53 protein-coding genes (2 of these 53 running past the window's edge) are annotated in these 57079 nt (G+C 73.3%); 16 read left to right on the forward strand and 37 right to left on the reverse strand.

Annotated features, from left to right (window positions below):
* The 4 genes from treS to O2V63_RS17425 form a co-directional block, all read left to right on the forward strand.
* A protein-coding gene (treS, locus tag O2V63_RS17410) for a maltose alpha-D-glucosyltransferase (RefSeq protein WP_269168795.1) crosses the window boundary here: on the forward strand, window positions 1–1254 show its 3' portion. The gene continues 618 nt to the left of window position 1, outside the view; only the last 1254 of its 1872 coding nucleotides appear in the window; its start codon lies beyond the left edge, outside the window; the stop codon is at window positions 1252–1254.
* Complete coding sequence (locus O2V63_RS17415) at window positions 1251–2618, forward strand: maltokinase N-terminal cap-like domain-containing protein (protein ID WP_269168796.1); 1368 nt, start codon at window positions 1251–1253, stop codon at window positions 2616–2618. The genes treS and O2V63_RS17415 overlap by 4 nt, the downstream gene beginning before the upstream one ends.
* A gap of 107 nt (window positions 2619–2725) precedes the next feature.
* Window positions 2726–5866 (forward strand): 1,4-alpha-glucan branching protein GlgB, encoded by a 3141-nt coding sequence (gene glgB, locus O2V63_RS17420; protein WP_269168797.1) that lies wholly within the window; start codon window positions 2726–2728, stop codon window positions 5864–5866.
* 164 nt (window positions 5867–6030) lie between these two features.
* Window positions 6031–7467: a hypothetical protein gene (locus O2V63_RS17425; RefSeq protein ID WP_269168798.1), complete on the forward strand. Its 1437-nt coding sequence runs from the start codon at window positions 6031–6033 to the stop codon at window positions 7465–7467.
* Between the two features lie 46 nt (window positions 7468–7513).
* Here O2V63_RS17425 and O2V63_RS17430 read toward each other — a convergent pair whose 3' ends face one another.
* Genes O2V63_RS17430 through O2V63_RS17445 form a run of 4 tightly spaced genes read right to left on the reverse strand, consistent with a single transcriptional unit; the run spans window position 7514 to window position 11208 of the window.
* Window positions 7514–8494: a tetratricopeptide repeat protein gene (locus O2V63_RS17430; protein WP_269168799.1), complete on the reverse strand. Its 981-nt coding sequence runs from the start codon at window positions 8492–8494 to the stop codon at window positions 7514–7516.
* Window positions 8495–8541: 47 nt separating this feature from the next.
* Window positions 8542–8931 (reverse strand): VOC family protein, encoded by a 390-nt coding sequence (locus O2V63_RS17435; protein WP_269168800.1) that lies wholly within the window; start codon window positions 8929–8931, stop codon window positions 8542–8544.
* Between the two features lie 26 nt (window positions 8932–8957).
* Window positions 8958–10649: an acyl-CoA mutase large subunit family protein gene (locus O2V63_RS17440; protein WP_269168801.1), complete on the reverse strand. Its 1692-nt coding sequence runs from the start codon at window positions 10647–10649 to the stop codon at window positions 8958–8960.
* A 49-nt stretch (window positions 10650–10698) separates the two neighbouring features.
* Window positions 10699–11208 (reverse strand): MarR family winged helix-turn-helix transcriptional regulator, encoded by a 510-nt coding sequence (locus O2V63_RS17445; protein WP_269168802.1) that lies wholly within the window; start codon window positions 11206–11208, stop codon window positions 10699–10701.
* A gap of 181 nt (window positions 11209–11389) precedes the next feature.
* On the opposite strand from O2V63_RS17445, the gene O2V63_RS17450 reads away from it, so the two are divergent.
* A complete protein-coding gene (locus tag O2V63_RS17450; RefSeq protein ID WP_269168803.1) occupies window positions 11390–12265 on the forward strand; it encodes a hypothetical protein in 876 nt (291 codons plus the stop codon).
* A gap of 70 nt (window positions 12266–12335) precedes the next feature.
* On the opposite strand, the gene O2V63_RS17455 is transcribed toward O2V63_RS17450, so the two are convergent.
* Genes O2V63_RS17455 through O2V63_RS17465 form a run of 3 tightly spaced genes read right to left on the reverse strand, consistent with a single transcriptional unit; the run spans window position 12336 to window position 16068 of the window.
* Entirely contained in the window at window positions 12336–13811 is a 1476-nt protein-coding gene (locus O2V63_RS17455) for a phytoene desaturase family protein (RefSeq protein ID WP_269168804.1), read from the reverse strand.
* A gap of 23 nt (window positions 13812–13834) precedes the next feature.
* On the reverse strand, window positions 13835–14866 hold the full coding sequence (gene meaB / locus O2V63_RS17460; RefSeq protein ID WP_269168805.1) for a methylmalonyl Co-A mutase-associated GTPase MeaB: 1032 nt from the start codon (window positions 14864–14866) through the stop codon (window positions 13835–13837).
* Window positions 14863–16068 (reverse strand): acetyl-CoA C-acetyltransferase, encoded by a 1206-nt coding sequence (locus O2V63_RS17465; protein WP_269168806.1) that lies wholly within the window; start codon window positions 16066–16068, stop codon window positions 14863–14865. The genes meaB and O2V63_RS17465 overlap by 4 nt, the downstream gene beginning before the upstream one ends.
* A gap of 216 nt (window positions 16069–16284) precedes the next feature.
* Here O2V63_RS17465 and mce point away from each other — a divergent pair, with 216 nt between their 5' ends.
* The 5 genes from mce (at window position 16285) to O2V63_RS17490 (ending at window position 21223) form a co-directional block, all read left to right on the forward strand.
* The gene (gene mce, locus O2V63_RS17470; protein WP_269168807.1) at window positions 16285–16737 is read left to right on the forward strand and encodes a methylmalonyl-CoA epimerase; all 453 of its coding nucleotides are present in this window, start codon (window positions 16285–16287) and stop codon (window positions 16735–16737) included.
* Between the two features lie 100 nt (window positions 16738–16837).
* Window positions 16838–18169, forward strand: a complete 1332-nt coding sequence (gene ccrA, locus O2V63_RS17475) for a crotonyl-CoA carboxylase/reductase (protein ID WP_269168808.1) — start codon at window positions 16838–16840, stop codon at window positions 18167–18169.
* 75 nt (window positions 18170–18244) lie between these two features.
* The gene (locus O2V63_RS17480; protein ID WP_269168809.1) at window positions 18245–19597 is read left to right on the forward strand and encodes a hypothetical protein; all 1353 of its coding nucleotides are present in this window, start codon (window positions 18245–18247) and stop codon (window positions 19595–19597) included.
* A 92-nt stretch (window positions 19598–19689) separates the two neighbouring features.
* The gene (locus tag O2V63_RS17485) at window positions 19690–20577 is read left to right on the forward strand and encodes a DUF4397 domain-containing protein (RefSeq protein ID WP_269168810.1); all 888 of its coding nucleotides are present in this window, start codon (window positions 19690–19692) and stop codon (window positions 20575–20577) included.
* A gap of 10 nt (window positions 20578–20587) precedes the next feature.
* Complete coding sequence (locus O2V63_RS17490; protein WP_269168811.1) at window positions 20588–21223, forward strand: class F sortase; 636 nt, start codon at window positions 20588–20590, stop codon at window positions 21221–21223.
* A 66-nt stretch (window positions 21224–21289) separates the two neighbouring features.
* Here the strand turns inward: O2V63_RS17490 and O2V63_RS17495 are convergent, their stop codons facing one another.
* The 3 genes from O2V63_RS17495 to nucS form a co-directional block, all read right to left on the reverse strand.
* Window positions 21290–21544: a hypothetical protein gene (locus tag O2V63_RS17495; protein WP_229682095.1), complete on the reverse strand. Its 255-nt coding sequence runs from the start codon at window positions 21542–21544 to the stop codon at window positions 21290–21292.
* Window positions 21545–21616: 72 nt separating this feature from the next.
* Complete coding sequence (locus O2V63_RS17500) at window positions 21617–23398, reverse strand: 3-hydroxyacyl-CoA dehydrogenase family protein (RefSeq protein WP_269168812.1); 1782 nt, start codon at window positions 23396–23398, stop codon at window positions 21617–21619.
* 138 nt (window positions 23399–23536) lie between these two features.
* Window positions 23537–24223, reverse strand: a complete 687-nt coding sequence (gene nucS, locus O2V63_RS17505; RefSeq protein ID WP_269168813.1) for an endonuclease NucS — start codon at window positions 24221–24223, stop codon at window positions 23537–23539.
* 103 nt (window positions 24224–24326) lie between these two features.
* Here nucS and O2V63_RS17510 point away from each other — a divergent pair, with 103 nt between their 5' ends.
* From O2V63_RS17510 to O2V63_RS17525, 4 genes are all read left to right on the forward strand, one after another.
* Window positions 24327–25226, forward strand: coding sequence for a hypothetical protein (locus O2V63_RS17510; protein ID WP_269168814.1), 900 nt, complete (start codon window positions 24327–24329; stop codon window positions 25224–25226).
* A gap of 137 nt (window positions 25227–25363) precedes the next feature.
* A complete protein-coding gene (locus tag O2V63_RS17515) occupies window positions 25364–26014 on the forward strand; it encodes a DedA family protein (protein WP_269168815.1) in 651 nt (216 codons plus the stop codon).
* Between the two features lie 4 nt (window positions 26015–26018).
* Window positions 26019–26750: a YqjF family protein gene (locus O2V63_RS17520; protein WP_269168816.1), complete on the forward strand. Its 732-nt coding sequence runs from the start codon at window positions 26019–26021 to the stop codon at window positions 26748–26750.
* Window positions 26751–26821: 71 nt separating this feature from the next.
* Window positions 26822–27850, forward strand: a complete 1029-nt coding sequence (locus tag O2V63_RS17525) for a Gfo/Idh/MocA family protein (RefSeq protein WP_269168817.1) — start codon at window positions 26822–26824, stop codon at window positions 27848–27850.
* A gap of 55 nt (window positions 27851–27905) precedes the next feature.
* Here O2V63_RS17525 and O2V63_RS17530 read toward each other — a convergent pair whose 3' ends face one another.
* The 3 genes from O2V63_RS17530 to O2V63_RS17540 form a co-directional block, all read right to left on the reverse strand.
* Window positions 27906–28151, reverse strand: a complete 246-nt coding sequence (locus tag O2V63_RS17530; protein ID WP_036340139.1) for a helix-turn-helix domain-containing protein — start codon at window positions 28149–28151, stop codon at window positions 27906–27908.
* Window positions 28151–28645, reverse strand: a complete 495-nt coding sequence (locus tag O2V63_RS17535; protein WP_269168818.1) for a DUF2975 domain-containing protein — start codon at window positions 28643–28645, stop codon at window positions 28151–28153. The genes O2V63_RS17530 and O2V63_RS17535 overlap by 1 nt, the downstream gene beginning before the upstream one ends.
* Window positions 28646–28710: 65 nt before the next feature.
* Complete coding sequence (locus O2V63_RS17540) at window positions 28711–30720, reverse strand: methylmalonyl-CoA mutase family protein (RefSeq protein WP_269168819.1); 2010 nt, start codon at window positions 30718–30720, stop codon at window positions 28711–28713.
* Window positions 30721–30833: 113 nt separating this feature from the next.
* On the opposite strand from O2V63_RS17540, the gene O2V63_RS17545 reads away from it, so the two are divergent.
* Window positions 30834–31154: a hypothetical protein gene (locus O2V63_RS17545; protein WP_269168820.1), complete on the forward strand. Its 321-nt coding sequence runs from the start codon at window positions 30834–30836 to the stop codon at window positions 31152–31154.
* 9 nt (window positions 31155–31163) lie between these two features.
* Here the strand turns inward: O2V63_RS17545 and murA are convergent, their stop codons facing one another.
* Window positions 31164–32459, reverse strand: coding sequence for a UDP-N-acetylglucosamine 1-carboxyvinyltransferase (murA, locus tag O2V63_RS17550; protein WP_269168821.1), 1296 nt, complete (start codon window positions 32457–32459; stop codon window positions 31164–31166).
* 88 nt (window positions 32460–32547) lie between these two features.
* Here murA and O2V63_RS17555 point away from each other — a divergent pair, with 88 nt between their 5' ends.
* Complete coding sequence (locus O2V63_RS17555; protein WP_269168822.1) at window positions 32548–33153, forward strand: cob(I)yrinic acid a,c-diamide adenosyltransferase; 606 nt, start codon at window positions 32548–32550, stop codon at window positions 33151–33153.
* Window positions 33154–33171: 18 nt separating this feature from the next.
* Here O2V63_RS17555 and O2V63_RS17560 read toward each other — a convergent pair whose 3' ends face one another.
* The 23 genes from O2V63_RS17560 to argS form a co-directional block, all read right to left on the reverse strand.
* Window positions 33172–33576 (reverse strand): DUF2550 domain-containing protein, encoded by a 405-nt coding sequence (locus O2V63_RS17560; RefSeq protein ID WP_269168823.1) that lies wholly within the window; start codon window positions 33574–33576, stop codon window positions 33172–33174.
* 50 nt (window positions 33577–33626) lie between these two features.
* The gene (locus O2V63_RS17565) at window positions 33627–34016 is read right to left on the reverse strand and encodes a F0F1 ATP synthase subunit epsilon (protein WP_036340158.1); all 390 of its coding nucleotides are present in this window, start codon (window positions 34014–34016) and stop codon (window positions 33627–33629) included.
* Window positions 34017–34222: 206 nt separating this feature from the next.
* Window positions 34223–34453, reverse strand: a complete 231-nt coding sequence (locus tag O2V63_RS17570; protein WP_269168824.1) for a hypothetical protein — start codon at window positions 34451–34453, stop codon at window positions 34223–34225.
* A 352-nt stretch (window positions 34454–34805) separates the two neighbouring features.
* Window positions 34806–36251: a F0F1 ATP synthase subunit beta gene (gene atpD, locus O2V63_RS17575; protein WP_036340163.1), complete on the reverse strand. Its 1446-nt coding sequence runs from the start codon at window positions 36249–36251 to the stop codon at window positions 34806–34808.
* Window positions 36252–36341: 90 nt separating this feature from the next.
* Window positions 36342–37310 (reverse strand): F0F1 ATP synthase subunit gamma, encoded by a 969-nt coding sequence (locus O2V63_RS17580; protein ID WP_269164689.1) that lies wholly within the window; start codon window positions 37308–37310, stop codon window positions 36342–36344.
* Window positions 37311–37312: 2 nt separating this feature from the next.
* The gene (gene atpA / locus O2V63_RS17585; protein ID WP_164702310.1) at window positions 37313–38950 is read right to left on the reverse strand and encodes a F0F1 ATP synthase subunit alpha; all 1638 of its coding nucleotides are present in this window, start codon (window positions 38948–38950) and stop codon (window positions 37313–37315) included.
* Window positions 38951–39015: 65 nt separating this feature from the next.
* A complete protein-coding gene (locus O2V63_RS17590; RefSeq protein WP_269168825.1) occupies window positions 39016–39846 on the reverse strand; it encodes a F0F1 ATP synthase subunit delta in 831 nt (276 codons plus the stop codon).
* A complete protein-coding gene (locus O2V63_RS17595; RefSeq protein WP_269168826.1) occupies window positions 39846–40457 on the reverse strand; it encodes a F0F1 ATP synthase subunit B in 612 nt (203 codons plus the stop codon). The genes O2V63_RS17590 and O2V63_RS17595 overlap by 1 nt, the downstream gene beginning before the upstream one ends.
* A 55-nt stretch (window positions 40458–40512) precedes the next feature.
* Window positions 40513–40749, reverse strand: coding sequence for an ATP synthase F0 subunit C (gene atpE / locus O2V63_RS17600; protein ID WP_269168827.1), 237 nt, complete (start codon window positions 40747–40749; stop codon window positions 40513–40515).
* Window positions 40750–40861: 112 nt separating this feature from the next.
* The gene (atpB, locus tag O2V63_RS17605) at window positions 40862–41689 is read right to left on the reverse strand and encodes a F0F1 ATP synthase subunit A (protein ID WP_269168828.1); all 828 of its coding nucleotides are present in this window, start codon (window positions 41687–41689) and stop codon (window positions 40862–40864) included.
* 334 nt (window positions 41690–42023) lie between these two features.
* Complete coding sequence (locus O2V63_RS17610; protein ID WP_269168829.1) at window positions 42024–42494, reverse strand: hypothetical protein; 471 nt, start codon at window positions 42492–42494, stop codon at window positions 42024–42026.
* Window positions 42491–43741 carry a glycosyltransferase family 4 protein gene (locus O2V63_RS17615; RefSeq protein ID WP_269164684.1) on the reverse strand — a complete coding sequence of 417 codons (1251 nt, stop codon included), beginning with the start codon at window positions 43739–43741 and terminating at the stop codon, window positions 42491–42493. The genes O2V63_RS17610 and O2V63_RS17615 overlap by 4 nt, the downstream gene beginning before the upstream one ends.
* Window positions 43742–43744: 3 nt before the next feature.
* The gene (gene glyA, locus O2V63_RS17620) at window positions 43745–45040 is read right to left on the reverse strand and encodes a serine hydroxymethyltransferase (RefSeq protein WP_269168830.1); all 1296 of its coding nucleotides are present in this window, start codon (window positions 45038–45040) and stop codon (window positions 43745–43747) included.
* Between the two features lie 177 nt (window positions 45041–45217).
* Entirely contained in the window at window positions 45218–45859 is a 642-nt protein-coding gene (locus O2V63_RS17625; protein WP_269168831.1) for an L-threonylcarbamoyladenylate synthase, read from the reverse strand.
* Between the two features lie 14 nt (window positions 45860–45873).
* Window positions 45874–46755, reverse strand: coding sequence for a peptide chain release factor N(5)-glutamine methyltransferase (gene prmC, locus O2V63_RS17630; protein WP_269169140.1), 882 nt, complete (start codon window positions 46753–46755; stop codon window positions 45874–45876).
* Window positions 46752–47831, reverse strand: a complete 1080-nt coding sequence (prfA, locus tag O2V63_RS17635) for a peptide chain release factor 1 (protein WP_269168832.1) — start codon at window positions 47829–47831, stop codon at window positions 46752–46754. Before prfA ends, prmC begins: the two co-directional genes overlap by 4 nt.
* Before the next feature lie 109 nt (window positions 47832–47940).
* Window positions 47941–48171: a 50S ribosomal protein L31 gene (rpmE, locus tag O2V63_RS17640; RefSeq protein WP_269168833.1), complete on the reverse strand. Its 231-nt coding sequence runs from the start codon at window positions 48169–48171 to the stop codon at window positions 47941–47943.
* Between the two features lie 159 nt (window positions 48172–48330).
* On the reverse strand, window positions 48331–50655 hold the full coding sequence (gene rho, locus O2V63_RS17645) for a transcription termination factor Rho (protein ID WP_269168834.1): 2325 nt from the start codon (window positions 50653–50655) through the stop codon (window positions 48331–48333).
* Window positions 50656–50889: 234 nt separating this feature from the next.
* Entirely contained in the window at window positions 50890–51792 is a 903-nt protein-coding gene (locus O2V63_RS17650) for a homoserine kinase (protein WP_442929040.1), read from the reverse strand.
* Window positions 51793–51867: 75 nt separating this feature from the next.
* The gene (gene thrC / locus O2V63_RS17655) at window positions 51868–52959 is read right to left on the reverse strand and encodes a threonine synthase (protein WP_269168836.1); all 1092 of its coding nucleotides are present in this window, start codon (window positions 52957–52959) and stop codon (window positions 51868–51870) included.
* 37 nt (window positions 52960–52996) lie between these two features.
* Window positions 52997–54292 (reverse strand): homoserine dehydrogenase, encoded by a 1296-nt coding sequence (locus O2V63_RS17660; protein ID WP_269168837.1) that lies wholly within the window; start codon window positions 54290–54292, stop codon window positions 52997–52999.
* A complete protein-coding gene (gene lysA / locus O2V63_RS17665; protein ID WP_269168838.1) occupies window positions 54289–55782 on the reverse strand; it encodes a diaminopimelate decarboxylase in 1494 nt (497 codons plus the stop codon). Before lysA ends, O2V63_RS17660 begins: the two co-directional genes overlap by 4 nt.
* Window positions 55779–57079 carry the 3' portion of an arginine--tRNA ligase gene (gene argS, locus O2V63_RS17670; protein WP_269168839.1) on the reverse strand. Its footprint extends 361 nt past the window's final position, so the window shows 1301 of its 1662 coding nt (coding positions 362–1662); the start codon falls outside the window, past its right edge; the stop codon is at window positions 55779–55781. Before argS ends, lysA begins: the two co-directional genes overlap by 4 nt.

Consider the following 57079-nt stretch of genomic DNA (forward strand, 5'->3'; position numbering starts at 1 on the left):
GACGCCCTGCGCTTCTGGCTGGACCTGGGCATCGACGGCTTCCGGCTCGACGCCGTCCCCTACCTCTTCGAGGAGGAGGGGACCAACTGCGAGAACCTCCCCCGCACCCACGAGTTCCTCAAGAAGGTGCGCAAGGTCGTCGACGCCGAGTACCCCGACCGGGTGCTGCTGTGCGAGGCGAACCAGTGGCCGGCCGACGTCGTCGAGTACTTCGGCGAGGACGGCGACGAGTGCCAGATGGCCTTCCACTTCCCGGTGATGCCGCGCCTGTTCATGGCCGTGCGCCGGGAGCAGCGGTTCCCGATCTCGGAGATCATGGCGCAGACGCCGGACATCCCCGACAACTGCCAGTGGGGTGTCTTCCTGCGCAACCACGACGAGCTGACCCTGGAGATGGTCACCGACGAGGAGCGCGACTACATGTGGGGGGAGTACGCCAAGGACCCCCGGATGAAGGCCAACATCGGCATCCGCCGGCGGCTGGCCCCCCTGCTCGACAACGACATCGACACCCTCGAGCTCTTCACCGCCCTGCTGCTGTCGCTGCCGGGCTCGCCGGTCATGTACTACGGCGACGAGATCGGCATGGGCGACAACATCTGGCTCGGTGACCGGGACGGCGTCCGCACCCCGATGCAGTGGACCCCGGACCGCAACGGCGGGTTCTCCACCGCCGACCCGCAGCGGATGCACCTGCCGCTGGTGGCCGACCCGGAGTACGGCTTCCAGGTCACCAACGTCGAGGCCCAGCTGCGGAACTCCAACTCCTTGCTGAACTGGATCCGCACCATGATCGCGGTGCGCAAGCAGCACCCGACCTTCGGTGTCGGCAGCTACGCCGAGATCGGCTCGCGGAACCCGACGGTGCTCTCCTTCGTGCGCGAGTTCGGGGACGACGTCGTGCTCTGCGTCAACAACCTGTCCCGGTTCCCGCAGCCGGTGGAGCTCGACCTCCGCCGCTTCGAGGGCTACACCCCGGTCGAGCTGACCGGGCGGGTGCAGTTCCCGCAGATCGGCGTCCTGCCGTACATGCTCACGCTCGGCGGCCACGGCTTCTACTGGTTCGAGCTCTCCAAGCCCACCGCCCCGGCGGGCGAGGAGGACGAGGACTGGGAGACCACCGCGAGCGGCAGCGTGGCGCAGTCGCTGCTCGAGGCCGGGGTGGTCGGCCCCGCCGACGCGACCGCCGGCACCGGCGGCCTCGACGCCGAGGCCCCGACGACCACGACCCCGACCGACGGAGAGTCCCGATGAGCGCTCTGACCGACATGCTGGCCGACTGGATGCCCGGTCAGCGCTGGTTCGGCGGCAAGGGCCGCGAGTGGGCCGGGGTGACCGAGGAGGGCTTCTTCCTCGATCAGTCCGACCCGGCGTTGTCGGTGCACCGCGTACGGGTCGAGTACACCGACGGGGCCAGTGACACGTACCTGGTGCCCCTGTCCTGGCGCAGCGCACCGGCCGAGGAGCTCTCCACCGCCTTCGTCGGCGCGGTCTCCGGTTCCCACGGCGAGAACTACGCCTACGACGCCATGCGCGACCGGGACGCGACCGTGCCGTGGCTGACCCACCTCGTGGCGGCCTCCACCGTCGGGCCGATGCGGTTCCACCCGGCCGGTGTGGCCTACATCCCCGAGGGCCTGCCCGGGGACGTGATCTCCACCGAGCAGAGCAACACCTCACTCGTCTACGGCGAGACCGCGATCCTCAAGTTGTTCCGCCGGCTCGAGCCCGGGCTGAACCCCGACGTGGAGATCCACGACGCCCTGCGGCAGGCGGAGAACCAGCACATCGCGGGGCTGCTCGGGTACATCGAGGTCGACGACCCGAACGGGTTGGAGCCGGCCACCGTGGCCATGCTCCAGACCTTCGTCCCCAACGCCAGCGACGGGTGGCGGCTGGCCACCTCGAGCGTCCGGGACCTGTACGCCGAGGCCGACCTGCACGCCGACGAGGTCGGGGGCGACTTCGCCGGGGAGAGCGAGCGACTGGGCGAGGCGGCCGCCTCGGTCCATGCCGACCTCGCCCAGGTGCTCCCCTCCGAGCCGGCCGACCGTGACTGGTACGCCACCGTCGCCGGGCAGATGACCGCTCGGCTGGAGGCGGCCCTGGCGGTCGTCCCCGACCTGGCCGAGCACGCCGACGCGCTGCGCAACCTGTACGCCGCGGTCGCCGACACGACCGAGCCGGTCGTCCGTCAGCGGGTGCACGGCGACCTCCACCTGGGCCAGGTGCTGCGGACGACGACCGGCTGGATCGTCCTGGACTTCGAGGGCGAGCCGGCCCGTCCGCTGGCCGAACGACGCGAGCTGGACACCCCGCTGCGGGACGTGGCGGGGATGCTCCGTTCCTTCGACTACGCCGCCCGGCACATGCTGGTCGAGCAGCCCGACGACCCGCAGCGGGCCTACCGGGCGCAGGAGTGGGCCGAGCGCAACCGGCGGGCCTTCTGCGAGGGCTACTCCGCCGCCGGGGGCGTCACCCTGTCCAGCGACTCCGCGCTGCTGCGAGCTTTCGAAGCCGACAAGGCGGTGTACGAGTGTGTGTACGAGGCACGCAACCGACCGCACTGGCTGATGATCCCGCTCAGTTCGCTGTCCCGGCTGGCCGCCGGCAACTGAAGGAGGGCCCCGCTGCCCCCACCGCTCGCACGCTCGCGGCGGGACCCTGCAGAAGGGCCTGACCGGACGACCAGCACGACGACGAGACAGACCTGGAAGGACCACCGATGAGCACCGACGACCCCAGCACCCCGCCGGGCACCGACACCAGCAACGAGCCCGCAGACAAGGCAGAGCTCATGCGCCGGGTCGAGGCGAAGACCGAAGAGGTCCGCGAGGCGAGCGAGACCGACACCCCGCCCGCCCCGGCCAAGAAGGCCACCCGGAAGGCCGCCGCCAAGAAGGCGCCGGCGAAGAAGGCGGTGGCCGAGGCCCCCGCCAAGAAGACCACCGCCCGCAAGGCGCCGGCCAAGGGCACCGCTGCCGCCGACGCGTCCGGCGGTGACCAGGTGAGCACCGCCGCCGACGGGGCTGCCCCGGCGGCCAAGCGCGCGGCGAAGAACACCGCGCCCGGCGAGTCCCCGGCCAAGCGGGCACCGCGGAAGGCGACCAAGAAGGTCACCGCCGCGCCGGTGATCGCGCCGGCGCCGATCGCCGAGCCGGGCGACCCGACGGCCCCGCCGGCTCCCCAGCCGGAGCCGCCGAGCCCCGACCCGGCCGAGCCGAGCACCCCGCAGGCCCCCGAGGGCGGCGAGCAGGGAGGCACCGGCGGCCACTCCCCGGCGGAGACGGCCTCCGACCCCGCTCCGGACACGGTCGCCCCCGCCTCCATCGACACCGCGACCACCTCCACCGAGACCGCCTCGGCCGACGGCCCCGCCACCGGCGCCCCGACCCCCGACGACCAGGCCGGTGCGGCGGTCACCACCGCCGACCTGGCCACCGGCGAGGTCACCGACCTGCCCCCCGCGCCGGACGAGGCACCCGAGCCGGCTGCCGCCGGACTCGTCGACGCCCTGCCCGAGGGGAAGCCGCCGGTGAGCACCTCGGTGCCCGCCGAGGCCAGCCCGTCCGCGCACGAGGTGAGCCAGGAGCAGCTGGCCGCGATCGTCGACGGCTGGTCCTTCGACCCGCACGGCGTGCTCGGCGCCCACCGCGTGTCCGAGGGCTGGGCCGTGCGCACGCTGCGGCCGGACGCCGAGGCCGTCGCCGTCGTCGAACAGGACGGCAGCCGCTACGAAGCCCGCCAGATCTTCCGCGGCGGTGTCTACGAGGCCCGACTCCCGCAGCAGCCGGGCGACTACCGGATCGAGGTCGTCTACCCCAACGGGCAGGGCGGCACCGACACCTTCACCGTCGACGACCCGTACCGCTGGCTGCCCACCCTGGGCCAGCTCGACCAGCACCTCATCCGCGAGGGCCGGCACGAGAAGCTGTGGACCGTCCTCGGTGCGCACGTGATCGGCTACGACACCCCCGGCGGCCGGGTGGACGGTGTCTCCTTCGCCGTCTGGGCGCCCAACGCCCGCGGCGTGAAGGTCACCGGCGACTTCGACTACTGGCAGGCCCGCGCCTACCCGATGCGGTCGCTGGGCTCCTCCGGCGTCTGGGAGATCTTCGTGCCCGGCGCCCAGGTCGGCACCCGGTACCGGTTCCACGTGCTGGGCGCCGATGGGCAGTGGCAGGTCAAGAGCGACCCGATGGCCTTCGCCACCGAGGTTCCCCCGGCCAACGCCTCGGTCGTGACCGCCTCCACCCACGAGTGGGGCGACGCGGAGTGGCTGGCCGAGCGCGCCGAGGCCAAGTGGCACGAGCAGCCGATGAGCGTCTACGAGGTGCACGCGGCCTCCTGGCGGCAGGGGCTCTCCTACCGCGAGATGGCCGACGAGCTGGTCGCCTACGTGAAGGACGCCGGGTTCACCCACCTGGAGTTCATGCCGCTGGCCGAGCACCCGTTCGGTGGCTCGTGGGGCTACCAGGTGACCTCGTACTACGCGCCCACGTCGCGCTTCGGCTCCCCCGACGACCTGCGGTACCTCATCGACGCCGCGCACCAGGCCGGCATCGGCGTCATCGTCGACTGGGTGCCCGCGCACTTCCCGAAGGACGAGTGGGCACTGGCCCGCTTCGACGGCACGCCGCTGTACGAGCACGCGGACCCCAAGCGCGGTGAGCAGCCGGACTGGGGCACGTACGTCTTCGACTTCGGCCGGCCCGAGGTGCGCAACTTCCTGGTCGCCAACGCGCTGTTCTGGGCCAAGGAGTTCCACGTCGACGGCATCCGGGTCGACGCCGTCGCCTCGATGCTCTACCTGGACTACTCGCGCAACGACGGCGAGTGGACGCCCAACCAGTACGGCGGCCGGGAGAACCTCGACGCCGTGGCCTTCCTGCAGGAGATGAACGCCACCCTCTACCGCGAGGTGCCCGGCGTCATCTCGATCGCCGAGGAGTCGACCGCGTGGCCGGGCGTCACCCGGCCCACGTACCTCGGCGGCCTGGGCTTCGGCTTCAAGTGGAACATGGGCTGGATGCACGACTCGCTCGGCTACATGGCCAACGAGCCGGTCTACCGCAGCTACCACCACGGCCAGCTGACGTTCTCCATGGTCTACGCCTACTCGGAGAACTACACGCTGCCGATCAGCCACGACGAGGTCGTGTACGGCAAGGGCTCCCTGCTGCGGAAGATGCCCGGTGACCGGTGGCAGCAGCTGGCCAACCTGCGCGCCTACCTGGGCTACATGTGGGCCCACCCCGGCAAGCAGCTGCTGTTCATGGGCTCGGAGTTCGGACAGCTGTCGGAGTGGGCGGAGAGCCGGTCGCTGGACTGGTGGCACCTCGACGACCCGGCACACCGCGGCGTGCTGGAGCTGGTGACCGACCTCAACACGGTCTACCGGGACAGTGAGGCGCTCTGGAGCCAGGACGTCGACCCGGCCGGCTTCCAGTGGATCGACGCCAACGACGCCGGTGGCAACACGCTCACCTTCCTGCGCCTGGGCAAGGGCGGGCAGCTGCTGGCCTGCGTGGTCAACTTCTCCGGCCAGCCGCACGAGCAGTACCGGATCGGGCTGCCCCGCGGCGGACGCTGGCGCGAGGTGATCAACACCGACTTCGAGGGCTACGGCGGCTCCGGGGTGGGCAACCTCGGCGGCATCGAGGCGGTCCCGCAGTCCTGGCACGGGCAGCCGTGGTCGGCGACGCTGACCGCGCCGCCGCTGGCCACCGTGTGGTTCGTGCACGAGGGCCCGGAGCCGGAGCTTCCCGACGCTGGTGCACCGGCCGACCAGGCGCAGATCGCGGCGGCCGAGGCGTCCGGCGCGGCCGAGGGGCCGGGCAGCGGGCTGGAGCCCACCGAGCGCTGACCGGATCGAGTCGATCGGCAACGGGGCGGGGACCTGCGAGGGTCCCCGCCCCGTCGCCGTCCGGCGGCCCGACCGGTCCTCCCCTTCCTGCCGAGGCCGGCACGGTCCGGCAGGATGGGCGGCGGTGCTGCCGCCGCAGGTGGCCTGAACGGATTCGAGAACCCATGTCCTCCTCGCCCCGCCGGCTGCGCGCCGGCGCCGTCGCGGGTGCGCTGTTCGGGTCGGTTGTGCTGTCCAGCTGCGCGGTGACCCTGATCGAGGGGCGCGCGAGCCCCGCAGCCGGGCCGCAGGGGGACGTCACGCCCGGCGAGTTCCCGATCATCGGTGCAGCCGACGACGAGGTCGACCGGATCTCCCGCAACGCGCTCGCCGACCTCAACACCTACTGGACCGCGCAGTTCACCCCGACCTTCGGGCTGGCCTTCACCCCGCTGACCGGCGGCTACTACTCCGTCGACCCGGGTGACCTCGACCCAGCGCAGTACCCGAACGGGCAGATCGGCTGTGGGGAGCCACCCGACGCCGTCGTCGACAACGCCTTCTACTGCGGTCCGGGCACCGAGTACCCCAACGGTGACGCGATCCAGTACGACCGGGCGTTCCTCGGTGCGCTGGCCTTCGGCACCGTCGGCAGCGAGGGGTACGGCCGGTTCATCCCGGCCCTGGTGATGGCGCACGAGTTCGGGCACGCCGTGCAGGGACGGGTCGGCTACCCGGTGGAGCGGTCGATCAACATCGAGACCCAGGCCGACTGCTTCGCCGGCGCCTGGACGGCGTGGGTCGCCGACGGCAACGCCCGGTACAACTCGATCCGCCCGGGCGAGCTGGACGACGTGCTGCGCGGCTACCTGCTGCTGCGCGACCCGGTCGGGACGGGCGCCTACGAGGGCGAGGCGCACGGCTCCTACTTCGACCGGGTGTCGGCGTTCCAGCAGGGGTTCGACGACGGCCCCTCGGCCTGCCGCGACGACTTCGACGCCACCCGGCCGTACACGCAGAGCGCCTTCCAGAGCGACCGCGACTTCGCCACCGGCGGCGACGCGCCCTACGAACAGACGGTCGAGGACTTCGTCCCCGACGGGCTCGGGGAGTTCTGGCAGCTGGCCTTCGACCAGCTGGGCGAGGAGTTCACCCCGCCCGACGTCGAACCGTTCTCCGGCGAGGCCCCGGACTGCGCCGGCGAGGACACCGACGTCGATCTCCTCTACTGCCCCGCCGACGCGACCGTGCGCTACGACGAGGCCGACCTCACCCTGCCGCTGTACACCGCCGAGGAGGGCGGGGACTACGCCGTGCTGACCGCGGTGGCGATCCCCTACGCCCTCGCCGCCCGCGACCAGCTGGGGCTGTCGGTCGACGACCGGGCCGCGCTGCGGTCCGCCGTCTGCCTGTCCGGCGCCTTCACCTCCGCGGTGCTCGGCAACGAGACCACCGTGCTGACCATCTCCCCCGGCGACGCCGACGAGAGCGTCTCGTTCCTGCTCGAGCACGCCACCGACCCCGCGGTGCTGCCCGACGTGCAGCTGACCGGGTTCCAGCTGGTCGACGTCTTCCGCAGCGGGGTCGTCGACGGCCTGGCCGCCTGCGACATCGGCGCCTGAGGCGCTCCAGCCGGGCCCTCGACGAGGAGCCCGGCCGGTGCGGGACTCAGAAGAGGGCGGTCATGAGGGCGCGGCGGGCCGGGCCGACCCGCGGGTCCTCGTCGCCCACGATGCCGAACAGCTCCACCAGGTGCTGCCGGGCGGCGTCGCGCTCCTCGCCCGCGGTGCGGCGGACGACGTCGAGCAGCCAGCCGAACGCGGCGTCGACGTCGCCGGTGCCGAGCAGGAAGTCCGCGGCGCGGGTCTGCGCGGCGATGTCGTCGGGCGCGGCCTCGGCGGCGGCCAGCGCATCCGGCCCGGCCTCCTCGGCCCGGCGGAAGAGCTGGACCTGACGCAGGGCCAGCCCGGCCACCGGGTGCTCCGGCTCGGTCTCCAGGATCGCCTGGTAGGCCGCCTCGGCGGCGGCCAGGTCACCCCGGTCCAAGGCGGCCTCGGCGGCGTCCAGCCGCGGGTCCTCCGGCTCCTGTGCCTCGTCCTCGCCCTCATCCTCGGCTGCGCCGGGCACCGTACCGCCGCTGGTGGCGGCCACGAGCTCGGTCACGAACTGCCGGGCCTGCTCCTCGGGGATGGCGCCGGTGAACTCGGCGACCAGCTGGCCCTGCCAGACGGCCTTGACCGCCGGGATGCCCTGGACCCGCAGGCCCTGGGCGAGCGCCGGGTTGGCATCGACGTCGACCTTGGCCAGCACCCAGGAACCGGCACCCTCGGCGGCGAGCCGCTCGAGCACCGGGGACAGCTGCTTGCACGGCCCGCACCACTCGGCCCACAGGTCCAGGACGACGGGGACCTGGAAGGAGCGGTCGAGGACCTCGCTCTGGAAGGTCGCCTCGGTGACGTCGACGACGGCGCTGCCGGGCGCACCGGCGGGCGCGGTGGCGCTCGGCGGCGGGGCGGCCGCGGCGCGGGCTGCCGCCTCGTTGCGTGCCTGGACAGCGGCGAGGTCGACCGCACCGGCCAGCGACGCCGCCATCTGGGCCTGCTGGGCAGCGGCCCGGGGATCGGTTCGAGCGGGACGGTTGGGCTGCATGACCTCGATCATCCCACTCGCCGGCGACGGCCCGCCCCGGGTCCGGGTCAGGCCGGTGACCAGACCCCCAACTCGTTGCCACTCGGGTCGGCGAAGTGGAACCGCCGGCCACCCGGGAAGTCGTAGGGCCCCTGGACGACGCGGCCCCCGGCGGCCTCCACCGCGGCGAGGGTGCGGTCGAGGTCGGCCGACCAGAGCAGCACCAGCGGGCCGCCCGGGCGGACCTCGGTGCCGACGGCCAGACCGCCCACCTCCGCTGCCGGGTCACCGGAGGGACCGCGGATGCCGGCGTAGGTGTCGCCGTAGGCGGTGAACTCCCAGCCGAAGGCATCGGCGTAGAAGCGCTGCGCCTCGACGAGGTCGAGGACGGTGAGCTCGACGTAGTCGATGGCGTGGTGACGGTGCCCGTGGTGAGGGTGCTCGGTGTGGTCTGCCATGCCGGGCATGCTGCCCGGCGGGTACGTCAGAACCGGGCGGCCTCGGTGTAGGTGCCCCACTCGGCGCGCAGCGCGTCGCAGATCTCGCCCAGCGTCGCCTCCGCCCGGGCGGCCGCCAGCATCGCCGGCACCATGTTCTCCTCGGTCCGGGCCACCTCGACCATCCGGGCGACGGCGGCGCGCGCCGCGGCGTCGTCCCGGCTCTGCCGCCGGCCGGCCAGCTCGGCCCGCTGGTCGGTCTCCACCTGGTGACTGACCCGGAGGATCTCCAGGTCGTCGGCGGCGGCGCCGGCGCCGGTCAGCGTGTTCACGCCGACGACCTTCTTCTCGCCCTTCTCCAGCGCCCGCTGGTACACGAACGCCGCCTCGGCGATCTCGCCGGTGAACCAGCCGTCCTCGATGCCGCGCAGGATGCCGGCGGTCATCGTGCCGTCGCTGCCCATCTCCCGGATCCGGGTGAACACCTCCTCCGCCTGCCGTTCCAGCTCGTCGGTCAGCGCCTCGACGTACCAGGAGCCACCGAGCGGGTCGGCCACGTTGAGCACCCCGGTCTCCTCGGCGATCACCTGCTGGGTGCGCAGCGCGATCTGGGCGGCCCGCGCGCTGGGGAGGGCGAGCACCTCGTCCAGGGCGTTGGTGTGCAGCGAGTTCGTCCCGCCGAGCACCGCGGCCAGCGCCTCGACCGCCGTCCGGACGATGTTGTTGTCCGGCTGCTGGGCGGTCAGTGAGACCCCAGCGGTCTGGGTGTGGAACCGCAGCTGCTGGGCCTTGTCGGTGCGGGCGCCGTAGACGTCGCGCAGCCAGCGGGCCCAGATCCGCCGGGCGGCCCGGAACTTGGCGATCTCCTCGAAGAAGTCGACGTGCGCGTCGAAGAAGAACGACAGGCCGGGGGCGAAGACGTCGACGTCCAGCCCGCGGGAGAGCCCCAGCTCGACGTAGGCGAAGCCGTCGGCCAGCGTGTAGGCCAGCTCCTGCGCGGCGGTCGAGCCGGCCTCCCGGATGTGGTAACCGGACACCGAGATCGGCTTGTAGGCCGGGATCTCCGCGGCGCAGTACTCCATCAGGTCGCCGATCAGCCGCAGGTGCGGCTCGGGGGCGAACAGCCACTCCTTCTGCGCGATGTACTCCTTGAAGATGTCGGTCTGCAGCGTGCCGTCGAGCTCCGCGATGTCCGCACCCTGACGCTCGGCCGCGACCAGGTACATGCAGAACACCGGGACGGCGGGGCCGCTGATCGTCATCGACGTCGTCGTCCGGTCCAGCGGGATGCCCTCGAAGAGCACGTCCATGTCCGCTGCGGAGTCGATCGCCACCCCGCAGTGCCCGACCTCACCCAGCGCCAGCGGGTCGTCGGAGTCCCGGCCCATGAGGGTGGGCATGTCGAAGGCGACCGAGAGCCCTCCCCCGCCCTCGGTCAGCAGCGACCGGAACCGCTCGTTGGTCTGCCGGGCGTTGCCGAAGCCGGCGAACTGGCGGATCGTCCAGGCCCGCCCGCGGTAGCCGGTGGCGTGCAGCCCGCGGGTGAACGGGAATTCGCCGGGCCAGCCGATCCGGTCGAAGCCGGGGACCGCGGCCTCGTCGGCCGGCCCGTAGGCGGGCTCCACCTCCAGCCCGGAGAGCGTGGTGAAGTCCGCGTCCCGCACCCGTCCGGCGGCCAGGGCCGCGTCGTAGCGCTGCTGCCACCGGCTGCGGGCCTCGTTGCCCGGCTGCTCCGTCATGCCCAGATGCTAGGACGTCCAACTACTTTGTGGCCACCCTCCGGGCGGGTCAGTCGTCGGCGACGTCCCCCGCGCCGAGCCGGACCTTCTTCAGCACGTCGAACAGCACGTCCAGCTCGGCGTCGGGCAGGTCGGCCAGCCCGAAGTCCTGGCCGGTCAGCGCCTCGGTCGCCCGCGGGACGACGTCCCGTCCGGCGTCGGTGATCGCGGCGAGCACCCCGCGGCCGTCGGCGGGGTTGGGCCGCCGCTCGACGTACCCGGCGGCCACCAGCCGCTCGATCGCGTTGGTGACGCTGGTCGGGTGCACCATCAACCGGCTGCCGATCACCTTCAGCGGCAGCTGCCCGGTGCGGGAGAAGGTCAGCAGCACCAGCACCTCGTACCGGGCGAAGGTGAGCCCGTGCGGCTTGAGCGCCTCGTCGAAGCGGGCCAGCAGGATCTGCTGCACCCGGAACACGCTCGTCGCCGCCCGCATCGAGGCGGCCGGGCCGAAGTGCTGCGCCCAGCTCTCGGCGGCGCGCTCGATCGGGTCGAACGGCAGGCCCAGCGGTCGCACCATGCCCGGGAGGCTAGTTCTCCGCCTCCGCAGCCACCCCCACCGCCGGCGGCGCCGGCGAGTGTCGAGCTGTCGACCTCTGTCGATGCATGGACACGTCGATGAGTCGACACTCGGCGCACGGCCGCGGCCGGCCTGTGGACGGCGGGCGGGGTCACCGCCCGGTTTCGGCCAGGCTCGCCCGGTGGTCGTACCCGCGCACCGTGCACCGGCGCTGCGTGGACGCGTCTTCCGCGGCACCGCGGCCGTCGGGGCGGGACTGCTCACCCGGCGGCAACTGGACAGCAGCGCCTGGCAGCGGCTCTTCCGCGACGTCTACGCGTGCGCCGACCTGACCGTCACGCACGAGCTCCGCGCCGTGGCCGCCGCGTCGGTCCTGCTGCCGGGCGCTGTCGTCACCGGAACCAGCGGCGCCGTCCTGTGGGGCCTGGCTTCAGCCGGCCCGGAGGACGACGTGGAGCTGACCGTGCCGCCCGCGACGCGGACCAGCGTGGTCAGCGGCGTGCGCGTGAGCCGCGCAGAACTCCGCCCCGGCGACGTCACCCGCCGGCGCGGTGTCCCGGTGACCACCCCGGAGCGGACCGCCCTGTCGCTGGGCGCCGATCGGCCGCTCGACCAAGCCGTGGTGCTCATCGATCAGTTCGCCGCCGCCGGCCTGCTCGACCTCGGCGTCGTCCGGGCGCTGGCTGCGGCGACCACCGGCCGAGGGTGCCGGCGGGCCCGGGCCGCTGCCGCGCTGGCCGACGGCCTGGCCGGCTCACCGCAGGAGACCCGACTGCGGTTGCTGCTGCATCGCGCTGAGCTGCCGACGCCGGTCGCCCAGCACTCTGTGTACGACGGGCGGGTGTTCGTGGCCCGGGTCGACTTCGCCTGGCCCGAGCAGCGGCTGGCGCTGGAGTACGACGGGCTCTGGCACGCCGAGCCCGGCCAGTTCGCCGCCGACCGTCGCCGGCTCAACCGGCTGCTCGCCGCCGGCTGGCGGGTCCTCTTCGTGACCGCGGCCGACCTGCACCGGCCCGATCAGCTGATCACCCGGATCGCGGCCGAACTCGTTCGCTGAGTGTCGACTCGTCGACCCCTCACGCGGGGGCGACAGGTCGACAACTCGACACTCGGGGCGAGCGCCGGGGTCAGGTGGGCGGGGCGGGGCGGAGCGGCGGGGCGTCCCGGATGCCGAAGACCTCGCGCAGGGCGACCCGGGCGGCGTTGTCGCCGCAGTGGCCGTGCACCGCGGGCCCGGGCGGGGTCGCCGAGGACGCCAGGTAGGTGCCGCGGACCGGGGTCTTGTAGGTGTTCCACCGCGGGACCGGCCGGGCCAGCATCTGCCGCAGCGACGCCTCGCCGTTGGAGATGTCCCCGCCCACGTCGTTGGGGTTCCAGTGCTCCATCTCCCCGGCGTGCATGGTGTGCCGGGCCAGGATCGTGTCCCGGAAGCCGGGGGCGAACCGCTCGACCTGCGCCTCGATCGCCTCGGTCATGTCGACGGTCGAGCCGTGCGGCACGTGCACGTAGGCCCAGAAGACGTGGCCACCCTCCGGCGCGCGGGAGGGGTCGACGACCGTGGGCTGGACGGCGAGCACGTAGGGCTTCTCGGAGACCCGCCCCGCGGCCGGCGCCGCCTCCCCGGCGATCGTCTCCTCCATCGTCCCGGCGACGTGCACCGTGCCGGCCCGACGGACGTCGGGGTCCGCCCACGGCACCGGCTCGGACAGCGCCCAGTCGACCTTGAAGACCCCGGGCCCGTGCTTGTACCGCTTCACCCAGCGCCGGTAGCCGTCGGGGACCTGGTTGCCGGCCATCGCCACGAACGCGCTGGGCGAGGTGTCCAGCAGCACGGCCGGGACGCCGTCGAACTCGCGCAGGTCGGTGACCTCGTGACCGGTCACGACCTCGCCACCCTGCTGCTCCAGCGCGGTGACCATCGCGTCGGCCAGCTGCTGGGAACCGCCCTCGATCAGCGGCCAGCCGTTGTGGTGGCTCATCATCCCCAGGAACATGCCCAGCGCCGCGGTCAGCGGGCGGCTGAGGTCGAGCATCCCGTGCGCGGCGGCGCCGGCGATCAGCGCCCGGGCCGCGTCGTCGTCGAAGTACCGGCGGGCCAGCCAGCCCACGCTGGGCAGCCCCTGCAGACCGAAGCCGGCGATCCCGGCGAACCCCTTGACCGGCGGGAGCCGCCGGAACGCCGAGGTCAGGAAGAAGTCGGTGATCTCGTCCGCCTGGCGCAGCAGCGGACCGAAGAGCTTCCGGTACCCGTCCCCGTCGCGGCCGAGCCCGGCCGCGGTCTGCTCCAGCGAGTGGTGCGAGAGCGCCGCGCGCCCACCGTCCAGCGGGTGGGCGAAGTTGATCTCCGGCTGCAGCAGCCGGACGCCGCGGGAGGCGAGGTCGAACTCCTGGAAGAACGGCGCTGTCGCGGCCATCGGGTGCACCGAGGCGCAGATGTCGTGCCGGTAGCCCGGCAGCGTCACCTCCTCGGTGCGCAGCCCACCGCCGGCCCGCTCGCCGCGTTCGACCACCCGCACCGACAGCCCGGCCGCGGCCAGCCGCAGCGCGCCCGCCAGCCCGTTCGGTCCGGCTCCGACGACGACGGCATCCGGGGTCCCGTTCACGCCGCCATCCTGCCCGCCGGCCCCTAGAGGTGCGCGATGAGCTGGTCGGCCGCGCGGTAGGGGTCGGTCTCCCCCGCCACCACCTGCTCGGCCAGCGCACCGAGCGCCGCGGAGCCGGAGACGTCGCCCATCCGCTCCCGCAGCCCGGCGACCGCGATCGCCTCGACCTCGCGGGCGGCGCGCTCGACCCGCCGCCGGCGCCCCTCCCCCGAGGAGTCCAGCCACTCGCCGTGCTCGGCGAGCCGGGCCAGGACGTCGTCGACCCCGTTGTCGGTGTCGCGGGAGGCGACCGTCTTCACGATCGGTGGGCGCCAGGCCCCCGCCTCGGTGTGCCGGCCGCCGAGGGAGAGCATCGCTCGCAGGTCGCGCACCGTCTGGTCGGCGCCGTCCCGGTCGGCCTTGTTGACGACGAAGACGTCGGCGACCTCGAGGATGCCGGCCTTGGCCGCCTGGATCCCGTCGCCCATCCCCGGCGCCAGCAGCACCAGCGTGGTGTCGGCGAGCGAGGCGACCTCCAGCTCGGACTGCCCCACCCCGACCGTCTCCACCAGGACGACGTCGCAGCCGGCGGCGTCGAGCACCCGCATCGCCTGCGGGGTGGCCCAGGCCAGCCCGCCGAGGTGGCCGCGGGAGGCCATCGAGCGGATGTAGACGCCGCTGTCCCCGGCGTGGTCCTGCATCCGCACGCGGTCACCGAGCAGCGCGCCGCCGGAGAACGGGGACGACGGGTCGACCGCCAGCACCCCGACCCGCTGGCCGGCCTGACGGAAGGCGCGCACGAGGGCGGTCGTGGTCGTGGACTTGCCCACCCCGGGCGGTCCGGTGAGCCCCAGGACCCGGGCCCGGCCGGTGTGCGGCGCCAGCGCGGCCGCGACCTCGCGCAGCAGCGGGCTGGCGTCCTCGACGAGGGAGATCAACCGGGCCACCGAGCGTGCGTCCCCCTCGCGGGCGCGGGAGACCAGGGTGCCGACGTCGGCCGCCCGCCGGCCCCGCCGCCCCGAGGGGACGACGGCGGCCGGCGCCTGGACTGCAGTGCCCTCCGGCTGCGAGGTCACGCCCGGGCGGGCACGTGCAGGACCAGCGCGTCGCCCTGGCCACCGCCGCCGCACAGCGCCGCGGCACCCACCCCGCCACCGCGGCGGCCGAGCTCCAGCACCAGGTGCAGCACGATCCGCGCGCCGCTCATCCCGACCGGGTGGCCCAGCGCGATGGCGCCCCCGTTGGGGTTGACCTTCTCCGGGTCGACCGCCAGCTCGCGGGTGGAGACGATGCCGACGGCGGCGAACGCCTCGTTGAGCTCGACCAGGTCCAGGTCGGCGGGGTCGATGCCCTCCCGCGCGCAGGCCTTGGCGATCGCCCGCGAGGGCTGGCTCTGCAGCGTCGCGTCCGGCCCGGCGACGACGCCGTGCGCGCCGATCTCGGCGAGCACCGTCAACCCCAGCTCCTCGGCCTTGGCCGCGGACATGACCACGACCGCGCAGGCGCCGTCGGAGATCTGCGAGGCGGTGGCGGCGGTGATCGTGCCGTCCTTCGAGAACGCCGGCTTCAGCCGGCCCAGGCTCTCCGCGGTGGTGTCCGGGCGGATGCCCTCGTCCTCGCGGAACTCGATCGGGTCGCCCTTGCGCTGCGGGATGAGGACCGGGGTGATCTCGTCGTCGAACAGGCCGTTCTTCTGCGCTGCGGCGGCCTTCTGGTGGCTGGCGGCGGCGAAGGCGTCCTGCTCCTCCCGGGTCAGCCCGTACCGGCTGTTGGCCTGCTCGGTGAGCGCGCCCATGGCGACCTGGTCGAAGGTGTCGGTGAGCCCGTCGTGGGCCATCGCGTCGACGAGCGTGGCGTCGCCGTACTTGACGCCGGTGCGCGAGGTGGGCAGCAGGTGCGGCGCCTGGGTCATCGACTCCATGCCGCCGGCGACCACGACGTCGAACTCACCGGCCCGGATCAGCTGGTCGGCCAGGGCGATCGCGTCCAGGCCGGAGAGGCAGACCTTGTTCAGCGTGAACGAGGGCACCGACATCGGGATGCCGCCGGCGACGGCCGCGGGCCGGGCCGGGTTCTGGCCGGCACCGGCCTGGATGACGTGGCCCATGATCACGTAGTCGACCTGGTCGCCGGTGATGCCGGCGCGCTCGAGCGCCGCCTTGATCGCGATGCCACCGAGGTCGGCGGCGGAGAAGTCCTTCAGCGAGCCGAGCAGGCGGCCCATCGGGGTACGAGCACCCCCGACGATGACGGAACGGGTGGATGCGGGCTGGCTCATCGAGGCTCCAGTGGCTCCCGGTCACCGCCGTTGGCGACCGTCTCGGCAGGGCACCGCGCAGTTCCTCGGGCAGTCCCTCGGGGCACCACGGGCTGCCGCCAGGATAGGGCTCACGCCGTCCGGCGGACCCAGGCCGGTGACCGCGGCCACCGATCGGGAGTGAACCCCGTCACAACCGGCTGCCGGTGGCCGAGCGGCGACGGCAGGATGCGCGGCATGACCTCCGCCGTGCCCGACGACGCGCACACCGGCCTGTTCACCACGATCGACCACGTCGGCATCGCCGTCCCCGACCTGGACGAGGCGATCGCCTTCTACGCGACGACCTTCGGCATCCACTCGGTCCACGAGGAGACCAACGAGGAGCAGGGCGTCCGCGAGGCGATGCTCGCGCTCGGCGACGGCGAGACGCGGGTCCAGCTGCTCGCGCCCCTGACCCCGGAGTCCACCATCGCGAGGTTCATCGGCCGCTCGGGCCCCGGCCTGCAGCAGCTGGCGTTCCGGGTCACCGACGTCGAGGCGGCGAGTGCTGCGCTGCGCGAGCGCGGCCTCCGGCTGCTCTACGACGAGCCCCGGCGTGGCACCTCGAACAGCCGGGTCAACTTCGTGCACCCCAAGGACGCCGGCGGGGTGCTGATCGAGCTGGTCGAACCGGCCCCCCACGGATGAGTTGCCTGGGTCACATCGCCTGGTCAACCGGAGATACTGGCCAGTAACCTCCGCGCCACCACTGCACCCTCCGAGCCAACGACGACCCGGGAGCGCACGCATGGACCAGATCAGGGACGCCATCCTCGCCGACGACCTCGACGCGATCGGAGGGCTCCCGACACCGGGGTCCTACCGCGCCGTGCTGGTCCGCAAGGACGAACAGGACATGTTCGAGGGCCTGGCCACCAAGGAGAAGGACCCCCGCAAGGCCTTGCACGTCGAGGAGGTGCCCACCCCGGAGATCGGGCCGGGCGAGGCGCTGATCGCGGTGATGGCCTCCTCGGTGAACTACAACACCGTCTGGACGTCGATCTTCGAACCGGTCTCGACCTTCGGCTTCCTCGCCCGCTACGGCCGGCTCAACGACCTGACCAAGAAGCACGACCTGCCCTACCACGTGGTCGGCTCGGACCTCTCCGGCGTCGTGGTCGCGGTCGGACCCGGGGTCAACAAGTGGAAGGCCGGCGACGAGGTCGTCGCCCACTGCCTGTCCGTCGAGCTCGAGGACCCGGCCGGCCACGACGACACGATGATGGACCCGCAGCAGCGGATCTGGGGCTTCGAGACCAACTTCGGCGGCCTGGCGGAGCTGTCCCTGGTCAAGAGCAACCAGCTGATGCCCAAGCCGGCGCACCTCACCTGGGAGGAGGCGGCCTGCCCGGGGCTGGTCAACTCGACCGCCTACCGGCAGCTGGTCAGCCACAACGGCGCGAACATGAAGCAGGGCGACGTCGTCCTGATCTGGGGCGCCTCCGGCGGGCTCGGCTCCTACGCCACCCAGATGGCGCTCAACGGCGGGGCCATCCCGGTGTGTGTCGTGAGCAGCCCGGAGAAGGCCGACATCGTCCGGTCGATGGGCGCCGAGCTGGTCATCGACCGGTCCGCCGAGCAGTACCGGTTCTGGAAGGACGAGGAGAACCAGGACCCCAGGGAGTGGCAGCGGCTGGGGGCGAAGATTCGCGAGCTGACCGGTGGGGACGACGCCGACATCGTCTTCGAGCACCCCGGCCGGGAGACCTTCGGCGCCAGCGTCTACGTCGCCAAGAAGGGCGGCACGATCGTCACCTGCGCCTCGACCAGCGGCTTCCTGCACACCTACGACAACCGCTACCTCTGGATGAACCTCAAGCGGATCGTCGGCTCCCACTTCGCCAACTACCGCGAGGCCTGGGAGGCCAACCGGCTGATCGACCGCGGCCTGATCCACCCGACGCTGTCGAAGACCTACGCCATGGACGACGTCGGCCAGGCCGCCTACGACGTCCACCGCAACCGGCACCAGGGCAAGGTCGGCGTGCTGACCCTCGCCCCGGAGGAAGGCCTGGGCGTGAAGGACCCGGCCAAGCGGGAGCGGCACCTGGCGGCGATCAACCGCTTCCGCGACATCTGAGGCAGCGGGGTCCTTCTGCTGGGTGCGGCCCTCGACACGCTGACCGCGGCACTGGATCAATGCGAGGATGAGGGCATGAGCGACCCCCGCGACGACGAGTTCGGTTTCCGCGACGGCGGCCCCACCTTCGACGTGGTGCGCAAGGGGTACGACCGCGACCAGGTCGCCGAGACGCTGGCCAGCCTGGACGCCGACCTGCGGGTGGCGCTGGCCGACCGGGACGCCGCCGTGTCCCGGTCGGCCGACCTCGCCCGCCAGCTGCAGGCGCTGCACGGCGAGGTCGAGTCGCTGCGGCGCCGGGCCGCCAGCGCCAGCGCGCCCACGTTCGAGAACATGGGCGAGCGCATCTCCAACATGCTGCAGCTCGCGCAGGACGAGGCGTCGGAGATCCGCCGCCAGGCCGAGGAGCAGGCCGCCCAGTTGCAGTCCGCCGTCGCCGCCGAGGCGGAGGCGATCCGGGAGCGGATCGCCGGCGAGGAGCGCGCCCTCGGGGAGCGCTCGGCCGCCAGCCGGGCCGAGGCCGAGCGCCTGGTCGCCGAAGCACGCCAGCACGCCGAGCAGATCGCCGCGGTCGCCCAGTCCCGCGCCGACGACCTGGTCACCAAGGCCCGGGAGCGGGTGGCCCAGTTGGACGCCGACTCCGTGGGCCGCCGCACCAAGGCCGAGCAGGACTTCGAGATCGCCCAGCGGGCCCGTCGCACCGAAGCCGCCCGGCTGGAGGAGGAGCGCGAGCAGTCCTCGATCGCCGCCGCCCAGCAGCGGATCGCCGAGGCCGACGAGCGGGCGCACCACACGCTCACCGAGGCCGAGGCGGCGGCGGCGGCGATCCGGAAGGTCCGGGACGACCTGACCCGCCGGCTGGCCGACGTGCGCACCCTGCTCGGCCGGCTGCCGGACCTCTCCGACCAGGAGCCGCAGGACGAGGAGCCACGACCGGCGGCTCCGGCCGAGTCGGTCCAGCAGGTCGAGTCGGCCCCGTCGCAGCCCACCGCGGCCGGGTCCGAGCAGGACGGGCCGTCCCAGCCCACCGAGGAGCAGCCCAGCGCGGAGGACAGCCCGGCCGCATCGGCCGCCCCGGAGGCGGAGACGGCCCAGACCCAGCCCACCGAGACCCAGGCCGTGCCGGTCCAGTCCGTCCAGACGCAGTCGGTCCCGGCCCAGTCGGTGCCCACGGCCGGTGCCCAGCAGCCGGCCCGGACGCCGGCACCGGCCCACCCGAGCCAGCAGCAGGCGCCCGCGGCAGAGCGGACGACGGTGGACCGGTCGACGGCGGAGCAGCCGGCGGCCGAGCGGGCACCGCAGCAGCGGCCCCAGTCCGGCGTGCGGCAGACGCCGCCGGTACCGCCCCGCGGTCCGGCGACGCGGGTCCAGCCGACCCCGGCCGTGCCGGCCGGCCAGGGCGGTCCGCCCCCCGCGAACCGGAGCTGACCGCAGCCACTGCTGCTCTCCGGCCCCGGTCGGCGCGCCCCGCAGGCACCGCGCGGGGTCGAGGCGGCCGATCAGCAGCGGAGAGGACCACCGTGTTCCGACTGTCGCGGACCGCGCTGTCCGCCGTGCTCGGCGTCGGCCTGTGCGCTCTCGGACTGCCGCTGGCCTCCGGGGCGGCGGCCGCACCCGCGGGTGACAGCGGCCCGGTGGACAGTGGCCTGGTGCGGATGGTCCACCTCTCCCCGGACACCCCCTCGGTCGACGCCACCATCGACGCGGTGTCCGAGGCGGACGTCGAGGTCGTGCTGCCCGCGGTGGGCTACGGCGACGTCTCGCCCTACCAGCGCGTGCCGGCGGGCACGTACACCGTCAGCGCCCGCGCGGCCGGGGCCGACCCGGGCAGTCCGCCGGTGCTGGCCACCACGGTCACCGTGGTCCCCGGGAGCGCGACCACGGTCGCCGGCGTGGGCCTCTTCGCCGACCTGGGCCTCGCCGTGCTCACCGACGACCTCACGCTGCCGCCGGCTGGTTCCGCCCGCGCCCGGGTCCTCAACGCCGCGCCGACCGGCTCCCCGCTGGACGTCACCCTGGCCGGTGGCACCGCACTCGCCACCGACCTGGCGTTCGCCGACTCGACCGACCCCGTCGACGTGCCCGGGGGCGCCGGCACGCTCGTCGTCACCGGCACCGACGGCACCTCCGACGAGCTGCCCGTCGACCTCGCTGCCGGGTCGGTCCAGACCGTGCTGGTCCTGGACCGCGAGGGTGGCGGGCTCACCGTGACGACCACGCTGGACGCCGCCGGCCCGGGCGTCGTGCCGGTCGGCGGGGTGGAGGCCGGCGGTGGTGGCACCGCAGCGCACGACGGGCTGCCGGTCGGCCGCACCGCGCTCGCCGCCCTCTCGTTCACCGTCCTGCTGCTGGCCGTCGGGGTGCGCCGGCCTCGCCGTGGGCACGTACCGCCGTCCCCGACGTCCTGACCGTCCGGCGATGACGACATCGACCGGCCGTCCCGGCCGGCGCGGGCGGGCGGGACTGCGGGCGGGACTGCTCGTGGTGGCCCTCGTCGCCGGCGGTGCGGCACTCGCGGACCATCTGGACGACGCCGTGCCCGCCACCGCGGTCGCCTCCCCGCCCGGGCCGGTGGTCCTCGGCTCCGCCACGGCGGTGCCGGCGGAGCGGACCGTCCCGGCCCCGGTCGGGCTGCGCATCGCCGCGATCGGTGTGGACACCGACCTCGTCCCGATCGGGGTCGACGACGCCGGCGCCCTGCTGCCCCCGGCGGACGTCCAGCAGGTGGGCTGGTTCGCCGCCGGCCCGGCCCCCGGCGAGGTGGGGCCGGCGGTGCTGGCCGGGCACGTCGACGACCACACCGGCCCCGGGGTGTTCGCCCGGCTGGCGGAGCTCGGACCGGGTGACCAGGTGGTCGTCACCGGCGGCGACGGCCGACCGGTGACGTTCACCGTGACCCGGGTGGCCGCCCACCCCAAGGACGACTTCCCCACCGACGAGGTCTACGGGCCGACGACCGGCGCCGAGCTCCGGCTGATCACCTGCGGCGGCAGCTTCGACCACGGCCGCCGCAGCTACACCGACAACGTCGTCGTCCACGCATCCGCAGGATGATGGAACGGCCACCCTTCAGGGACCCACCCTGAGCCTGCGAAGGGTGGGGGAAAGGGTGGTCCTTCCTCAGCGGCGGCGGCCGCGGGCCCGCCAGCAGACGGTGTGCCAGTGCCGTCGCCAGTCGGCGGCGGAGTCGGTGTCCCACGGGTCCAGGTCGGAGTCCCGGGCGTAGGCCGGCCAGGTGACCACGTGCGGGGTCCGTGGCGGGATGAGCTGGTCACACCCCGGGCAGCGGTAGCTCTTGTCGCTGCCGGCCCCGGTGAGCGGCCGCACCACCCAGTCCCCGTCGGAGGCCTCCTCGACCGGCTGCCGGGCCGCCATCGACCCACGCCCCGGCTGCGCGGACCGGGCGCGTCCCGGACCACGCCGCGAGCCACCTCGGCGGGGCACCGGCTACCGGTTCGCGTGGTCGCGGAAGCCGCGCCCGGCCTTGCGGCCCAGGTAGCCGGCGGTCACCAGGTGCTCGAGCAGCGGTGCGGGGGCGAACCCGGGCTCGCGGAACTCGGTGTACAGCTCGCGCTCGATCGCCAGGGCGACGTCCAGCCCGACGACGTCCAGCAGCTCGAAGGGGCCCATCGGGTAGCCGCAGCCGACCTTCATCGCCGCGTCGATGTCGTCGGCGGTCGCGTAGTGCGCCTCCAGCATCTTCACCGCGTCGTTGAGGTACGGGAACAGCAGCGCGTTGACGACGAACCCGGCGCGGTCGGTGCAGGAGACCGCGTGCTTGCCCACCTGCGCGCAGAGCGCGTGCGCGGTGGCGGCCACGTCGGGCGCGGTGGCGATCGTGGAGACGACCTCGACCAGCTTCATCACCGGCGCGGGGTTGAAGAAGTGCAGGCCCACGACGTCCCCGGGGCGCTCACTGGCCTTCGCGCACTCGATGACCGGCAGGCTGGACGTGGTGGTGGCCAGCACCGCCCCGGGCTTGGCGATCTCCCCCAGCGCGGCGAACAGCGCCTGCTTGACGCCCAGGTGCTCGACCACGGCCTCGATGACCAGGTCGGCACCGGCGAGGTCGTCGAGCTGGGCGGAGCCGGTGACCCGGGCGAGGGCGGCGTCCCGCTCGGCCTCGTCGAGCCGGCCGCGGGCGACCTGCTTGTCCAGCGACCGGGTCAGCGCGTGCTGCACGGCCTCGACCTTGTCCAGGGTGCGGGCGACGAAGGTGACGTCGTAGCCGCCCTTGGCGACCACCTCGACGATCCCGACGGCCATCGTCCCGGAGCCCACGACGCCGACGCTGCGGATCGGGCGGGCTCCCTCGGCGGCGCCGCCGGTGGCCGGCGTCGCGGCGTCCGGGACGACCTCGGCGGAGTCGCGGCCGGCGTAGGTGTAGAAGCCGCGGCCGCTCTTCCGGCCCAGCAGCCCGGCGGTCATCATCTGCTTGATGATCGGCGCCGGGGCGTGCAGCCGGTTGCGCGACTGCTGGTACATCGTCACGAGGATCTCGTAGGCGGTGTCGATCCCGATCAGGTCCATCAGCGCCAGCGGGCCCATCGGCAGGCCGCAGCCCAGGCGCATCGCGGCGTCGATGTCCTCCCGGCTGGCGTAGCGGTTCTCGAACATCGAGACGGCGTGGTTGAGGTAGCCGAACAGCAGGGCGTTGGCGATGAAGCCCGCCTTGTCGCCGATCGTCACGTCGATCTTGCCCAGCCGCGCGGCCAGCGCCTCGACGTCCTCGACCACCGAGGGCTCGGTGACCACGGTGCGCACGATCTCGACCAGCTTCATCACCGGCGCCGGGTTGAAGAAGTGCATCCCGATGACCTTGCCGGGGCGGCCGGTGGTGACCGACAGCTCGGTGACCGACAGGCTGGAGGTGTTGGTCGCCAGGATGGTGTCCGGCGGGCAGATCGCGTCCAGCTTGGAGAACAGCTGGGCCTTGAGCTCCATCCGCTCCGGGATGGCCTCGACGACCAGCTCGGCGACGGCGAGGTCCTCCATCGCGGTGGTGAACCGGATCCGGGACAGGATGGCGTCGCGCTCGCCGGGCTCCAGCTTCCCGCGGGCGACGGCCTTGCCGGTGGACTGCTCGACGTGCGCCCGCCCACGGTCCAGGGCCTCGTCGGTCACCTCGACCGCCGTCACCGACAACCCGGCCCGGGCGAGCACCTCGGCGATGCCGGCACCCATCGTGCCCAGCCCCACCACGCCGACCTCGGTCAGTTCTCTGGCCACGCTGCCATCCCTCCGCCGTCCGGTGATCACGAGCAGTTTCGCACCAGCGCCCGACCCGGTCCCTACCGGCTGGTAGTTCGGCCCCGTCGCAAGGGCCCGCCGCGCGCGGAGCGGGTGGTGGGGGGTGACGGTGTCCTTCTAGAAGAGGCGCTGCGAGGGGTCGTCGGTGCCCTTGAGGACGGCGTAGTCGACGGTCAGGCAGTCGATGCCGCGGTCGGCGGCCAGCACCCGGGCCTGCGGCTTGATCTCCTGGGCGGCGAACACGCCCTTGACCGGGGCCAGCCGCGGGTCGCGGTTGAGCAGCTCCAGGTAACGGGTCAGCTGCTCGACCCCGTCGATCTCGCCGCGGCGCTTGATCTCCACGGCCACCGTCGCGCCGCCGGCGTCCCGGCAGAGCAGGTCGACCGGGCCGATCGCGGTCGGGTACTCGCGGCGCACCAGCGACCACCCCTCGCCGAAGGTCTCCACGTGCAGCGCGAGCAGCCGCTGCAGGTCGGCCTCCACGCCGTCCTTCTGCAGGCCGGGGTCGACGCCGAGGTCGTGCTTGGAGTCGTGCTCGACCGACTCGATGGTGATGATCAGCTGCTCGCCGGCCTTGTTGGTGACCGTCCAGGTGCCCGCTGTGCCGCCGTCCGGAGAGTCGGTCAGCTCCTCCTTGACCGAGCACGGCGGGCTCATCCAGTTCAGCGGCTTGTAGGCCCGGTCGTCGGCGTGGATCGACACCGAGCCGTCGGCCTTGACCAGCAGCAGCCGGGTGGCCGGCGGGAGGTGGGCGGTGAGCCGCCCGATGTAGTCCACGGAGCAGCGGGCAATGACCAGGCGCACGGACGACGACGCTACCGGCTGTCGGCGCCGCCCTCCGCACCGGCGGGGACCGGGCCCTGACCTGCCCGTGGAACCCCACGGGCAGCCGAGCCGTGTACTCCCTGTGCGGAACTCACCTGCCCTCCGTCCCGCCGCCGGCCTCGTGCTGGCGGTCTCGCTGCTGACCGCCTGCGCCGAACGGGGCGGGGCCGGGGCCGCGCCACCCGGACCGTCCAGCGAGACGCCGCCGGAGTCGGAGACGGTCGCGTTGCCGGAGGGCGAGGACGCGCTGGTGCTCCAGGTCGCCGACGTCGGCGGCTTCACGACCCCGGCGATGCTGGCCGCGCGGCTGCCGGTCGTGACCGTGTACGCCGACGGTCGGGTGATCACCCAGGGGCCGGTGCCGGCCATCTACCCGGGGCCGGCGTGGCCCAACGTGCAGGTCGACCAGGTGGACCAGGCCACCGTGCAGCAGCTCGTCACCCGGGCGCTGGACGCCGGCATCGCGGAGACCGGCGACCTCGGCTCCCCGCCGCTGGCCGATGCCACCTCCACCCGGTTCACCCTGGTCACCGAGGAGGGCAGGGTCACCCGGGAGGTCTACGCGCTGCGGGAGTCCCTGGGCGCCGGCGGGCTCACCGAGGAGCAGGAGGAGGCGCGGACGGAGCTGCAGGACCTGCTCGACGACCTGACCGACCTCGCCCAGACCACGGGCGCCGACGGCGAGGCGCCGGACCCCTACACCCCGGAGGCGGTCGCGGCGCTGGCCCAGCCGTGGACCGAGCCGGCCGACGAGCTGGCCCACCCGGAGCTGCCCTGGCCGGGGCCGGCACTGCCGGGTGAGCCGATCGCGCCGGGGGTGACCTGCGTGACCGCGACCGGCGAGGAGGCCCAGGCCCTCGCCGACGCCGCCCGGGACGCCACCACCGCGACCCCCTGGGTCGGCGCGGACGGCACGCGCTGGTCGATCACCTTCCGCCCGCTGCTGCCGCACGAGTCCGGCTGCGCCGACCTGACCGACTGACCGGCCCGGCCTCCGCCGGAAGACGGAGCGCCGTAGTCCTCTCGGGGGAGGCGGTCGAAGACCTGAGGGGGATGTGCGGCCCACCCCGCGCACGCCAGGCTCGGTCCCATGCCACGTCCACCCCTCGGCCGACGACCGTGACCGACGCCGTGCTCAGCTGGGTGCAGGAGCTCATGGCCTCGCCGTGGGTGTACCTGGTCCTGTTCTCGCTGGCCGCCCTCGACGGCTTCCTGCCCGTGGTGCCGGGCGAGAGCGTGGTGATCACGGCCGGGGTCTTCGCCGCCACCGGGCAGCCCGACCTGGCGCTGGTGGTCGCAGTGGCCGCGCTGGGCGCCTTCGCCGGCGACCACACCTCCTACCTGATCGGGCACCTGGCCGGCCCCCGGCTGTACGCGTGGGCCCGACCGGGGAGCCGGCGCCGGGCAGCGCTGGACCGGGCATCGCGATTGCTGGCCGCGCGCGGCGGCGTCCTGCTGGTCACCGCCCGGTACGTGCCGGGCCTGCGGACGGCGGTGACGCTGACCGCCGGGGCGGTGGGCTGGCCGCTGCGCCGGTTCACGCCCTTCGCCGCGCTGGCCGCCCTCACCTGGGCCGGCTGGTCGGCCGGCATCGGGTACGTCGGCGGGCTGGCCTTCGAACGCGACCCGCTCCGTGGCCTGCTGCTGGGCCTCGGTCTGGCCCTCGCCCTGGCTGCGCTGGGCGAGGGGGTCAGGTTCCTCCTGCACCGGCGACGGAGCTCCGGCGACGCGGCAACCGAGCGCGCCCCGGCGGAGGTGGGGGCAGGCTGACCGGGTGAGCACCGCCGAGAGCATCACCCCCACCACCCCGCGGCCGGTGGGCCGCACCGTCTTCACCCAGGGCTGGCGGGACGTCACCTTCCTGCACTGGGCCGTCGACCCGGCCCTGGTCGGCCCGCTGCTGCCGGCCGGCACCCGGCCCGACGAGCTGGACGGCGCGACCTACGTCGGCCTCATCCCCTTCCGGATGCGCCGGATCGGCCTGCTCGGGGCGCCGGGGCTGCCCTACCTCGGCTCGTTCGCCGAGACGAACGTGCGGCTGTACTCGGTCGACGCGCAGGGACGGCGGGGCGTGGTCTTCCGGTCGCTGGAGGCCGACCGGCTGCTGCCGGTGCTCGCCGCCCGCTGGGTCGCCCACCTGCCCTACCTGTGGTCCCGGATGCGGATCACCCGTGACGGCGACCAGCTCAGCTACCGGGCGACGCGTCGGTGGCCCGGGCCTCGGGGGGCCGGGGGCAGCATCGCCGTCCGGGTGGGCGCCCCGCTGCCCGACCCCGGCCCGCTGCCGCGCTTCCTCACCAGCCGCTGGGGGCTGCACCAGACCGCGCTGGGCCGGCTGGCCTACTGGCCGAACGAGCACCCGGAGTGGCCACTGCACGCCGCCGAGCTGCTCGACCTCGAGGACGACCTGGTCGCCGCCGCCGGCCTGCCCACGGTGGGCGGCGCCCCGGACAGCGTGCTCTTCTCCCCCGGCGTCGACGTCCGGTTCGGCCCGCGGCTGCGCTGACCGGCACGATGACCCGACACGATGACCCGGCACGCCCCGACGCGGCACACGACCCGAGGAGCACGAGACTGATGGAACCCGTTCGGTTCGGACTGGTGGGGTACGGCTTCGGCGGCCGGTACTTCCACGCCCCGCTGCTCGCCGCTGCGGTGGAGTGCGACCTCGTCGCCGTGGCGACCTCCTCGACCGAGCGCCGCGAGCTGCTCAGCCGGGAGCACCCGGGTGCGACCGTCGTCGGGTCCCTGGCCGAGCTGGCAGAGGCCGGCGTCGAGGCGGTGGCCATCTCCACACCCGCCGACACCCACACCGCGCTCACCGACGAGGCGCTCGACCTCGGCCTGGCCGTCGTCTGCGACAAGCCCTTCGCACTGGACGCCCCCTCCGCCCGGTCCAGTGCCGAGCGGGCCCAACGGCTCGGCCTGCCGTTGGCGCCGTACCAGAACCGCCGCTGGGACTCCGACTTCCGCACCGTCCAGGCCCTCGCCGCGGCCGGGACACTGGGCCGGATCACCCGGTTCGAGTCCCGGTTCGAGCGGTTCACGCCCGACCCCGGCCCGGCACCGTCCGGAGGCGGCACGCTGCTGGACTTCGGCAGCCACCTGGTCGACCAGGCGCTGGTGCTGCTCGGCCCGGTGACGTCGGTCTACGCCGAGTGGCGGGTGCGCGCCAACGGGTTGGACGACGACGTCTTCATCGCGCTGACGCACGCCGACGGGGCCCGCTCGCACCTGGCCGGCAGCTGGAGCGAGGGCGCGCCGGGGAACCGCTTCCGGGTCACCGGCACGGCCGGCAGCTACGTCGTCGGCGGGCCGATGGACGGCCAGGAGGACGCGCTGATCGCCGGGGAGACCCCGGCCACGCTCGGGCGGGACTGGGGCGCCGAGCCGGAGGCGCGCTGGGGCCGGGTCCGGCGGGGGGACCACGAGGACCGGGTGCCCACCCTGCCCGGCGCCTGGGACACGTTCTACCCGGCGTTCGCCGCCGCGGTCCGCGGTCTGGGCCTGGTGCCGGTCGAGCCGCGGGACGCCGTCGCCTCGCTCACCGTGCTCGACGCCGCCCGCCGCAGCGCGACCGAGGGCGTCGTCGTCCGGCTCGGGTGACGGCCGGGGCGACCCGCCGGTCGGTGACCGGGTCCGCATCGACCACGGACCCCGGTCACCGCCGGGCCGCCTGCACGGCCAACGGCTCGGCGTGGTCGTCCTCGACCCACTCGAGGAGGTCGCCGGGCTGGCAGTCCAGCACCCGGCACATCGCCTCCAGGGTGCTGAAGCGGACGGCCTTGGCCCGGCCGTTCTTCAGCACCGCGACGTTGGCCGGGGTGAGGCCGACCCGCTCGGCGAACTCCCCGACGCTCATCTTCCGCTTGGCCAGCTCGACGTCGATGCGCACGACGATCGCCATCAGATGACCGCTTCCATGTCGGTCCGCAGCGTGGTGGCCTGGAGCAGCAGGGCGCGCATGACCACCATCAGCAGCCCCACCACGGCCCCGACCAGCAGCAGCACCAGCAGGAGCACCGGCGGGCCCGGGTCGTCGCTGACCTCGTCGATGATGAAGTAGTACGAGCTCACGAAGGCGCCCAGGAGCATGAGCCAGCCGACGGCCATCGCCACCACGATCGCGTTGACCCACGGCAGCGAGCGCGCGCTGAAGATGCAGTCCGTCCGGACCATGGTCAGCAGCTGCCAGGTGCAGACGACGACGACCTGGACGCACGCCAGCCCCAGGACCGAGACCGCGAGCATCGTCCACCGCACGAGGGACTGCTCCAGCGACGGGGCGGCCAGGTCCGGCAGCATCCCGGGCACGGCCCAGATCTGGGCGGCGACGAGCGCGGCGAACACCAGCGCGAGCAGGAACCGGATCGGGAACAGCAGCGGATGCGCGGGCGACATGGATCGAGATTCGCCAGCTGTCGATCGATTGTCAATAGGCACGCCGGGTCGGCGACGTTCGTCCCTCAGACGGGCAGGGGCGCCGGGAGGCCGTTCGCCTCGCGGACGACGGCGACCACCTCGGCCATGATGTCGGTGATCCCGAAGTCCTTCGGCGTGAACACCCGGGCCACACCGAGGTCCCGCAACCGCCGGGCATCGCCGTCCGGGACGATCCCGCCGACCACGACCGGGACGTCGTCCAGGCCGGCCGCCCGCAGACCGTCCAGCACCGCCGGCACCACCTGCAGGTGCGATCCCGACAGCACCGACAGGCCGACCACGTGCACGTCCTCCTCGACGGCCGCGGAGACGATCTGCGCCGGGGTGAGCCGGATGCCCTGGTAGACCACCTCGAAGCCGGCGTCGCGGGCCCGGACGGCGATCTGCTCGGCACCGTTGGAGTGCCCGTCCAGCCCCGGCTTGCCGACCAGGAAGCGCAGCCGGCCGCCCAGCTCCGCGCCGGTGCGGCGGACCAGCTCGCGCACCTCGGTCAGGGTGGTGTCGGCGGCGCCGGCGCTCGCAGCGCCGACGCCGGTGGGCGCCCGGTACTCGCCGAACACCGCACGCAGCGCGCCGGCCCACTCCCCCGTCGTCACGCCGGCCCGGGCACAGCGCAGCGTGGCGGCCATGAGGTTCACGTCGGTGCCCGCGGCGGCGCGCAGCTCGGCGAGCGCCTCGGCCACCGGCCCGGGCGCCCGCTCGGCGCGCCACCGCTGCACCGCGGCCTGCGCCGCTGCCTCGACCGCCGGGTCGACGGTCTGGATCGCGGTCTCGAGGTCGGCCAGCAGCGGGTTGGGCTCGCTCGTCGTGTACCGGTTGACGCCGACGACGACGTCCTCGCCGCTCTCCATCCGGCGTCTCCGCTGGGCGAGCGAGGTCACCAGCTCGCCCTTCATGTAGCCGGACTCGACCGCGGCCACCGCGCCGCCCAGCTCCTGCACCCGGGCGATCTCCCCCCGGGCGCCCTCGACCAGCTCGGCGACCTTGCGCTCGACCACCACCGAGCCGGTGAACAGGTCCTCGTACTCCAGCAGGTCGGTCTCGAACGCGAGCACCTGCTGCAGCCGCAGCGACCACTGCTGGTCCCAGGGCCGGGGCAGGCCGAGCGCCTCGTTCCAGGCCGGCAGCTGCACCGCCCGGGCCCGGGCGTCGCGGGACAGCGTGACCGCGAGCATCTCCAGCACGATCCGCTGGACGTTGTTCTCCGGCTGCGCCTCGGTGAGCCCGAGGGAGTTGACCTGCACCCCGTACCGGAAGCGCCGCTGCTTCGGGTCGGTGACGCCGTAACGCTCGGCCGTCAGCTCGTCCCAGAGCTGGCCGAAGGCGCGCATCTTGCACATCTCCTCGACGAACCGCACCCCGGCGTTGACGAAGAAGGAGATCCGGGCGACGACGTCGCCGAAGCGCTCGGCCGGCACCTGGCCGGAGTCGCGCACCGAGTCCAGGACGGCGATCGCGGTGCTCATCGCGTAGGCGATCTCCTGCACCGGCGTGGCCCCGGCCTCCTGCAGGTGGTAGCTGCAGATGTTGATCGGGTTCCACCGCGGCATCGCCGTCACCGTGTAGGCGACCATGTCGGTGATCAGCCGCATGCTCTGCGCCGGCGGGAAGACGTAGGTCCCGCGGGAGAGGTACTCCTTGATGATGTCGTTCTGCGTCGTCCCGGCCAGCTGCGCGACGTCGTGGCCGTGCTCCTCCGCGACGGCCTGATAGAGCGCCAGCTGCCACATCGCTGTCGCGTTGATCGTCATCGACGTGTTCATCTCGTCCAGCGGGATGCCGTCGAACAGCGCCCGCATGTCGCCGATGTGCGTGACCGGCACCCCGACCTTGCCGACCTCACCGACGGCCAGCTCGTCGTCGGGGTCGTAACCGGTCTGGGTGGGGAGGTCGAAGGCGACGGACAACCCGGTCTGCCCCTTGGCGAGGTTCCGCCGGTAGAGGGCGTTGGACTCCGCGGGCGAGGAGTGGCCGGCGTAGGTGCGCATGACCCAGGGTCGGTCGCGGTCCTTCGGCGCTGAAGGGAACGGCATGCCAGCGGAGTGTAGGGCGGTTACTGGCCAGTAGCCACGGGTGTCCTCCAGCGGTGGCACACTCGGCTCCGGGCTCGCGGCCGGCCGGTCGCTCCCGCCGCAGGGAGGTCAGCGTGCCGATCGACGCCGGGAGCCTGCACTACGCCGTGGGCCCGGCTCTCGCCCTGGCCATGCTGGTGCTGATCGCGCTCTTCCTGCGCTGGGCCTTCGCCTCGGGCTCCTCGTCGGGCAAGCCGGTGCGGCGCGAGGAGCTGCTCACCCCGGTGGCCACGCTCACCCGCCGGGAGTCGGCGCTGGCCCTGCGGGCCGTGCTGAGCGACGCCGGCATCCGGTCCACGATCCGCGAGCCGGCCGCACACCGGGCCGACGTCCTCGTCTTCCCCGAGGACCTCGAGCGCGCTCGCACACTCGCGCTCTCCTTCGGCGGGCGCTGAGCGAGGACGTCAGTCGGGGCGCTGGGTCCGCTCGATCTGCACCCCCACGCCGCGCAGCTGTTCGATGAAGTCCGGGTAGCCGCGGTCGACGTGGTGCACGTCCTGCACCTCGGTGACGCCGTCGGTGAGGAGCCCGGCGAGCACCAGCCCGGCACCCGCGCGGATGTCGGTGGCCAGCACTGGAGCGCTGGAGAGCCGCTCCCGCCCCCGCACCACCGCGTGGTGACCGTCGATGCGCACGTCGGCCCCGAGCCGGACGAGCTCGTTGACGAACATGAACCGGCCCTCGAAGACGTTCTCGGTGATCAACGCGGTGCCGCTGGAGACCGCGGCGAGCGCCACGGCCATCGGCTGCAGGTCGGTCGGGAAGCCGGGGAACGGGAGCGTGACGATGTCCATGCCCCGTGGCCGGTCCGCCATCGCCACGCGCAGCCCGTCGTCCAGCGACTCCACGGTCGCCCCGGCGTTGACCAGCTTCTCCAGCGGCACGCTCAGGTGCTCGGCCACCGCCCGCTCGATCACCAGGTCGCCCCGGGTCATCACCGCGCCGATCGCCCAGGTCCCCGCCACGATGCGGTCCGGGACGGTGGAGTAGGCCACCGGCCGCAGCTCGCGTACTCCCTCCACGGTGATCGTGGAGGTACCGGCGCCCTCGATCCGGGCGCCCATCGCGCTCAGCATCCGGCACAGGTCGACGATCTCCGGCTCGCGGGCGGCGTTGTCCACGATCGTCGTCCCCTGGGCCAGTGCGGCAGCCATCACCAGGTTCTCGGTGGCGCCCACGGAGGGGAAGTCCAGCCAGATCGAGGTGCCGACGAGCTTGGGGGCGGTCGCGATCAGGAAGCCGTGCTCGTTGACCACGGTCGCGCCGAGCCGCTCCAGGCCGGCGATGTGCATGTCCAGCCCGCGGGAACCGATGGCGTCGCCACCGGGCAGGGCCACCTTGGCGGTGCCCAGCCGGGCCACCAGCGGGCCGAGCACGCTGATCGACGCACGCATCCGACGGACCAGGTCGTAGTCGGTCTCGGTGGAGGGCCGCTCGGGGACGTCGATCAGCACCCGCCCGCCGCCGCTCGGGCTGCCGCCGGGCTCCAGCGGGTAGCGCTCGAAGGTCACGCCACAGCCCAGGCGCCGCAGCACCTCGCTCATGATCGTGACGTCGAGGATGTCGGGTACCTCGTCCAGCGTCGTCCGGCCCGGGGCGAGCAGCGCCGCCGCCATCAGCTTGAGCGCGCTGTTCTTGGCACCGGTCACCCGGACGCGGCCACGCAGGGACGCCCCGCCGGTCACCTCGAAGCAGTCCACGCTGCCCAGCCTAGATGCGGCGGCGGATGTCGCCCGACGGGGCGCGGGGCTGGCACCTCGCCCCCTGGTCCGGCCTAGGCTCGGCACCATGACCGTCCGGCTGACCCGCATCTACACCCGCACCGGTGACGCCGGGCAGACCCACCTCGGGGACATGTCCCGGGTGGCCAAGACCGATCCGCGGCTGGTGGCCTACGCCGACGTCGACGAGACCAACAGTGCGATCGGGGTCGCCGTCGCGCTGGGCGGGCCGTCGGCCGAGGTCACCGAGCTGCTCCGCAGCGTGCAGAACGACCTCTTCGACGTCGGCGCCGACCTCTCCACCCCGATCCAGGAGGCGCCGGAGCACCCGCCGCTGCGGATCACCGCCGAGTACACCGAGCGGCTGGAGGCGGCCTGCGACACCGCCAACGCCGACCTGCCCGCGCTCACCTCGTTCGTCCTCCCGGGGGGCACCCCGCTCGCCGCACTGCTGCACACGGCGCGGACGGTGGCCCGGCGGGCCGAGCGCAGCGTGTGGGCGTTGCTGACGGTCGACGCGGAGCGGACCAACGAGGAGACCGCGCGGTACCTCAACCGGCTCTCGGACCTGCTCTTCATCCTCGCCCGCGCCGCCAACCCCGACGGTGACGTGCTGTGGGAGCCCGGCGCCCACAGCGGCGTCCACGCCCAGCGCGCGGCTCGCAAGAGCTAGGACCCCCGGGGTCCTTCTTCAGCGGTCGACCGGCGGGGCGGACTCGATCCAGGACAGGAACCCGGTGACCGTCGAGGAGTCCATCGCCAGCTCCTGCGGCCCTGCCCCGGTGCGGACGGTGAGGATGACGCTGTCGGCGGGCAGGGACAGGTCCTCGGCGGTCGGGCGACGCCGGGCGTCGACCTGGAACTGGGCGCGGCACAGGCGCCGGTTCGGCCGGACCGACAGCGACAACGCGCGGTACCAGAGCAGCATGTCGCCGGAGTACCAGGCCACGCCCACGGCCCACCGGGAGGTGCCGGGGGCGCGCAGCCACATGGTGACCGCGCCCAACCCGGAGAGCAGGAACCGCCGGCGCAGCAGGAAGGCGGCGACCAGCGCGACCAGCAACAGCCCGACGAGGACCAGGACGGCGGTGGTCACCGGGCGGGGCTCGTCGGCCGAGGGCGGGTCGGGACGGACTCAGGCGGCGGTCAGGCGTCCTGGCCGGCGGCGCGGAGCCGGGACTGGGCTCGCCTCGCGGCGGCGACGGCCTCTGGGTCGTCGCTGTCCTGCTCCGCGCGGCGGAGCGCCTCCCGGGCCCGCTCCACGTCGATGTCGGTGGAGATCTCGGCGGTCTCGGCCAGGATGGAGACCCCTCGCTCGGTCACCGAGAGGAAGCCACCGTGCGCGGCGACGACGAGGTCCTCCCCGGACTCCGTGCGGATCGTCACGACACCACCGGGAGCCAGTTCGCCCAGCAGGGGCGAGTGACCGGGCATGACACCGAGCTCACCCTCGGTCGTGCGGGCGATGACCATGCTGGCCTCACCGGACCAGAGCATCTTCTCCACGGCCACGAGCTCGACCTGCAGGGTCGCCACGTCAGTCCTCCAGGGTCATCGACCGCCCGTGCCAGGCCGGTGATGCGGGCCGCCGGTCCGGACGGACGCGGCAGCGGGTCCCTGACACTGTACCGGCGGCCGGGCCGCGGTCCCGCCACAGGCTGCCCGTCCTCCCCGGCCACCGCCCCGATCGAGGGAACTCGGCCCTGCCGACCACGTCGCGGGCCGGCGGGTGGTGGGTTCCGTCAGCAGACGGTGCGGCGGTAGACCACCGTCCAGCGCCCCAGCCGCAGCTGCGGGTGCCACACCACCGATGGCGGTGCCCACTCGGCCGTGTCGAACGGCTCGCTGTCCACGGGCAGCGGCGCGTACGGCGGCCAGCTCCACTCCAGGACGTCGTCAGGGAGCGGCCGGTCGTCGGCCTCCCTGGAAGGCCCCGGTGACAGCCGGCGTGTGCCGGGGACCAGGGAGGTCATTCTGGTGTGCACGAGTCGTACTCCTGTGCGTGACGCCCGCTGCTCGGACGTACCGGAGCACATGTTCGTCACCTGGCCGCCCGAACTTGAGGCCCTGCGCTCCCGGCCACTCGAACGGATGGCGTGCCGCCAGCACAGCGGCGCCGCGCGCACGCGGACCGTCACGGCCGGGAAGCGCCACGGCCGGGAAGCGCCACGGCCGGGAAGCGCAACGGCCGGGAAGCGCAACGGCCGGGAAGCGCAACGGCCGGGCACCCCCGAAGGGATGCCCGGCCGGGGCGAGGTGTTGGAACGGCCCCCTCGCAGCTCCCGTCGCGAGCGTGCGAGCGGCGGGGGGCGAGGGGGTCCTTCCTCAGCTCTTCTTGAGCTTGTCGTAGTTCCGCTCGAGGTCCTCGAGGCCACCGCACATGAAGAAGGCCTGCTCCGGGACGTGGTCGTAGTCGCCCACCGTCAGGGCCTTGAAGGCCTCCAGCGTCTCGGTCAGCGGGACGTAGGACCCGGGCTGCCCGGTGAACGCCTCGGCGACGAACATGTTCTGCGAGAGGAACCGCTCGATGCGACGGGCCCGGTTGACGGTGAGCTTGTCTTCTTCGCCGAGCTCGTCGATGCCGAGGATCGCGATGATGTCCTGCAGCTCCTGGTAACGCTGCAGGATCCGCTGGACCTCACGGGCGGTGTCGTAGTGCTCCTGCCCGATGTACTGCGCGTCGAGGATCCGACTGGTGGAGTCCAGCGGGTCGACGGCCGGGTAGATGCCCTTCTCCGAGATCGGCCGGGAGAGCACGGTCGTCGCGTCGAGGTGGGCGAACGTGGTGTGCGGCGCCGGGTCGGTGATGTCGTCGGCGGGCACGTAGATCGCCTGCAGCGAGGTGATGGACCGACCCCGCGTGGAGGTGATCCGCTCCTGGAGCGTGCCCATCTCATCGGCCAGGGTCGGCTGGTAGCCCACCGCGGAGGGCATGCGCCCCAGCAGCGTGGAGACCTCGGAGCCGGCCTGGGTGAACCGGAAGATGTTGTCGATGAAGAGCAGCACGTCCTGGTCCTGCTCGTCGCGGAAGTACTCCGCCATCGTCAGGGCGGACAGCGCCACGCGGAGCCGGGTGCCCGGCGGCTCGTCCATCTGACCGAAGACCAGTGCGGTCGAGTTGATGACGCCAGACTCGGTCATCTCGGTGATGAGGTCGTTGCCCTCACGGGTGCGCTCCCCGACGCCGGCGAACACCGACACACCACCGAACTCCTGGGCGACGCGACGGATCATCTCCTGGATGAGCACCGTCTTGCCGACGCCGGCACCGCCGAACAGGCCGATCTTCCCACCGCGGACGTAGGGGGTCAGCAGGTCGATGACCTTGATCCCCGTCTCCAGCAGCTCGGTACGACCTTCCAGCTGGTCGAACTTGGGCGCGTTGCGGTGGATCGACCAGTGCAGGGCGTCCTCGGCGTAGCCCGGGGTGTCCAGGCACTCCCCCAGGGCGTTGAACACGTGGCCGGTCACCACGTCGCCGACGGGCACCATGATCGGGGACCCGGTGTCGCTCACCGGCGCGCCGCGGACCAGACCGTCGGTCGGGGCCATCGAGATGGTGCGGACCACGTTGTCGCCCAGGTGCTGGGCGACCTCGAGGGTCAGCGTCTTGCCCAGGTCGGCGAGGGTGACCTCGACCTTGAGGGCGTTGAAGAGCTCGGGCATCGCGTCGCGGGGGAACTCGACGTCGACGACCGGGCCCGTGACCCGGACGACGCGGCCTGCGCCGACGGTCTCCTGGCTGGACGGACGTTCCTCGGTGACGGTCATCTGTGCTGCTCTCCTGCCCTCGGGCTCGGTGGTCTCGCGTCTTGATGGTCCCCGTCCGCGGCGGTCGGTGCCGCGGACGGGGCGGGTGGCTCAGTCGTCGGCGTTGGCCGACACGAGTGCGTCAGCACCGCCGACGATCTCGCTGATCTCCTGGGTGATCTCCGCCTGGCGGGCCGCGTTGGCCTGCCGGGAGAGGTTCTTGGCCAGCTCCTCGGCGTTGTCCGACGCCGACTTCATCGCCCGGCGGCGCGACGCCGACTCCGAGGCAGCCGCCTCGAGCAGCGCCGCGTAGATCCGGGTGGTCACGTACTTCGGCAACAACGCGTCCAGCAACTGCTCGGGGGACGGCTCGAACTCGTACGACGGCGTGATGTCGGAGCTGCGCGACTCCTCGACCTGTGCGTCGCGGTCGTCCCGCAGCTCGTCGACCTCCTCCACGACCAGTGGCGCCATCCGGTTGGCCACCGGCACCTGGGAGAGCAGGGACCGGAACTCGGTGTAGACGATGTGCAGTTCGTCCACGCCGAGCACGTCGTCGGCACCGCCGCCGGTCTCGTCGTCGTCCTCACCAGCGGTGAAGGCGGCGATGAGGGTGCGGCCGATGTCCTGCGCGTTCTCGTACCCGGGCTGCTCGGAGAACCCGCTCCAGGTCTCCTCCACGTCCCGGTCGCGGAACCGGTAGTACGTCTCGCCCTTGCGGCCGACGACGTAGAGCAGTGGCTCCTTGCCCTCGTCACGGAGCAGGGCGAGGAGCTCCTCGGTCCGCCGCAGCACGTTGACGTTGTACGAACCGGCGAATCCACGGTCGGAGGTGACCACCAGGACGGCGACCCGCCGGGGGTTCTCCCGGTCGGTCAGCAGCGGGTGGTCCAGGCTCGCCGAGCCCGCCAGCGCCGACAGCACGCGGGTGATCTCCCGGGCATAGGGCTTGGAGGCCTCCACCCGGGCCTGGGCACGGACGATGCGTGCGGCAGCGATCAGCTCCTGAGCCGAGAAGATCTTCTTCGTCGACTGGGTGGAGCGGATCCGGCGGCGCAGCGCGCGGAGGGAACCAGCCATCGTCAGCCGGCCCGCTTGACCTGGACGGTCTCCTGGCCCCGCTCACGAGCGTCCATGGCCTCGGCCTCGGGCTCGTTGCCCCGGAGTGACTCACCCTCGGAGGTGGTGAACTGGCCGTAGAACGTCTCGACCGAGGACTCCAGGCTGGCGACGGTGTCGTCCTCGAGCTTCTTGGAGGTCCGGATCGAGTCGAAGACGATGCTGTCGCCCCGGCCCAGGAAGTCGAGGAACTCGGCCTCGAAGCGACGCACGTCCGGCACCGGCACGCGGTCCAGCTTGCCGGTGGTGCCCAGCCACAGCGAGACGACCTCGCGCTCGACCGGGTACGGCGAGTACTGGCCCTGCTTGAGCAGCTCGACCAGACGCTGACCTCGCTCCAGGGTCGCCCGGCTGGAGGCATCCAGGTCGGAGGAGAAGGAGGCAAAGGCCTCCAGCTCACGGAACTGGGCCAGGTCCAGACGCAGTCGGCCGGCGACCGACTTCATCGCCTTGATCTGCGCCGAACCGCCCACCCGGGACACCGACACGCCGACGTTGATCGCCGGGCGCACACCGGAGTTGAAGAGGCCGGTCTCCAGGAAGATCTGGCCGTCGGTGATCGAGATGACGTTGGTCGGGATGTAGGCCGAGACGTCGTTGCCCTTGGTCTCGATGAGCGGCAGCCCGGTCATCGAACCCGCGCCCAGCTCGTCGTTCAGCTTGGCGCACCGCTCCAGCAGGCGGGAGTGCAAGTAGAAGACGTCGCCGGGGTAGGCCTCACGGCCCGGCGGGCGGCGCAGCAGCAGCGAGACGGCGCGGTAGGCCTCGGCCTGCTTCGACAGGTCGTCGAAGACGATGAGGACGTGCTTGCCCTCGTACATCCAGTGCTGGCCGATGGCCGAGCCGGTGTAGGGGGCGATGTACTTGAAGCCGGCGGCCTCGGAGGCGGGGGCCGCGACGATGGTGGTGTACTCCATCGCGCCGGCGTCCTCGAGCGCGGCCTTGGTCGCCGCGATCGTCGAGCCCTTCTGGCCGACCGCCACGTAGATGCAGCGCACCTGCTGGGCCGGGTCACCGGTCGCCCAGGCCTGCTTCTGGTTGATGATCGTGTCCAGCGCGATCGCCGACTTGCCGGTCTGCCGGTCGCCGATGATCAGCTGACGCTGGCCGCGACCGATCGGCGTCATGGCGTCGATCGCCTTGATGCCGGTCTGCATCGGCTCGTGCACCGACTGCCGCTGGACCACGGTCGGCGCCTGCAGCTCGAGGGCGCGCCGGGTGGTGGTCTCGATCGGGCTGCCGCCGTCGATGGCGTTGCCCAGCGGGTCGACGACCCGGCCGAGGAAGCCGTCGCCGACGGGGACCGAGAGGACCTCGCCGGTCCGGCGGACCGTCTGGCCTTCCTCGATGCCGGAGAAGTCACCCAGGATGACGACGCCGACCTCGCGCACGTCGAGGTTCAGGGCCAGGCCACGCACGCCGCCCTCGAACTCGAGCAGCTCGTTGGTCATGACCGAGGGCAGGCCCTCGACCCGGGCGATCCCGTCGCCGGACTCGGTGACGACCCCGACCTCTTCCCGGGAGACGTCCGGGGTGTAGTCGGTGACGTAGTTCTGGATGGCACTGCGGATCTCGTCCGCGGAGATCGTCAGCTCGGCCATGGCTCTGCGTCCTCTTCCTGCTGGTGTCTGTGGTGGTGCGGTGCGGCGGTGCCGGTCGAGCTGGTTCAGCCGGCGAGCCGCCGGCCGCTGGCATCGAGTCGCGCAGCGATGCTGCCGTTGATGACCTCGTCGTCCACCCGGACGACCAGGCCACCGAGCACGTCGGGGTCGACCTGGACCTGCAGGCCCATCGTCCGCCCGTAGAGCCGGCCGAGCACGTCGATGAGCCGCTGCTCCTGCGCGGCCGTCAACGGGACGGCGGAGGTCACGTGGGCGACCGAACGCCCCCGGCGGCGCGCGGCCATCGTGGAGAGCCGCTCGACCTCGTTCTCCGGGTTGTGCACGTGCGAACTGGTCAGTGCGTTCCGCACCAGCCGCTCGGTCACCGGGCTGACCCGGCCGGAGAGCAGCCGGTCGAGGAGGGCGGTCTTGCCCTCCCGCGGCGCGGACCGGTCACCCAGGATGCGGGCGAGGTCGGCGTCGCCGGCCACGATGCGGCCGAACCGGAACAGCTCGTCCTCGACCCCCTCCAGCTCGCCACGCGCGTCGGCGGCGTCCAGCGCCGCCTCGGTGCCGAGGGTCTCGGTGGCCTCCACGAGGTCCCGCGGGCGGGACCAGCGCTGCCGGGCGACCGTCTCGACGACCGACAGGGTGTCGGCACCGAGCTGGCCGGAGAGCAGCCGCTGAGCCAGGCCGGCGCGGTCGTCGGGCCGCACGGAGGCGTCCGACAGCGCGCGCCGCAGCGACGGCTGGCCGTCCAGCAGGTTCGCCACCGCGAAGAGCTCGTCGGCCAGGGTGAGCAGGACGTCCCCGTGGTTGCGGCTGCGAGCCCCCTGGGACTTCTCCTGGAGGCTCGCCCGCGACTCCTCCATCGCGGCCCGGCTGGAGGCGTGCATCAGCGCTTGCCCTCGGGGACGTACACCGAGCTGCCGGTGTTGGCGCCCTCCGCCGGCTGCACCGCGCCGTTGCCGGCGGGGTTGCTCGCGGCCATCTGGTCCAGCTCGTCGAGGAACCGGTCGACGGTCCCGCTGCGGCGGGCGTCGTCGGCCAGGGACTCGCCGACCACCCGGCCGGCCAGCTCGACGGCGAGGCTGCCGATCTGGCCACGCAGCTCGGCCACGACCTGCTGACGGGCGGCAGCGAGCTGCTCCTCGCCGCGGGCCACGATCCGGGCCGACTCCTCCTGGGCCTGGGCGCGCAGCTGCTCGATGATCTGCTGCCCCTCCGCCCGGGCGGAGTCCCGGATCTGGGCGGCCTCGTTGCGGGCCTCGGCGAGCTGGGCCCGGTACTGCTCCAGCGCCGCCTTGGCCTCGGCCTGCATGGCCTCGGCCCGCTCGATCCCGCCCTCGATCGCCGCGCGCCGGGCCTGGAAGACCTGCTCGAACCGTGGCGCGACGAACTTGACCACCACGAACAGCAGGACCGCGAACGCGATCAGGCCGACGATGATCTCGCCGAGGGGCGGGAGGAGCGGGTTAGCGCCCTCCGCAGCAGCCAGGATGTTCATGCTCTCAACGTCCTCGTCTGGGTGTCAGTGACCGAACTCGTCCGACGAGTGGGGATCAGGCGCCCGAGCCGTAGACGAGGGGGGCGACGAAGCCGATCAGCGCCAGCGCCTCGGCCAGGGCGAAGCCCAGGAACGCGTAGGTACGGGTGAGGCCGGCCGACTCGGGCTGGCGAGCGGTGGCCTGGATGTAGGCGGCCCAGACGAGGCCCACACCGATGCCGGGGCCGATCGTGGCGATGCCGTAGCCGACCGAACCGATGCTGCCGTTGATCTCTGCGAGAACCTCGATCATTGCGGGGTGTTCCTCCTGTGTCGTCGCCCGGTGGTCACCGGGCGGCTGGCGGGGTCGTGCGGGTGGTGCAGTCCAGTCGGGTGACCTGTCAGGTCGGTCACCCTCCTGCAGGTCAGTGGGCGGCCTCGACGGAGCCGTTGAGGTAGGTGCCCATCAGCATCGTGAAGACGTAGGCCTGCAGGAAGATGACCAGCAGCTCGAAGAACGTCATCACGATCGCCATCAGCGCCGAGACCGGACCGAAGACGACGGAGAAGTTGTCCACCGAGAGCAGGTAGGTCGCCCCGAGGGCGAACGTCACCAGCAGCATGTGGCCGGCGAACATGTTGGCGAAGAGCCGGATCGCCAGCGTGAACGGCCGCACGATGAAGTTCTGCAGCAGCTCCAGCGGCGTGATCAGGATGTACATCGGCTTGGGCACACCGGGCAGGAACATGATGTCCCGGAAGTAGGGCCACAGGCCCTGGTTCTTGATGCCGACCGCGATGTAGACGACCCAGCAGATCAGCGCCAGCACCAGCGGGAACGCGAACTTCGACATCGGCGAGATCTGGGCGAGGGGGATGATCGCCATCAGGTTGTTCGCCAGGATGAAGAAGAACAGCGAGGCGAGGAACGGGGCGAACGGCAGGCCCTTGGGGCCGACGACGTCCCGGGCGATCCCGTCGCGGACGAACGAGTAGCCGGTCTCCCCGATGAACTGCATCTTGCCGGGCACGATCTGCGGCTTGCGGACCGCGGCCACCAGGAAGGCGATCATCGCCAGCGTGGCCACCCAGGCGATGATCGTGATCCGGGTGATCTCGAAGCCGACACCCAGCACGGAGAAGCTGGTCAGAACCTCGGGGTAGAACTCGCCGAGACCCGGGGGCGTGAAGCCGCCGCCGGGGTCGCTCTCCACAGCGAGCACGTCGCCGAGCGCGTGGGCGCTGGAGGTCACCGTTGTCCCTTCTGCGTCCTGGGCCGGCTCCGTCGTCCGCCCGGGGGGTGTCCGGCGTTCCGCCCCGAGACCGGGTCGGGTTCGCCGTATGTCTTGACCACCACGTAGATGGCCACTGTCACGCCGAGGACGATCCCGACCGGGAGGAACACGAGCGTGTCCAGCCACTGGTCGATCAGCCACCCGACCCCGCCCCACACCGCCATCCCGGACAGGAGCGTCCCGGTGACCGCCCAGCCCATGTCGGCCCCACTGGGCTGACGAGCTGCACGCGCAGGTCGTGGTCGAGCGCCCCCAGGTTCGGGAGTGTCCTCGGCCATCGGTTCGGACACTATCAGCCGCGCGGCGCCGGGTTTTCCGGGGAATGCCGCCGCTCCCCCGGTGGGGTCGGCGGCGGGACGTAGAACAGCTGGCGGGTCCAGACCCAGCGGAGCTGCACACCGCTCCACAGCAGCGCGCCGGCGACCACCGTCCAGGCCAGCACCTGCCGGTCCAGCCACCCGTCGGCCGGCAGGCCGGTCAGCAGCGGGAAGAGCACCAGCGCCTTGAGCCCGAACGTGCCCAGCGCGGCCGGCATGGTCCAGGTGTCGTCCACCTTGCCGGCCCACGCGACCACCAGCCCGGAGACGCAGAAGAACGCCGTCACGACGGTCGCACCGATGACGACGGTCAGCGCATCCGCCCAGCTGAGAGCCACGCCGACGGCACCAGCAGCCACTGCGGTCACCACCGCGGTGGCCAGCAGCCCGATCCGGAGGAAGGACAGGTCCCAGGGTGCGTCGCCGGTCGCCCGGGCGCCGCTCATCGGCGCACCCCGGCCGGGGTGGACGGCGCGACAGGGGTCGGGGGCCGTGTCGTCCCGGCGCCGTCCCGGACCGCACGGCTGGCCGGGTGCGCGGCGCGGCTGCGCTCCTTCATCGCGGCGAGCTCGGCCTCACGAGCGGCGATCGCCGCCCGGCGGGCGCGTGGGCTCAGCACGACGACGACGCCCACCACGAGCAGCGCGCCCACGATGACCAGGACTTCGACGGTGCCACCGGTGATGGACAGGGCGACGGCACCGAAGCTCAGCAGCGCGGCCCAGAAGTACATGATCAAGACGGCCCGGCGGTGCGAGTGGCCGATCGACAGCAGCCGGTGGTGCAGGTGCATCTTGTCCGGGCTGAACGGTGACTGACCGCGCCGGGTGCGGCGCACCACGGCCATCAGCAGGTCGATGAACGGGATGAAGAGCACCGCGATCGGCACGAGCAGCGGCAGGGTCAGCGGCAGCAGGCTGGCCGCCGAGCCGAGGGTCTGCGAGTCGGTCTGCCCGGTGGCCGAGACCGCGGCGGCCGACAGCATCAGCCCGACCAGCATCGAGCCGGAGTCGCCCATGAAGATCCGGGCCGGGCTGAAGTTGTGCGGCAGGAAGCCCAGGCACGCCCCGGCGAGCACGGCGGTGATCAGCGCCGGTGCGCTGGCCACGTCGTCGAAGCCGACCAGCCCCAGGTGGTAGCTGTAGGCGAAGAAGGCCAGCGCCGCGATCGCCGAGACGCCGGCCGCCAGCCCGTCCAGCCCATCGATGAAGTTGAGCGCGTTGACCGTCAGCACGGTCAGCAGGATCGTCGCCGGCACCCCGACGTCCGGGCCCAGGGAGAGGGTGCCGATGTCGGCGACCGGCAGGAACACGTAGGCCAGCTGCACGCCGAGCAGCACCATGACCCCGGCCGCGGCGATCTGGCCGGTCAGCTTGGTGAGCGCGTCCAGGCCGAACCGGTCGTCGAGCACCCCGAGCGCGCAGATCAGCCCCCCGGCCACCAGGACGGCGATCGTCTGGGTGCTGAACTCGAAGCTGCGCTGCAGTGAGGGCAGCTGCGAGGCGACCAGGACGCCGGCCGCCACGCCGAGGTACATCGCCACCCCCCCGCCCCGCGGGGTGGGGATGACGTGCACGTCGCGGTCACGCACCGCTGCCATCACCCGGAACCGGACCGCCGCCACCCGCACCACCGGCGTGGCCAGGAAGGTGACCAGCGCGGCGGCGAGGAGGACGACGGCGTACTCGCGCACGGCTCAGCCGACGCGCGTGGGCTCGGGGTAGGCCGGGTGGGCGCCGACGAGCTCGCGCACCCCGGCCGCGACCTCGGTCGTCCGGGAGCCGTCGGCGTCCCGGATCGCGGCACCGATGAGCGAGGCGATCGACTTCATGTCGTCCTCCACCATGCCCTGGGTGGTGACCGAGGGGCTGCCGACCCGGACGCCGGAGGCGACCGAGGCCGGCTGCGGGTCGAAGGGGATGGCGTTCTTGTTCAGCACGATGCCGGCCGCGTCGCAGCGGGCCTCGGCGACCTTGCCGGTGACCAGCTCGCCGGCGGTGTCGGTGACCTCGCGCAGGTCCAGCAGCGCCAGGTGGGTGTCGGTGCCGCCGGCGACCGGCCGCAGGCCCTCGGCGGCCAGGCCCTCGGTGAGCGCCTGGGCGTTGGTGATCACCTGACGGGCGTAGGCCTGGTACTCCGGCTGCAGGCACTCCTTGAGGTTCACCGCCTTGGCGGCGATGGCGTGCATGAGCGGGCCACCCTGCATCATCGGGAAGGCCGACTTGTCGATGGCCTTGGCGTGCTCCGCCTTGCAGACGATGGCGCCGCCACGGGGGCCGCGCAGCACCTTGTGCGTGGTGAAGGTGACGACGTCGGCGTAGGGCACCGGCGAGGGGATCGCCTTCCCGGCCACCAGGCCGATGAAGTGCGCCGCGTCGACCATGAAGATCGCGCCGACCTCGTCGGCGATCTCCCGGAAGGCGGCGAAGTCGATCAGCCGCGGGATCGCCGAGCCACCGGCGACGATGAGCTTGGGCCGGTGCTCGCGAGCCAGGTCGCGGACCTGGTCGTAGTCGATGTGCTCGGTCTTCTCGTCGACGCCGTACTGCACGGCGTTGAACCACTTGCCGGAGAAGGAGACCTTGGTGCCGTGGGTGAGGTGCCCGCCGTGCGGCAGCGCCATGCCCAGCAGGGTGTCACCGGGCTGCAGGAAGGCGCCGTAGGCCGCCAGGTTCGCGCTGGCACCGGAGTGCGGCTGCAGGTTGACGTGCTCGGCGCCGAACAGCTCCTTGCCGCGGGCGATGCCGATCTCCTCGGCCCGGTCGACGACCTCGCAGCCGCCGTAGTACCGCCGTCCCGGGTAGCCCTCGGCGTACTTGTTCGACAGCGTGCTCCCCAGCGCGGCCAGGACGGCGGGGCTGGTGAAGTTCTCGCTGGCGATCAGCTGCAGGCCGCCCCGCAGCCGGTCGAGCTCGTCGAGGACCACGCCGGAGATCTCCGGGTCGAAGTCGGCCAGGGCGTCGAAGTCCGGGCCCCAGTAGGGGGTGCTCATCGCGGGTGCACTCCTGCTGCTCGGTGCGGGTGCCCGCGTGCACTCGTCGATGAGGGCCGCGCGGCTGTCGCACCACGGTATCGCTGTGGCCGGGCGATGCTCCGCATCGCACCGCGGCCGGCTGCCGATCCCGTGAGGTGAGTCGCTCGGAAGCCCTCGGACGCGGTGCGGCGCGGGTCAGTCCGTGATGCCGGGGACGACCTCGCGCAGCTGCTCCAGCTCGATGGCGCCCAGACGGAGCACCCGGGGGGTCGGGGCCGTGCAGTCGACGATCGTGCTGGGCGCCGAGCCGGAGCGCGGCCCCCCGTCCAGGACCACCGCGGCGTGCTCGCCCAGCTGGTAGGCCGCCTCTGCCGCGGTCGTGCCGGCCGGACGGCCGGAGCGGTTAGCGCTGGAGACCGCGAGCGGGCCGGTGCGCCGCAGCAGGTCGCGGGTCACGTCGTCGTCCGGCAGCCGGACGGCGACCGTCCCGTCGGCGTCCCCGAGGTCCCACGCCAGCGACGGTGCGTGCTCCACCACCAGGGTCAGCCCCCCGGGCCAGAAGGCCGCGGCCAGCTCGTGGGCCACCTGGGGCACGGTGACGACCAGACCGGCCAGCGTGGACGCCTCCCCCACCAGCACCGGGACGGGCATGTTGCGGCCCCGGTTCTTGGCCGCCAGCAGCCGGGTGACCGCGCTCGGGGTGAACGCGTCGGCGGCCACCCCGTAGACGGTGTCGGTCGGGAGCAGCACGAGCTCACCGCGGGACAGCGCCATGGCGGCGGCGGTCAGCCCCGCCTCGCGCTGGTCGGGGTCACTGCAGTCGAAGACGTCGGCCACGGCTCGGGAGTCTGTCACTGCCCCGGCGAGGACGACCGGGCGGTCGTGTAGCGCGGCCGGTCGGCGAGGTCACGGTGGTCGGCGACGTCGGCCCACCGCCCGTGGGCCCGGACCAGCGCCGGCAGCGCACTCCCCTGCTGGTCGGCGTGCTCGATGCCCAGCCAGCCGCCCGGGCGCAGCAGGCGCGCGGCCGTGCCCAGCATCCCGCGGACGACGTCGAGCCCGTCCGGGCCGCCCCACAGCGCCAGCGGCGGGTCGTGCTCGGTGACCTCCCGGGGCAACCGGGCACCGTCGGGCACGTAGGGCGGGTTGGAGACCACGACGTCCACGACGCCGTCCAGCTCGCACAGCAGCGCCGGGTCGGTCATGTCGCCGGCCAGCACCTCGACGGGGGTGTCGCCGGCCGCGGCGCGGGCCGCGGCGTTGTGCCGGGTCCACTCGATCGCCGCGGCGTCCCGTTCGACGGCCACGACCCGGGCGCCGGGGTGCTCGTTGGCCACCGCGAGCGCGATCGCACCGGAGCCCGCACCCAGGTCGACGACGGTGGGCGCGGCCAGCCCGGCGATCCTGGTCAGCACCCAGCCGGCGAGGAGCTCGGTCTCCGGGCGGGGCACGAAGACCCCGGGACCGACCGACAGCTCGAGGTGCCGGAAGGGTGCGGTCCCGGTGAGGTGCTGCAGCGGGACCCGGGCGGCGCGCTCCTCGACCAGTGCGGCGTACCGGGCTGCCTGCTCGCCGGGCACCTCGCCGAGGGTCAGCAGCGCCGTGCGCGTCACCCCGAGGACGGCGGCCAACAGCAGCTCGGCGTCCACCCGGGGTGACTCCACGCCGGCCGCGGCGAGCCGTCGGACGGCGTCGCCGAGCAGCGCCCGGCCGGTGGACGGGGTCGTGGTCAGGAGCCGGCCGCCAGCAGCTCGGCAGTCGCGGCCGCGGTCAGCGCGTCCAGGACCGGGTCGAGGTCGCCGTCCAGCACCTGGTCGAGGTTGTGCGCCTTGAAGCCGACCCGGTGGTCGGCGATGCGGTTCTCCGCGAAGTTGTAGGTGCGCACCCGCTCGCTGCGGTCGACCGTCCGCACCTGGCTGCGCCGCTGGTCCGACGCGGTGGCGGCGGCCTCCTCCCGCGCGGCGGCGAGCAGCCGGGAACGCAGCACCCGCAGGGCGGACTCGCGGTTCTGCAGCTGGCTCTTCTCGTTCTGCGAGCTGACCACGATCCCGGAGGGCAGGTGCGTGATCCGCACCGCGGAGTCGGTGGTGTTGACGCTCTGCCCGCCGGGCCCGGAGGAACGGAAGACGTCGATGCGCAGGTCGTTCGGGTCGACGCTGACGTCGACCTCCTCGGCCTCGGGGAGCACGAGCACCCCGGCCGCCGAGGTGTGGATCCGGCCCTGGGACTCGGTGACCGGGACCCGCTGCACGCGGTGCACGCCGGCCTCGAACTTCAGCCGGGCGAAGATCCCCTCGTCGGTGCGCGACTTGATCGCCACGGCGACGTCCTTGTACCCGCCCAGCTCGGCCTGGACGGCGTCGAGGACCTCGGTCGCCCAGCCGCGCCGCTCGGCGTAGCGCAGGTACATCCGCAGCAGGTCGCCGGCGAACAGCGCCGACTCCGCCCCGCCCTCCCCGGCCTTGATCTCGAGGATGACGTCCTTGTCGTCGTCGGGGTCCTTGGGCAGCAGCAGCTCGGTGAGCCGGCCGGTCAACTCGCCGACGCTGCCCGCCAGCTGGTCGGCCTCGGCGGCGAAGGAGGCGTCCTCCCCGGCGAGCTCGCGGGCGGCGGCGAGGTCGTCGGTCGCGGCGTCGAGCGCGCGTGCGGTCTCCACGACCGGGGCGAGCTGGGCGTACCGCCGGCCCAGCCGGCGGGCCCGCGCGGCATCGGAGTGCACCGCCGGGTCGGCGAGCTCGGCCTCCAGCTCGCGATGCTCGGCGAGCAGGCCGGCGAGCCGGTCGCTGCCGGCTCCGGTGCTGCTGCTCACGGGCACTCCTCTGTTCTTCGGTCCCGACAGGCCGCCGGCCGGTGGAGCGGACATGACGACGGCGCCCGCGCCGCCCTGGTGCAGGGCGGCGCGGGCGCCGTCGGGGGTGCTACTGGCCGGCGGGGGTGCCGGGGGCGCGCTTGCCGAACCGCTTCTCGAAGCGGGCGACGCGGCCACCGGTGTCCAGGATCTTCTGCTTGCCGGTGTAGAAGGGGTGGCACGCCGAGCAGACCTCGACGGTCAGCTGACCGGACGGCGAGGTGCTGCGGGTGGTGAACGTGTTACCGCAACCACAAGTCACCTCGGTGACGTTGTACTGCGGGTGGATGTCGGCCTTCATGCCGGTACACCCTCTCTCTGGTCTCGGGGTCTGCTGGTTCGATCAACCGCCGGGAGACGGCGGCAGAGGCTCAGTCGGCCAGTGTACGGCCCTGGCCAGGTGCCGGGACGTGAGGTGCACCCCCGCCCCCGCCGCGAGCGGCAGGGGGCGGGGAGGTCCTCACTCCTTCTCGTTCACACCCAGGGTCGTCTTCTGCACCTGCATCAGGAACTCGATGTTGTTGCGCGTCTTGCGCATCCGGTCGAGCAGCAGCTCCAGGGCCTGCTGGGGCTCCAGGGCCGACAGCACCCGGCGCAGCTTGATGATGATCGCCAGCTCGTCGGGCGAGAGGAGGATCTCCTCCTTGCGGGTGCCCGAGGCGTTCACGTCGACCGCCGGGAAGACCCGCTTGTCGGCCAGCCGCCGGTCCAGCTTGATCTCGGCGTTCCCGGTGCCCTTGAACTCCTCGAAGATGACCGTGTCCATCGTCGAACCGGTCTCGACCAGCGCCGAGGCGATGATCGTCAGCGAGCCGCCGTTCTCGATGTTGCGGGCCGCCCCGAGGAAGCGCTTGGGCGGGTAGAGCGCCGTGGAGTCCACGCCACCGGAGAGGATGCGCCCGCTGGCGGGGGCTGCCAGGTTGTAGGCGCGGCCCAGCCGGGTGATCGAGTCGAGCAGGACGACGACGTCGTGGCCCATCTCGACCAGGCGCTTGGCCCGCTCGATCGACAGCTCGGCGACCGTGGTGTGGTCGGCCGGCGGCCGGTCGAAGGTCGAGGCGATGACCTCGCCCTTCACCGAGCGCTGCATGTCGGTGACCTCTTCGGGCCGCTCGTCGACCAGCACCACCATGAGGTGGACCTCGGGGTTGTTGGTCGTGATCGCGTTGGCGATCGACTGCAGCACCATCGTCTTGCCGGCCTTCGGCGGGCTGACGATCAGCGCCCGCTGGCCCTTGCCGATCGGCATGACGAGGTCGATGAGCCGGGTGGTCATCAGGTGCGACTCGGTCTCCAGCCGCAGTCGGTCCTGCGGGTAGAGCGGGGTCAGCTTGGTGAACTCGGGGCGGTTGCGCGCCTGCTCCGGGTCCAGCCCGTTGACCGAGTCCAGCCGGACCAGCGCGTTGTACTTGTCCTTCTTCTCGCCCTCACGGGGCTGACGGACGGCGCCGGTGATGGCGTCGCCGCGGCGCAGGCCGTAGCGACGCACCTGGGACAGCGAGACGTAGACGTCGTTCGGGCCGGTCAGGTACCCCGACGTGCGGACGAACGCGTAGCTGTCCAGCACGTCCAGGATGCCCGCCACCGGGAGGAGGACGTCGTCCTCGCTGACGGTGGGCTCGCCCTGGTCGAAGCGCTCGCGCCCGCCGGCGCTGCCGCCGCGCCGGTTGCGATCGCGGTACCGACGACCACGGCGACCGCGGCCGCCCTCGAAGTCGTCGTCGTCCTCGTCGTTCCGGGTGTCGTTGCGGTTGGCGCTCGCGTCGTTCCGGTTGGCGCCCGCGTCGCCGCGGCCGTCGTTCCGGTTGCCCGGGCCGTCGTTCCGGTTGCCCGGGCCGTCGTTCCGGTTGCCGTCCCGGTTGTTGCGGCCCGGCCGACCGGACTCGCCCTCGTTGCGGTTGCGCCCGCCGCGCTGCTCCCCGTCACGATCGGCACCCTCGCGGCCGCCCCGCTCGTCCCGGCCGGCGGAGTCCCGGTTGCGGTCCTCGCGGCTGTTCCGCTCGTCACGGCTGCCGGAGTCGCGGTTGCGGTCCTCCCGCTCGCCGGAGTCGCGGTTCCCCCGCTCCTCGCGGGTGGCGGAGTCGCGGTTGCCGGAGTCCCGGTTGCCCCGCTCCTCGCGCTCGCCGCCTTCCCGGGGCGCACGCTCGGCGCGGTCCCGGTTGCGGCTGCGCTGCGGTCGGTCACCGTCGGGGCGGTTGTCGGACTGGGCCGGCTCGGCCGCCTCGACCGTGGCCGGCTCCGCGGTGTCGTCTCCGGCGACCGGGGCCGCAGCAGCGACGGCCGGGGAGTCGACGGTGGGTGCCCCGGCCGGACGGCTGGCCCCGCGGCGCCGACGGCCCGTGGGGGCCGCGTCGGCGGGAGCAGCGTCGGCGGGAGCAGCGTCGGCGGGAGCGGCGTCGGTGCTGGGGACGGTCGCCGGACCGCCGTTGGCACCGCCGCTGACCGGGGCCTCCAGCGGTGCTGCCGGAGCAGTGCTGCGCTCGTCGGCACGGGGAGCGGGCATGCTCGGGGTGCTGGCCGGCGCACCGGCGGACGAGGTGGGTTCGGCGGCGGGGCCGGCGCCCACCTGCCGCTCGGAGATCGCGGCGACGAGGTCGCTCTTGCGCATCTTGCCGGTGCCGGGGATGCCCAGTTCGCCGGCCAGGCGCTGCAGTTCGGGCAGCAGCATGCCGGACAGTCCGCTGCCACGGCGGCGGGAACGGGGAGCCGTCCCGCTGCCGGCAGCTGCCTCGTCGGACGGGGCGGCGTCGCGCTCGCCGTCGAGGAGGTCGGTGCTCTCGCTCACGTACAGGTCCTTCCCTGCGGTGACCTGCGCCTACCAGCGCAGGAGGTGACCCGTCCCCGGAACGCGAGAGCCAGTGTCGGACTCGTCGGATCGACCGGGATGACGCGGGTCTGTGGATTGCGAGGGGTTCAGCGGCGACGGGTCGACCGTCTGCAACGCCCCGCGTGAGGCTCGCCCGGAGGCGGCTACGTCGTCAGCCTAGACACAGGCCGACACACCTTTCAACACAGTCCGTCACGGGTGTGTTCCAGGCGCCCCGGACGATACCGCATCGTGATCACCGGACAACGGGGTGACGACGGCGCCGGTGGGGTCGACGGGCAGCGGCCGGCACTCCCAGCCCGCCGGCGTCGCCTCCTGCAGGGCTCTCACCTGCACCGCAGCGGCCGGCGCGGCGGCGTCCTCGTCGGGACCGAGCACGGCCAGCGCCAGCACGCACGGACCGGCGCCGGAGACGACGGCGGCGTGCCCGTCGGCCCGCAGCCGGGCCAGCAGGGTGGCGCTCTCGGGCATGGCCGGCGCCCGCTGCGCCTGGTGCAGCCGGTCCTCGGTGCCCTCGAGGAGCAGGGCCGGATCGCGGGTGAGCGCGTGCACCAGGAGTGCGGAGCGACCGGCGGCGTGGGCGGCGTCGGCGTGCGGCACCGTCTCGGGCAGCAGCCCCCGGGCCAGGTGCGTGGCCAGCGTGGTGGCCGGGACGAACAGCACCGGGGCGATCCGCGGGTCGACGGCCAGCCGCGCGGCGCGTGCGCCGGAGGCCGTCGTCCAGGACAGTGTCGCCCCACCGAGCAGGCACGGGGCGACGTTGTCCGGGTGGCCCTCGAGCTCCGAGCACAGCCGCAGCACGGCCTCGGCGTCGACCTCGGCGACGTCGGGGCACAGCGCCCACGCCGCCAGGACCCCGGCGGTCACCGCCGCGGCGGAGGAGCCCATCCCCCGCCCCTGCGGGATGGTGTTGCGCGCGGACAACCGCAGGCCCGCCGGCGTCCACCCCAGCTCGGCGGAGGCGGCCCGGAACGCGCGCACCACCAGGTGCGACTCGTCGGTCGGCAGCTCACCGGCGCCGGCCCCCGCCACCTCGACGGTCAGCCCACCGTCGGTGACGGCGACGTCGAGGGAGTCCCAGCAGGACAGCGCCAACCCGGCACAGTCGTAGGCCGGACCGAGGTTCGCACTCGTCGCCGGGACACGGATCCGGACCGCGGCGGGCTGCACTCAGAGCCCCAGCTGCGCCGCGGCGGCGGCCGCGTCGACCGGGATGGTGACCGGTGCCGGCGCACCGGAGATGGCCCACTCCGGGTCCTTGAGGCCGTTGCCGGTGACCGTGCAGACCACCCGCTGGCCGGGCTCGAGGCCACCGGCCTCGGCCACCTGCAGCAGACCGGCCACCGACGCGGCCGACGCCGGCTCGACGAAGACCGCCTCGCTGCGGGCCAGCAGCCGGTAGGCGGCGAGGATCGCCCGGTCGGTGACGGCGTCGATCCGGCCACCGGAGGTGTCCCGGGCGTCCAGCGCCTTCGTCCAGGACGCCGGGTTGCCGATCCGGATGGCGGTGGCGATGGTCTCGGGCCGGTCGACCACCCTGCCGGTGACGATCGGCGCCGCACCGGCGGCCTGGAAGCCCCACATCTCCGGGGTGTGGGTGGCCGGGCCGTCAGCCGCGTACTCGCGGTAGCCCTGCCAGTAGGCGGTGATGTTGCCGGCGTTGCCGACCGGCAGGCAATGCACGTCCGGGGCGTCGCCGAGCACGTCGACGATCTCGAACGACGCCGTCTTCTGGCCCTCGATGCGGTACTGGTTGACGCTGTTGACCAGGCTGACCGGGTAGTCGATCGCCAGCTTGCTGGCCAGGGTCAGGCAGTCGTCGAAGTTGCCCTCGACCTGCAACAGCTTCGCCCCGTGCACCAGCGCCTGGGCGAGCTTGCCGGTGGCGATCTTCCCCTGCGGCACGAGCACCGCACAGACCAGCCCTGCGCGGGCGGCGTAGGCCGCCGCGCTGGCGCTGGTGTTGCCGGTGGACGCACAGATGACCGCCTGCGCGCCCTCCTCCACCGCCTTGGAGATGGCCATGGTCATGCCGCGGTCCTTGAACGACCCCGTGGGGTTGGCGCCCTCGACCTTCAGCCAGACCTCGCAGCCGGTGCGGCGGGACAGCTCCGGTGCCGGCAGCAGCGGGGTGGCGCCCTCCTGCAGCGTCACCACCGGGGTGGCGGCGCTCACCGGCAACCGGTCCCGGTAGGCCTCGATCAGGCCCGGCCAGTACGGCGAGACGGGAGCGCGCAGCCCCGTCGGGAGTCCAGCGCTCATGACCACATCACCCGTTCGCCTCCGCGGAACACTCCGCTCACAGCCCCTCCACCCGCAGCACGCTGGTCACGCCCCGGACGGCCGACATCTCCCGCAGCCGGGCGACGGTCGTGGCCAGGGCCGCGTCCGGGGCCCGGTGGGTCACGATCACCAGCGTGGCGGCGTCGCCGTGCCCGTCCTGGCGGACGGTGGCGATGCTGACGCCCTGCGCGGCGAACTCGTGCGCGACGGTCGCCAGCACGCCGGGCTTGTCCGCGACGTCGAGGCTGACGTGGTACCGGGTGGGGGTGTCGGCCATCGGCCGCACGGTCAGGCCGGCGTAGCCCGTCGTCCCCGGCCCGGCGACGCCGGCCACCCGGTTGCGGGCCACCGCGACCAGGTCGCCGAGCACCGCGCTGGCGGTCGGCTGCCCGCCGGCGCCCTGGCCGTAGAACATCAGCTCACCGGCCGCCTCGGCCTCGACGAAGACGGCGTTGAACGCCCCGCCCACCGCCGCCAGCGGGTGGGTGGTCGGGATCATCGCCGGGTGCACCCGGACGGCGACGGAGTCGTCGGCGCCGTCACTGCCCGCGACCCGCTCGCAGATCGCCAGCAGCTTCACCGTGCAGCCGATCTCGGCGGCCCGGGCGACGTCGGTCGCGGACACCGCGGAGATGCCCTCGCGGTACACGTCGGCGGCGGTGACCGGGGAGTGGAAGGCCAGCGAAGCCAGGATCGCGGCCTTGGCGGCGGCGTCGAACCCGTCGACGTCGGCGGTCGGGTCGGCCTCGGCGTACCCGGCCTCGGTCGCCTCGGCCAGCGCCTCGCCGAAGCCGGCCCCGGTCTCGACCATGCGGGACAGGATGTAGTTCGTCGTCCCGTTGACGATGCCGACCACCCGCCGGAGCTGGTCACCGGCCAGCGACTCGCGCAGCGGGCGCAGCAGCGGGATCGCCCCGGCGACCGCGGCCTCGTAGTAGAGGTCGACGCCGGCCTCGGCGGCCGCGGCGTGCAGCGCGACGCCGTCGTCGGCCAGCAGTGCCTTGTTGGCGCTGACCACCGACTTCCCGGCGCCGATGGCGGCCAGCAGCAGCGTGCGGGCGGGCTCGATGCCGCCGATCACCTCGACCACCAGGTCGACGTCGGGCCGGGTGACCAGCCCCTCGGCGTCGGTGGTCAGCAGCTCGGCGGGCACCTCGGGGTGCCGGTCGGGACGGCGGACGGCGACCCCGGCGACCTCCACCCGGCGCCCGATCCGGGCGGTCAGGTCATCGGCCTGCTCGGACAGCAGCCGCAGGACGGCGCTGCCCACCGTGCCGCAGCCGAGCAGGGCCACCTTCAGGGAATCGCTCACGACTGGGCTCCTGCGGCGTGCTCGGGCGCCGGCTGGTCGATCGCCGGGCTGGGGGCGGGCACGTCGGCGAGGACGGCATCGAGGGCGAACACGTCGGACAGTGTCTGACGTCGCACGATCTCGGTCGCCACCCCGTCCCGCACGGCGACCACCGGCGGCTTCAACAGGTAGTTGTAGTTGCTCGCCATCGACCAGCAGTAGGCGCCGGTGGCAGCCACCGCCAGCAGGTCGCCGGGCTGGACGTCGGAGGGCAGCCACAGGTCGCGGACCAGCACGTCGCCGCTCTCGCAGTGCTTACCGACCACCCGGCAGAGCGCCGGTGGGGCGTCGGAGCTGCGGTTGGCCAGCACGCAGGTGTAGCTGGCGTCGTAGAGGGCGGTGCGGATGTTGTCGCTCATCCCGCCGTCGACCGACACGTAGTTGCGCACCAGCGGGGTGCCCGGCGCGCCACTGGCCCCGAGCCGCACCGGCTTGATCGTGCCGATCTCGTACAGCGTGACGGTGCCCGGCCCGGCGATCGCGCGGCCCGGCTCGACGGCCAGCCGCGGCACCGGCAGCCCGAGGGCCGCGCACTCGGCGGCGATGACCGACCGGAGCCTGACCGCGACGTCCTCGGGGCTGACCGGGTCGTCCTCGGCGAGGTAGGCGATGCCGAACCCGCCGCCGAGGTTGAGCTCGCCGAGCACCTCGCCGGTGGCCTGGTGCACCTGGCCGAGCAGGCCGACCACCCGGTGCGCGGCGGCCTCGAAGCCGGCCGTGTCGAAGATCTGCGAGCCGATGTGGCTGTGCAGCCCGGCCAGGTGCAGCCCCGGCTCGCGGATCACCCGGACGGCCGCGGTGAGCGCGTCGCCGGTGGCCAGCGAGAAGCCGAACTTCTGGTCCTCGTGGGCGGTGGCGATGAACTCGTGGGTGTGCGCCTCGATGCCCACCGTGGACCGGATCAGCACCGACACCGGCGCGCCACCGGCGGCCACCCGGGCCTCCCCGAGCGGCACGAGCCGGTCGATCTCGTCGAAGGAGTCGAGCACCACGTGGCCGATCCCGGCGTCGACCGCGAGCTGCAGCTCGACCAGCGACTTGTTGTTGCCGTGCAGCGCGATCCGCTCGGCCGGGAAACCGGCGGCCAGCGCGACCGCGAGCTCGTTGCCGCTGCAGGCGTCCAGGTGCAGCCCGTCGTCGGCGATCCAGCGGGCCACCTGCCCGCAGAGGAACGCCTTGGAGGCGTAGTGCACGTCGGCGTCGGTGAAGGCGTCGGCGAAGTCGGCGGCGCGGCCGCGGAAGTCGCCCTCGTCCAGCACGAACAGCGGCGTGCCGTGCTGCCGGGCGAGGTCGGTCACCCGGCGGCCACCCAGCTCCAGCTCGCCGTCGACCCGCCGGGCCGAGCGCGGCCAGACCTGCGGGTCCAGCACGCCCAGGTCGGTCGGTGCCGGGCCGGCCGCGGGAGGCGGCGCGATGTTCCCGTGCAGGGGACCGGCCGGGTGCGCCCTCACATCCGCTCCGGGGCGGAGACGCCGAGGACGGCCAGGCCGTTGCGCAGCACCGTCGCGGTCGCCGCGCAGAGCCACAACCGGGCGGTGGTCACCGGCGTGGCCTCCTCGTCACCGCGCGGCAGCACCCGGCAGGAGTCGTAGAAGCGGTGGTAGGTGCCGGCCAGCTCCTCCAGGTAGCGGGCCACCCGGTGCGGGGCCCGCAGCTCCGCGGCCGAGGCGATCACCCGGGGGAACTCCCCCAGCGCCCGGAGCAGGTCGCCCTCCCGCTGGTGCGCCAGCGCCGCGGTGTCCACGTCGCCGGCCTCCCCCAGCGGCAGGCCGAGGTCGGCCGCGCCGCGCAGCAGCGAGGAGATCCGGGCGTGGGCGTACTGGACGTAGAAGACCGGGTTGTCGTTGGTCTGCCGGCTCCACAGGTCCAGGTCCAGGTCGATCTGCTGGTCGACCGAGGCCCGGGCCAGCGCGTACCGGGCCGCGTCGGCCCCGACGGCGGCCACCAGGTCCTCCAGCAGGACGACCGTGCCGGCCCGCTTGCTCATCCGCAGCGGTTCGCCGTCGCGGACCAGGTTCACCAGCTGGCCGATCAGGATCTCCAGGTTGACGTCCGGGTCGTCGCCGAGTGCGGCGACCAGCGCCTTGTACCGGCCGATGTAGCCGTGGTGGTCGGCGCCGAGCATGATCACGACCTTGTCGAAGCCACGCTCGCGCTTGTCCAGGTAGTAGGCGCAGTCGGCGGCGAAGTAGGTCGTCTCGCCGTCGCTCTTGACCAGCACCCGGTCCTTGTCGTCCCCGAAGGTCGTCGTCCGCAGCCAGACGGCGCCGTCGGCCTCGAAGACGTGCCCCTGCTCGCGCAGCCGGGCCACCGCCTTCTCCAGCGCACCGGTCTCGTGCAGCGTGCGCTCGCTGAAGTAGACGTCGAAGACGACGCCGAAGTCGGCCAGCGTCCGCTTGATCTCGGCGAACATCAGGTCGACGCCGAGCACCCGGAACCGCTCCTGCTGGTCGGCCTCGGACAGCTCGAGCACGCCGGGCTCGGTGGCCACCACCTGGGCGGCGATCTCACCGATGTAGTCGCCGGCGTAGCCGTCCTCCGGCACCGGCCGCCCGTGCGCCGCCGCCAGCAGGCTCAGCGCGAACCGGTCGATCTGCGCACCGGCGTCGTTGAAGTAGTACTCCCGGGTGACGTGGGCACCGCTGGCGGTCAGCAGCCGGCCGAGGGCGTCGCCGACGGCGGCCCACCGGGTGCCGCCGATGTGCACCGGGCCGGTCGGGTTGGCCGAGACGAACTCCAGGTTCAGTC

Origin of the sequence: Modestobacter sp. VKM Ac-2977, from assembly GCF_026968045.1 — a bacterium.
In the GTDB taxonomy this organism is placed as follows: domain Bacteria; phylum Actinomycetota; class Actinomycetes; order Mycobacteriales; family Geodermatophilaceae; genus Modestobacter.

What these genes read in the sequence shown, in the direction of transcription:
- O2V63_RS17415 (WP_269168796.1), top strand. Translation starts at nt 1,251, where the DNA reads ATGAGCGCTCTGACCGACATGCTGGCCGACTGGATGCCCGGTCAGCGC.
- glgB (WP_269168797.1), top strand. Translation starts at nt 2,726, where the DNA reads ATGAGCACCGACGACCCCAGCACCCCGCCGGGCACCGACACCAGCAAC.
- O2V63_RS17425 (WP_269168798.1), top strand. Translation starts at nt 6,031, where the DNA reads ATGTCCTCCTCGCCCCGCCGGCTGCGCGCCGGCGCCGTCGCGGGTGCG.
- O2V63_RS17430 (WP_269168799.1), bottom strand. Translation starts at nt 8,494, where the DNA reads ATGCAGCCCAACCGTCCCGCTCGAACCGATCCCCGGGCCGCTGCCCAG.
- O2V63_RS17435 (WP_269168800.1), bottom strand. Translation starts at nt 8,931, where the DNA reads ATGGCAGACCACACCGAGCACCCTCACCACGGGCACCGTCACCACGCC.
- O2V63_RS17440 (WP_269168801.1), bottom strand. Translation starts at nt 10,649, where the DNA reads ATGACGGAGCAGCCGGGCAACGAGGCCCGCAGCCGGTGGCAGCAGCGC.
- O2V63_RS17445 (WP_269168802.1), bottom strand. Translation starts at nt 11,208, where the DNA reads ATGGTGCGACCGCTGGGCCTGCCGTTCGACCCGATCGAGCGCGCCGCC.
- O2V63_RS17465 (WP_269168806.1), bottom strand. Translation starts at nt 16,068, where the DNA reads ATGAGCCAGCCCGCATCCACCCGTTCCGTCATCGTCGGGGGTGCTCGT.
- mce (WP_269168807.1), top strand. Translation starts at nt 16,285, where the DNA reads ATGACCTCCGCCGTGCCCGACGACGCGCACACCGGCCTGTTCACCACG.
- ccrA (WP_269168808.1), top strand. Translation starts at nt 16,838, where the DNA reads ATGGACCAGATCAGGGACGCCATCCTCGCCGACGACCTCGACGCGATC.
- O2V63_RS17480 (WP_269168809.1), top strand. Translation starts at nt 18,245, where the DNA reads ATGAGCGACCCCCGCGACGACGAGTTCGGTTTCCGCGACGGCGGCCCC.
- O2V63_RS17490 (WP_269168811.1), top strand. Translation starts at nt 20,588, where the DNA reads ATGACGACATCGACCGGCCGTCCCGGCCGGCGCGGGCGGGCGGGACTG.
- O2V63_RS17495 (WP_229682095.1), bottom strand. Translation starts at nt 21,544, where the DNA reads ATGGCGGCCCGGCAGCCGGTCGAGGAGGCCTCCGACGGGGACTGGGTG.
- O2V63_RS17525 (WP_269168817.1), top strand. Translation starts at nt 26,822, where the DNA reads ATGGAACCCGTTCGGTTCGGACTGGTGGGGTACGGCTTCGGCGGCCGG.
- O2V63_RS17530 (WP_036340139.1), bottom strand. Translation starts at nt 28,151, where the DNA reads ATGGCGATCGTCGTGCGCATCGACGTCGAGCTGGCCAAGCGGAAGATG.
- O2V63_RS17535 (WP_269168818.1), bottom strand. Translation starts at nt 28,645, where the DNA reads ATGTCGCCCGCGCATCCGCTGCTGTTCCCGATCCGGTTCCTGCTCGCG.
- O2V63_RS17540 (WP_269168819.1), bottom strand. Translation starts at nt 30,720, where the DNA reads ATGCCGTTCCCTTCAGCGCCGAAGGACCGCGACCGACCCTGGGTCATG.
- O2V63_RS17555 (WP_269168822.1), top strand. Translation starts at nt 32,548, where the DNA reads ATGACCGTCCGGCTGACCCGCATCTACACCCGCACCGGTGACGCCGGG.
- O2V63_RS17570 (WP_269168824.1), bottom strand. Translation starts at nt 34,453, where the DNA reads ATGACCTCCCTGGTCCCCGGCACACGCCGGCTGTCACCGGGGCCTTCC.
- atpD (WP_036340163.1), bottom strand. Translation starts at nt 36,251, where the DNA reads ATGACCGTCACCGAGGAACGTCCGTCCAGCCAGGAGACCGTCGGCGCA.
- O2V63_RS17580 (WP_269164689.1), bottom strand. Translation starts at nt 37,310, where the DNA reads ATGGCTGGTTCCCTCCGCGCGCTGCGCCGCCGGATCCGCTCCACCCAG.
- atpA (WP_164702310.1), bottom strand. Translation starts at nt 38,950, where the DNA reads ATGGCCGAGCTGACGATCTCCGCGGACGAGATCCGCAGTGCCATCCAG.
- O2V63_RS17590 (WP_269168825.1), bottom strand. Translation starts at nt 39,846, where the DNA reads ATGCACGCCTCCAGCCGGGCCGCGATGGAGGAGTCGCGGGCGAGCCTC.
- O2V63_RS17595 (WP_269168826.1), bottom strand. Translation starts at nt 40,457, where the DNA reads ATGAACATCCTGGCTGCTGCGGAGGGCGCTAACCCGCTCCTCCCGCCC.
- atpE (WP_269168827.1), bottom strand. Translation starts at nt 40,749, where the DNA reads ATGATCGAGGTTCTCGCAGAGATCAACGGCAGCATCGGTTCGGTCGGC.
- O2V63_RS17610 (WP_269168829.1), bottom strand. Translation starts at nt 42,494, where the DNA reads ATGAGCGGCGCCCGGGCGACCGGCGACGCACCCTGGGACCTGTCCTTC.
- glyA (WP_269168830.1), bottom strand. Translation starts at nt 45,040, where the DNA reads ATGAGCACCCCCTACTGGGGCCCGGACTTCGACGCCCTGGCCGACTTC.
- rpmE (WP_269168833.1), bottom strand. Translation starts at nt 48,171, where the DNA reads ATGAAGGCCGACATCCACCCGCAGTACAACGTCACCGAGGTGACTTGT.
- thrC (WP_269168836.1), bottom strand. Translation starts at nt 52,959, where the DNA reads ATGAGCGCTGGACTCCCGACGGGGCTGCGCGCTCCCGTCTCGCCGTAC.